Below are 57,671 nucleotides of genomic sequence, written 5' to 3' on the forward strand. Positions count from 1 at the left end.
TTAAAAGGAAGTTTCGTAAAAAAAAACACCCAGTAGTACATTTATGGGTGTAAAACTGGGTGTAAGTATTGCTGAGCCCTTATGTAGCAAGGGATGTTGCAGAGAGGAAGGGATTCGAACCCTCGATACATTGCTGTATACGCACTTTCCAGGCGCGCGCCTTCGACCGCTCGGCCACCTCTCTAAAAATCTGACGCGAATATAGTAAATTATTTCTCTATTTCACCACAAAAAGGTCGCTCAAATTCACTTTTGAAGTTATTAGTCGTGTTTTGCGCTAATAGAAACATCATTTTTGTAATAGCTGCTTCTATGGTAATGTCTTTACCTGAGATTACACCTATATTCTTTAGTTGTGTACTTGTAGCATATTTACCCATATCAACTGATCCGCTCAAGCATTGGGTCACATTTACCACTTGAATACCCTTTTTGATTGCCTTATCTATGCTATTTATAAACCAAGGTTCACTAGGGGCATTTCCAGCTCCATAAGTTTGCATAACTACTCCTTTGAGGTTAGGAATATTAAAAATAGCCTCTAAAACGGGTTGCTGTATTCCTGGGAATATGTGTAATATAGCTACATCGCATGACATTTGGGTATGTACTTGTAAATTGGAATCTGGCTGCTTATAAATAAGTAGATCCTGATTAATTTTTAAGTGTACTCCGGATTCTGCTAAATGTGGAATATTTGGGGAAGTAAAGGCATTAAAAAACTCTGAACTGACTTTCGATGTCCTATTTCCTCTATAAAGCTTATATTCAAAATACAAACAAACCTCTTGAATTAAAGGTTGGTCTGTATTTTGTTTTTGTAAAGCAGCAACTTGAATTGCGGTGATTAAATTTTCTTTTGCGTCTGTTCTTAAATCGCCAATTGGCAACTGTGAACCAGTTAAAATAACTGGTTTATCTAAGTTTTCTAACATGAAACTTAGGGCAGAAGCAGTATAAGACATGGTATCAGAACCATGTAAAATAACAAAACCATCAAATAAATGGTAATTATCTTTGATAACCATAGCCATTTTACTCCACATACTTGGATGCATATCTGAGGAGTCAATAGGTACTTCAAAAGAATAAGTCTTAATGGAGCATTCTAAAAGATGTAATTCAGGAATGCGCTCTAAGAGTTGATCAAAATTAAAAGCCTTTAAGGCTCCTGTTTTGAAATCCTTTATCATACCGATAGTTCCACCAGTATAGATTAGTAAAATAGCAGGTTTTTTATTCATTCTCTAGTAGTTTTAATTTATTTACCACTGGATTTGCATACATAGCTAGGAAGTTATCCACTACTGCTTTGTTGTCTTTATCTACTCTAAGCTCCAATCTTCTTTCAAAGAGTTGTTTTTCTTTTTGAGTGTATTTATCGGCAAATTCATTGGTTTTATGCAATAAATCGTAAGCAATATAATTAGTAGGCCAAAGTTTATAGTTAGAGATAATTTTCTCATCTAAAATATTAGCAACACTTTGTATTTGTTTATTAACCTTATCGCTTTCTTGTTTGATTTGATCTAATTCCATATCTAGAGGTTCTCCTACATGAATATGGATACCTTTTTTCTGACCAATAATACCGCTATAAAGATTAACGAAATCTTCGTTTTTATCCTTCTTATAAGTCTCTTCATTAGCTGCAGCTATAAGTTGAGGTATTTTTAAAGCATCGGTAGGATCATACTCATAGGAAATACTAACAGGAACTATTTTTACCTTTTTGAAGTAATCCATAAGGTTGTCCATGTCATTTGCCATTCCTAGCATTTTTAGAACTCCTTGGTGTGTTTGGTCATTTCCATCCTTAGCACGCCCTTCTCTTTGTGCAATCCAAACAGATCTTTTTTGTTCAAATAAAAGGTGATTGATATACTCACTCATTAACTTTGAACTTTGTAGAAGTTCTCTTGGAGGTAGTCCTCGTTTAACTAGGAAGTTACGGTTTACTTTTGCAATTGCTAATAGAAAAGATTTTTGGACTAGGTTATCCCCAATAGCTGAGGCAGTCATTATCATTCCATGCTCCTTTAGAGCAACGTTTAGCAAAGAAGTATCCATTAGGATATCTCGGTGATTAGATATATAGAAATAGGGAGTGTCTTTATCTAGTTTATCAAAGCCCGAAGTGGATAAACCATTGGAGCTTTTCTCTAAAATTCGACAAATAGAGTGATAAGCAAAATCGTCTTGAAATTGCTGTATGGACTTTATTTCTTTTAAGTCATTCATCCATTGTGCTTCCGTTTTATTCGGAAATGTAAAGTGCATTAAAGCTTTGATCATCGGGTGTTTTGAAATCTGTGAAAGAACTTCATTTACTTCGTGATCGTGGTAATGGCGTATTGAATCAAACTTAGACATTATTATGCTTTATTATTGTAAAGAATTGTTGTAATACTATTTTATATTCCAAACACAGCTTGTGAATTAGCTGTTGTTTGTTTGGCTATCTCATGTAGAGGTAATTGGTAAATATCTGATAATTTTTCGGCAATATTTACTATATAAGCACTTTCATTTCTTTTACCTCTAAAAGGAGATGGTGCAAGATACGGAGAATCGGTTTCTAATACGATTTCCTGTAAGGGTATTTTATGTAAAAATTGGTCAATTTTACCGTTTTTAAAAGTAACTACTCCTCCAATTCCAAGTTTTAGATTATAGGAGATGGCTTTTTGAGCTTGTTCGTAGGTTCCTGTAAAACAGTGAAATATTCCTCTTAGTTCTGGGGACTTTTCTAGTTCCAAAACTTCAAATACTTCGTCAAATGCATCCCTACAATGTATATTTATAGGAAGGTTGTATTTTTTGGCAATTTGAATCTGTTTCTGGAAAGCCTCTTTTTGAATAGATAAAGTAGTTTTATCCCAATATAAATCAATGCCAATTTCTCCAATGGCATAAAACGAACGCTTTTCCAATTCTTTTTCAACGAATTCTAACTCTTGTAAATAAGTTTCTTCTTTTACATCTGTTGGATGTAATCCAATCATTAAAAAGATGTTATTTGGAAATTGATTTTCAAGTTCATACATCTGTGGAGCATAACTAGAGTCAATTGCAGGTATAAAAAAACGCGAAACTCCATTTTGAATTGCACGATTTATTGTTTCTTTGCGGTCGTCCTTAAATGCATCTGAATACAGATGTGTATGGGTATCAGTAAAAATCATTGGTTGGAGTGTTTTTATTTGCTACTTTGGCTACAAAAGTACCCTATATATTGAATTAAACTAAACTAAAATGAAGGAAAAGTTGCAAGATTTACTAAAGGCAGAAGGATATAAAAAAATTAACTTCAAAATTTCAAAAACCCAACACTTATTTATCAAAGCAAAGATTAATGGGATAATAGGTGACTTTATTTTAGATAGTGGTGCTTCTAATAGTTGTATAGACTTTAATTACACCGAAAAGTTTTGTGTAACTGCTTCGGATTCGCCTACTCTTGCTTCAGGGGCAGGTGCAAATGATATGTTTACACAAGCTACTTTTAATAATCAAATTCAAATAGGAAGATGGAAATTAAAAGACTTTCATTTTATTTTGATGGATTTAAGCCATGTCAATGTGGCCTTGACTCAATTTGAAACCAAGAATGTACATGGAATAATCGGGGGTGATATTTTAATAAACGCAAAGGCTATTATTGATTATAATAACCTTTGTGTATATATGAAGTAACTATTTGTTTTTTTGTTCGAAATATTCTTTAGCTACTAGCTCTAGTTCATCGTACCAATCTTCTCCGTACTTACGGATTAATGGTGCTTTTAAGAATTTATATACTGGAACTTGTAATTCTTGACCTAAAGTACATGCGTCAGAACAAATATCCCATTTATCATAATTGATAGCCGAGAAAGAAGTAAATTCTTTTATTCTGATAGGGTATAGGTGACATGAAATTGGTTTTTTCCAATCAATTAAACCTTCATTATAAGCTTTTTCAATACCACATAATGCCATTTCATTTTCATAAATAACATAGGCACATTCTCCACCGTGTATTAATGGAGTTTCAAACTCACCATCTTCCCCAATAATGGATGTTCCTTGGGTTTCTATGGCTTGTTGACCTTCAGGACGTAAAAATGGTTTTACCTTATCATAGACTTGGTTCATGATTTCTACCTCTTGCGGCTCAACCGGTGCACCTGCATCTCCATCTATACAGCATTGTCCTTTACAGGCTGATAAGTTGCACACAAATTCTCTTTCTAGAACTTCTGCAGAAACGATTGTTTTTCCGATTTGAAACATAATACGATTGATTAAAAAATGTTTGCAAAAATACGAATCTTTTGGCATATAAATAGTTTTCAAAATAAATCTTAACGTATTTTATAATTTTAGAATGTATATAAACAATGATTTGAGTGGTTTTATGTGGAATGTTATCCTACTTAAAATTGTAGGTTAGTTTTGAGAAATGTGGGAAGAATGTTTTAAATTTTTACATGAAATAAGTAAAGGTGATTTAAATAGGTTATTTTTAGTACTTTATTTAGATTATTATTCTTTATAATATTTGTATTACTTTTGCCGATTAATTTTTTCAATTTAAAGCGTTTTTTATGCAATTTAATTTAAAAGACACTATAACTATAACAATGATTTTGTTTGCAGTTATTGATATTTTAGGAGTAATTCCTATTGTCGTAGACTTAAGAAAAAGAGTAGGAGAGATAGAGTCTAAAAAAGCTACTTTGGTCTCCGCAGCTATTATGATTTCTTTCCTATTTATCGGAGAGCAATTATTACATTTAATAGGGATTGATGTACATTCCTTCGCCGTAGCTGGTGCATTAGTGTTATTCTTTTTGGCCTTAGAGATGATTTTAGGTATTCGTATTTATAAAGACGATACCCCTGGGACGGCTTCTATTATTCCTTTAGCCTTTCCTTTGATCGCTGGTACAGGTGTACTTACTACAATTCTTTCTCTAAGAGCTGAGTATGAAACTGTTAATATTATGGCTGCCATTGTTGTTAATTTAATCTTAGTATATATCGTCCTTCGTTCTTCGTCTAAAATTGAAGCTATTCTAGGTACTGGTGGTCTAGGGGTAATTAGAAAGGTTTTCGGAATTGTATTACTAGCAATTGCTGTTAAATTATTTATGAGTAATGTTAAAGGGTTCTTTGACTAGATAATATTTTTGTATTTTCGAACAATAATATTCAAAAATTAATCATAGAAATGAAGATATTTTCGTACATAGCAGGTATTGTTATTTTAGCTTTAATTGTTTTTAATGTAACAATGTTAGATTTTAATAACTTATTTCAAGGAGATAGTTTAGTTGCTTTAATCGGAATTGTAGCCCTATTATGTGGGATTTGTATTCTTTTGATTTTTAAAACAGCTAAGCTAATCGATAGTAAAGTAAAGTAATATTTCAAATGGAAATATTTGATGTATTAATTTTTGGAGGAGGTGCCTCCGGGGTTTCTTGTGCCCAAGTTTTAGCTAGTTCTGGACACAAAGCATACGCAAGTGAAAAGAAGATAGGTATTATCATGCACCAGAAAGCTTCTATGTTACAAGAGGCTATTTTTTATAACGCATATGGCGTAACTCAAGGTACCTTAGGTAGTGCTCTATTAGAGCAAAGCATTAGAGATCTAGAATATTACCCTAATGTTGTACAAATTCCAAATGAGAAAGTATTGAAGGTAGAAAAGTTAGAAAACTACTGGTTTGTATCTACTAACGTCAATACCTATAAAAGTAAAATCATAGTAGTTGCGGTTAATTCTAGTGGAAGTTTTAAAATTGAAGGTTTGATGCAGTATGTTCAGCCGCATAAGAAATCTCTTCCAAGTAAGAATAGAGTACAGCTACAAAATATCGACCATAAAATAGATCATGATCTTTATGTTTGTGGAACTCTAGCTGGACATGCTAGCCAGTTAAGTATTGCAGCGGGAAGTGGTGCTATGGTAGCTACAGATATTTTAACTTTGTGGAACGATGGTATTCCAAGCCATAGTCACGATAGTATCAGAAAATAAGACAATTAAATATTGTTATATTATGTTAATTTATCCATATATTTGCATTTGTTAGTAAGTGTATAATTTAATTAGCTGTTTTTATGATAAAGCAATACTTAGATACCATTAAAGAGCATTATATTGATTTTGATGGTCGTGCTAGTAGAAGAAACTACTGGACTTTTGTTTTGATCTCGTTCTTAATCAGTATTCCATTAGGGATCATTGATTATTTTATTGGATTTCAATTATTTGGAGGTTTATTCTCTTTAGCTCTATTCCTACCTTCTTTAGGATATGTGGTAAGAAGATTACATGATACAAATAAGAGCCCTTGGTGGTTATTACTTTGTCTTACAGGAATTGGAAGTATAGTTGTTTTTGTCTTTTTACTTTTAAAATCAGATGAGTATGCTAACCAATATGGTGAGCCAGATCGTAAAGTAGATATTAAAATCTAAAGTACAGATATATAAAAAAAGGTTGAATCCATCGGATTCAACCTTTTTTTATGGGTAAACTAATTGTACATTATCAATCCATAATCGGCTATCTGTATTTCCAATATACGCACCTCCATTGCTAGAGGAAAACTGTAGGATTAAGTGAGTTACTGACTCTTGCTTATCTGCCCACTCTATTTCTTGAATAGGGACCATCTGCCCTTTGCTATTTTTTGTATAATAAGGCTCTTGCTTATCTCTTAGGGCCATATAATCTTTGTAATGATTTTGATTGGTAATATCTCCATAATGCAGAGTAAGCTGATGGGCATTTTGCCAATTTTCTTGTGTCTTATCAAATCTCTCCCAACCCGTTGCTACTCGTTTAGCATAAACGTTTCCTTGCTCATCTTCCCATCTATGTTGTAGTAAAATATGAACTTCGGCCATATCGTTGTCTTTGGTTAAAGAACCGTTTCCCATTCCATTGACTTTTCTCGATGGTCCGCCTGTTATTACTTTATAGTCATACTGTAATGCAATGGGCTTTTTGTTAAACTCTATTCCAGTAATTAGCTTACTTTGTGGGTTTTTAGTATCGGTAATAGGTTCATTCATTTGTCCTAGAAATAATGTGCCACTAGCTAAAACATTAATATTGATAATACCCAATACTTTGACTCTTTCGATTTTAGTTTCCAATCTAGCTGCCATAGAATTATTTCTTTGCTCTGGAAAGACAGTAACACTAGCTTTGGTAATTCCACTTACAACAGCCAAAACAGAAGAGGTAGCCCAAGGGGAGGTAGTATCTACATATGGGGTATTGTCCTTTAAAGTATCTTGTATGTCTGTTAAAGAATAAATATACTGGGTTTTACCTCCAATAATAAAGGATTCTTTTACTTCTCTGACCATCCATTTGTTCATATCTCCATAAGCAATAGGCTCTGTATGTTGAGCACAAAGCCCTATGGAATATAGTAAGGTAAAAACCAATAAAAATCTAAAGTGTAGGTGTACTTTCATAGCTTATTAATTCTTTATATTGTTTTTGTTGAACATCAATAAATCTTCTTGTTTTAGATTTAGTTGCTGATATAATATTGCCTTGTCATGATCATTTAAATAAACCCTTGGTTTTATTTGAAAGGTAGAATCACTCAGTGCCAAATCGCGTTGTAAATAAGGGGTGGTGATATTTGCTAAATCAACTATGGTGTGAAAGACAGCATTACTGGAAATTGGTGTGCTTTGATTGTTTAATAGCTGATCTACTTTCTGTGGGTTTTCTAGTTTATAATTTTGAGAATACCACACTAGCATAGGTACTCTTAGTTGATAATAGGTAGGGGTGGGAGAAGAGTGTAAAAACCTATTTCTTTGATCGTCAAATAAATCTTCTCCATGATCAGAAATATACATAATTGTGCTTATGTAGGGGTATAAATCAAGGGTCTGTATAGTCTGATAAATAAAGTTATCTGTATTTAAGATCGTATTGTCATAAGCATTTACAAGGGTTTCTTTATGGCCTACATCTACTTTTGTTACATGGTCTGGTTGAAAAACAGAGAACTCTTCCTTATATCTTTGGCTATAATTAAAATGGGAACCATAGGTATGTAAAACAATAAATAAATCTTCTGTTGTGGTATCTATGTATTGCTTTAATAGTGGTAATAAATCCTGATCCCATGCATTTTGGGTTATTCTTGTGGTTGGATCCGTTTGTCTTATGGTATAAAAGAGATCTGCTTGTTTTGTAAAGTATTCAATGAAGGAATTATTTTCTGCTTGATTTGACAAACAGATTGTTTTAAAGCCACTTTGTTTAAAAGCTTCAAATATTCCTTTTCGTGTATATATCTGATCATAATCTTGCGCCCCAACATCGGAGAGTAATATAGAAACACTTTTATGGGTAGCATTACTTTGGGTTAACACATCTTGGAAGACTATAAGGTTGTCTTGCTGACTTAAAAGTGGATTAGTATCTCTGTGATAATTGTATAAAGACCAATTATCGGCCCTGCTAGTTTCGCCAATAATTAAAACATATACTTGCCTTTTATCTTGGGGTACTGTTTTGGCTTTAAAGTCAAAATCTTGTGAGCTTACAGGATAGTTTTTTATTCTAATTGATTTGTTTATAGCGAAATTTAAATTATAAAGAGCATTATATGGATAGACATTATCTTTAAATGAAAAAGAATTAGTCGGAGAATAATTCGAGAAAAACGAAGCTATTATACTATTTATTAATAGTATAATACCTAATTTGAATAGTCTTTTTACTGTAGAGTTTTTAATTGTTTTCTTTGCCCTTATTTGTTTATAAGCTAGAATTAATGCTGGTATATATAAAACACATACTAGTGCAATAGAAGGTATCAAGCTTCCGAGTAGTTCCTGAATTTCCGAAGAATTTGTAGTGGCTACATTTAAAAACATATCTGAGGCTATTACCTCTTGACCAAATATATAGAATAAAACAATTTGAAAAGAATGTAAGAAAATAAGTGGGAATAATACCAGAGTAGTTATTCCAGGATTTTTGAAAATACAATAGATTAAACAAAGTAAGGACAGGGGGAATAAGACAATTGTAATCTTTCCAGGAAAATTTAAAGGTTCACTGAATAAAAAATATAAGCTAGGTACCATATTAAGGATAATATAGTATAACAAGGAAAAATCAGTAGATGGTAATTTCTGCAACAATGTACTTCGTTCTTTTGACATTATTATTTTCTAAAAAGATTCATTTATATTAAAGTAAAATCCGTTGTGGCCTTTAGTAAGACCATAATCCAAACGAATATTAATTCTATTTTTAAACTCCCAACGGTAACCAATACCATAATTGGGTAGAGTTTGATCCCAACGGAAACTATTTGTTTTGTTGAAGACATTTCCTGCTCCTGCCCAAAGCACTACTCCATGGCGGTTAAAGATATTTTGACGTAGTTCAACTTGTGCATTTAATTGCTTTTTATCGCGATACTGCCCTAAATAATAGCCTCTCATCTGTCTTGCACCTCCTACCTTAGAAAGCATACTCCAAGGAACTTGACCATTATTAAAGATAGCATTAAAATCAAAGGCAATAATTGTTTTTGGTCTTATTTGTTTATAAAAACGAGAAGTAAATTCTAATTTAGAGAAATTGGAAGTACTACCTAACACCTTGGTGTAGAAAACTTGACTTAAATTTAAGTATACTCCTTTGTAAGGGTTAGGAATAAAATCCCTAGAATCATAGGATAATAAATACCCAACACCAATTGCAGTATTATTTAGAATTTTTCCTTGTACAAAGGAAGGGTCTTCAAATCTTTTTGAGTTATAATTATGGGCAGAAAAATTGATTCCAACATAAGTATTATCCATTATTTTTCTCAAAAGATCTGCATCTAAATCGAATTGGTATTCATCGTATTTGGTGAAATTTCCTTGCTGACCTTGCTTATACCCGATACCGTAATATTGTGTAGGCATATAGGAATATTTCATGTCATAGTAAACACGATATTTATCTTGTGGAAAAAACGAGGTGTTTTCTATTCCTACAGAATGAAAACCATTTGTTGTGATACTTGCATATATAGAAACTCCAGAGCGAGGTAAATCAAAATCTGTCTTATCTAATCGGTACTGACCTGAGGCCATGATTCCAATGCCTAATTTAGTGTCGGGAGAATAGCTCGGTCCACCTATAAAAGATAAATCAAATTTATTGACAGATTTATCTTTTTGAGCTTCTTCGAAGTAGGTAACTAAGCGCTTAAAAAAGTTGGGGTCTTTAGGTAAACTATCTTGGGTTTGTGCAATTGTACTTATGGGTATGAAAAGTATACAAACCAATACATATAGATATATTTTTTGCATAAAACGTTCTGGCTAAAAATTATTTGTAAAATTACAAAAGCTAGCCTAGAAGGATTATTTTTATATCATAAAAATAGCTTAATGATAAGGTAATTAACTGTAATTTACAGTATGTTGTGATAAATTCACAATGTATTTAGTTTTTATTTTGATTTAATTAATACTTGTTTATTAAGCATTATTTACTATAATTAATTGGGCTAAGGTAATTAAGATAGATAAACAGAAAGCCAGTGAAATCATACAATAAGTAAATATAGATATTGGTCGATTATGAAATCGCATTGCCTTTACAAATAAAATACAGGGAATTATTAGCGCTAGGATTACTCCGGCTATTGCTGCATAACCTAATGCCACAATAAATCCAGTAGGATAAAATAAAGCAAAAGCTAGAGGGGGTAAGAAGGTAATTATACCCGAAGCACCAGCTAATGTTTGTTTGGTAAAACGCTTTGCCAATACATCTTTATAGTAATCAAATAAGCCAATACTTACTCCTAAGAAGGAAGTTCCTAATGCTGCAGCTGCAAAGAAGCTGAACAAAGTCTCAATCCAAGGAGAATTAGACATTTCTCTTATACTCATTATAAGAGATTCTAAACCTAGATTCTGAGTGACAATTTGCATAAAGCTGCTTTGATCTAAACTTCCAAGTACTACTACTTGCCAGATTAAGTAGATTATAAGAGGAAGGGCGCTACCTAAAATAAAGGCTTTCTTCAATAATCCCTTTTTACCATCTAAGTATTGTACAATACTTGGAATACTTCCATGAAAACCAAAAGAAGTGAATATGGCTGGTAATGCTGTAATTACAGCTCCTTGTGACAAAGGCATGGATAACAAATAATTTCCTTTAATCAGAGGAATCATCAAAAATACTAAGGCTGCAAGGAAGATAATTTTTAAACCAAATAGTCCTCTAGTTATAAAGTCAACACTCTTTGTTCCAATAACAACTATGGTGCTAAATAATAGGGAAAATAATACAATAGCTAACCTACTATCAAAATCTGTTTGGAATAATAAATCGATATTAGTTTTGAAAATTGCTCCTCCACCTGTCATATAGGCTGCTGTGAGCCCGTATATTAAGAACATTAAACTAAGACCAGCTACCCTATTGGTAAGAAAGCCAGCATATTTTCGTGTTAATGTATCGAAACCGTCTCCTGGAGAATTAAAATCATAAATGTCTACCATTAATAAAGAAGTATAGCACATTGTGAACCATATTATAAATAATAGAATACAAGTTCCAATAAAGCCTACACCAGCTGATGTAATTGGCATAGCTAACATTCCAGCTCCAATACTAGAACCGGCGATGATTAAAATACTCCCAATTAGTTTACTATTCATGAATTTTAATTTAATAATGACAAAGGTAACAAAGTGAATTAACAATAGAGATGCTAGTGTTGTAATTTTACTTGTAGTTAACACAGAAGTAGGAAATCTTCTATATCTTTGCCCTATGCTTAAAACGAAGTACATATCGCGAATCCTACTTGCTTTTGCATGTATGTTTATCTTTGTTTTTCAAGGAATGCACACTATTGAACATACTTTATCTATAAAAGAGTACCAATCTACACACGGTACTCATGAGCATTTTACACAATCTCGTAATAATAGTTCTGAATTTCAATGGCAAGAAGACCACGGTTATTTAGATCATTGTTTTGTGTGTGATAATATGCTGAGTCCATTAATTCTAAGTAGTACTTTAGAGTTAGAACAGCTGCAAGTAGATTATATTCTTAAAAAGCAACAGTTAGATTGTGAGCGATTTGTCAAGCTTTCACATATCTATTTTAGTTTACGAGCCCCTCCAGTTTTAGGTTAAAAAATGGTGTTGTCTCTTAAGATTTTTGTCTTAGGAGTATTTTTTAATCTATTTTATTTTTAACATGAGAGTTACATTATTAGTAAGCTCTCTGGTATTTTCTATAAATGTTTTTGCACAAGACTTTTCTTTAAAAGGTACTGTTAAGGACACTTATGGACATGTTTTACCAGGGGCTAAAGTTAGCTTTGGGACTAATTCTACCTGGGCTAATGAAAAGGGGGAATACAACTTTTTATTTCAAGAAGAAGCACAAGATTCTTTAAAGGTTGAGCTTATAGGTTTTAGTTCTGTAAGTGACTTTGTAAAGGTGGATAAACCAATTTACAAGCAAATTGTATTAGACTTGGAGCAATATTTTTTAGAGGATATTGTTATTTCTGCAGCCTATGAAAATCCACATTTGGGCAATATTCAAGATTTTAGAGTAAACAAACTACAGAAAAATTATCAAGGATCACTCGCTAAGTCTTTGGATAATATTGCGGGAATGAATTCCATGGATATAGGCGCCGGGGCTTCAAAACCTACCATAAGAGGTTTAGGCTTTAATCGATTGGTAGTAGCCCAAAATGGGAGTAAACAAGAAGGTCAACAATGGGGAGCAGATCACGGATTGGAGATCGATATGTTTGCAAACGAAAAAATAAGCATTATAAAGGGGGTGGGTACTATACTTTATGGAAGTGATGCCATTAGTGGGGTAGTACAAGTCGATAATGAACAGATTCCCGAACAAGACTCCTTTAGTGGAAACTTTCACGTATTAACACAAAGTGTCAATGATTCTTATGGAGGAGTATTGCAACTTAAAGGTAGGGGTGAAAAAACTTTTTTTAAATTTAATGTGAGTGCTTTTGACTACGCGGATTATAAGGTACCAACTAACCAGATCCTTTATTTGGATACCAAGATACCCCTTAAGAATAACAGAGTTGTTAATTCAGCAGGACGTAGTTTAGCATTATCAGGACAAATTGGTTATGTGGAAAAGAAGTGGGAAAATATCTTAACAGTGAGTAACTTTTATGAGAAAAGTGGTTTTTTTCCTGGTTCACATGCTATGGATGAAATGGATTTAGATAAGTCTGGAAAAGGATCACGATATATTGCCATGCCTAATCAAAGTGTTAATCACTTCAAAGTAGTTAACAATTGGCGTTATTTTTTATCGGATAATACTACTCTGAAAGTAATGGGATCTTTCCAAAATAATTTACGACAAGAAAAGAATGAGTTTCATAGTCATAGTGGGGGACAACTAGATCCAAAATCAGATCCAAATTTAGAAGTAGAATTTAATTTAAGCACAATAGAAACCTCTATTGTAGTAGAGAATATCTCTGCTGAAAATCACCAAGTAAAGTTAGGAGCTTCTTATTTATATCAAGACAATACAATTGGTGGATATGGTTTCCTTTTACCTAAATACAGAAAAGATAATATCGGACTATTTGCTACTTATTCTTATCATTTAAATCCAAAAGTTACCCTTGAGGGAGGAGTTCGTTTTGATATTGCATCTATAGATACGGATTCATTTTTTGATCAAAGTCTGTATGATTATTTATTGCAACAAGGCTATAATGAGCAAACCGCCCTACAATATGGCCAGCGTTCCCAGGACTTTAGTAAGACCTATAGTAGCTTCAATGCAATGTTAGGTCTAAATTATAAGTGGACACAAAGTACTGCATTAGCAATGACTCTAGGAAGTACCTTTAGATTCCCAACGCCAATGGAGTTAAGTTCCAATGGGGTACATCATGGTGCTTATCGCTTTGAAAAAGGGAGTTTAGACCTTGATCCTGAAAGAGGATTCGTAGTAGATATGAATGTTAAAGTAGAAAGGCAAAAGTTTGCAATTGGCTTTAGTCCGTTTTTGTATTATTTTACTAACTATATTTATCTAAGACCTAGTGGGGAGTTTTCAGTGGTTCCTGATAGTGGTCAGATCTATCAATACTCTCAGACTAAAGCGATCTTGAGTGGCTTTGAATTAGAGTTAGAAGTCAATTTGTTCAAAAATATCCGCCTTACAAATATTCTTGAATATAATTATACCCAACAAATAACTAAAGATAAAAAGACAAACTATCCCTTAGCATTTTCAATTCCTCTAAATAACTTCACTCAAGTTGAATATAGTTTAAAGGATCTACATAGTTTTAAAAATAATAGCTGGTTTTTTAATGCCAAGTGGTTTGCGCGACAAAATAGGATCGCACAAGCAGAGCTTCCTACTCCTAGTACATTAAGTTTAACTACAGGAGTTAATAGTAAGATTACACTTGGTGAATTAGATTTAAATACTAGTGTTTCAATAAGTAATTTATTGAATCGTAAAAATCTTAGTCATACTAGCTTTTATAGAACTCTAGATATACCACAACCAGGTAGATCTATCCAAGTTAATGTAAGTATTCCTTTTTAAAATAAAATTAATGAGAACTATTATAAATATTTTTCTAGGTATGAGTTGGATTTTACTTACTTGTACCTCTTGTCTGAATGCATCTGATGATGTGGATACTCAGGCTCCATTTATACAAATCATTACCCCTGTTGCGGATTCAGAATGGACTGAAGGTCAAAACCTTTATATTAAAATGATTTTACGAGACAACCAAGCTTTAGGAAGCTATAATGTTGATATTGTCCCTGCTCACCATGACCATGACCATGACCATGACCATGACCATGACCATGACCATGACCATGACCATGACCATGACCACGACCACGACCACGACCACGACCACGACCACGACCACGAGGAGGGAGAAGGACATGAAGAAATTGAGTTTTTTTACAATAGGACTTTTAAAGAAGTATATGGTTTTAAAGAATTTGAAGTGGAGAATAATCAGATACTTATTCCGGAAAATTCTGAACCTGGGAATTATAAGCTTGTAGTAAAAGTTTTAGATTTAATGGGTAATCAAAGTGTAGCATCTACCAATTTTGAAATTGTTAAAAAAATAAAACAGCAATAATTGATTTTTGTTATAAATAAGTAAATTTTAGTACTTTACTTTAGTTTTATTAAAGAGTATAGTTATGATTCATTATATATTTAATTATATTTGTTTTTCAAACTATTAATTACCCTAAAGAAAATGAAAAAATCATTAATGACACTTTTGGTAGCTGCTGTTGTAATGTCTTGTAACGATAAGAAACACGATGCAGAACATAGCCAAATTACTTATCCTGAAACTAAAAAGGGAGAAGTGGTTGATAACTATTTTGGAAAGGATATTAAAGATCCTTACCGTTGGTTAGAGGATGACCGTTCTTCTGATACTGAAGCATGGGTTAAAGCTGAAAACAAGTTAACTTTCGATTATCTATCTAAGATCCCTTTCCGTGACGATTTAAAGCAACAAATGGAAAAAGCTTGGAATTACGAGAAAATTGGAGCACCATTCCAAGAAGGGGCTTATACATATTTTTTCAAAAATGATGGATTACAAAATCAATCTATTTTATATAGAAAAGATAAAGATGGTAACCAAGAGGTTTTTCTAGATCCAAATAACTTCTCTAAAGATGGTACTACATCATTAGGAGGTCTTGACTTTTCTGAAGATGGTAGTAAGTTAGCTTATGCTATTTCAGAAGGAGGAAGTGACTGGAGAAAAGTTATCGTAATTGATACAAATACAAAAGAGCGCATTGGAGATACTTTAGTGGATGTGAAGTTTAGTGGAGTGTCTTGGCTTAGAAATGATGGGTTCTATTATTCTAGTTATGATAAACCAGAAGGAAGTGAATTATCTGCAAAAACAGATCAACATAAATTATATTACCATAAACTTGATACCAAGCAAAGTCAAGATGAATTAATCTTTGGTAACGATAAGAAGAGACGTTATGTAGGTGGAAGTGTAACAGGAGATAACCAATTCTTAGTTATTACTGCTGCAAATTCAACTTATGGAAATGAGCTTTATATTAAAGATTTACGTATAGCTAACAGTCCTATCGTTACTTTAGTAGATAACTTTGATAGCCAAAATGGGGTATTAGATAGCCGTGACGGTAAGTTATTTATTGTAACAGACTTTAACGCTCCTAATTCTAAAGTTGTGACTGTTGAAGCTTCTGCTCCACAACAATCTAACTGGAAAGACTTAATTAAAGAAACAGAAAATGTATTAAAAGCATCTAAAGGTGCAGGTTATATTTTTGCTTCTTATTTACAAGATGCAGTTACAGCTGTTAAACAATATGACTATCATGGTCAATTAGTAAGAGATATTGAGCTACCTGGATTAGGAACAGCTAGTGGTTTCGGTGGTAAAAAAGATCAAGAAACTCTTTACTATTCTTTTACAAATTACATTACTCCTGGAACAATTTACGCATACAATGCTAAAAATGGAGATTCTAGTGTGTATGATCAACCAAAAGTAAACTTCGATCCTTCTTTATATGAATCAAAACAAGTATTCTATACTTCTAAAGATGGAACTAAGGTACCAATGATTATTACTTATAAGAAAGGAATAGAATTAAACGGTAAGAACCCAACTATGCTTTATGCTTATGGAGGATTCAATATTAGCTTAACTCCTTCTTTTAACATTGCAAATGCAATTTGGTTAGAAAATGGTGGAGTTTATGCTGTTCCAAACCTTAGAGGTGGAGGAGAGTATGGAAAGAAATGGCACGTTGCAGGTACACAGTTACAAAAACAAAATGTTTTTGATGACTTTATTGCTGCAGGAGAGTACCTAATTGCTCAAAATTATACTTCTTCTGATTTCTTAGCTATTAAAGGTGGTTCTAATGGAGGATTATTAGTAGGTGCTACTATGACTCAAAGACCAGACTTAATGAAAGTTGCTTTACCAGCAGTTGGAGTTTTAGATATGTTACGTTACCACACTTTTACAGCAGGAGCTGGTTGGGCATATGACTATGGTACTTCAGAAGACAGTAAAGAAATGTTTGAATATTTATTAGGATATTCACCATTACATAATGTAAAATCAGTTGATTACCCAGCGACTATGGTTACTACAGGTGATCATGATGATAGAGTTGTTCCAGCTCATAGCTTCAAGTTCGCTGCAGCTCTTCAAGAGCATAATACTGGCAAAAACCCAGTGTTAATCCGTATCGAAACAAATGCAGGGCATGGTGCAGGTAAATCAGTTAAACAAACAATCCAAGAGAATGTAGATTTACAAGCTTTTACATTATATAATATGGGAGTTACTTCTTTAAAGAAATAAACCAAATTATCTTAAAATAGAAAAGGATGCAATTTTGCATCCTTTTTTATTTTAATACTATTGGTAGGAATAATCTTTAACTCCGGCATTAACTTCAAAATTTAAAAAGTTCTGCTCTGGTGGAATTGGACAAGAGTACTTTGGATTATATACGCAATAGGGATTATATGCTTTATTAAAGTTCAAGATGATACTATTTTCTTGAGGTATAGTTAAGTTCAAATATCTACCACCACCATAAGAAGTAACTCCTGAGGTTAAATCAGTAAATGGCAAGAATAAATAATCTGCATATTGCTGGTCTTGGATTAGAGCCAAGTCTTGAAATACATCCAATACGTAGCTTTTCCCTTGATATTGAAAAGTTATTTCTCCATATTTTCTATAAAATGGTCTTCTATTTGTAGTAGTTAACATCTCAAAGGGCTTTTCCTCTGGGGTCGCTTTTATCTGACCTTCTATAATAAAATCTTTATCTATAGGGAAAAAATCTAAAGACTTAAAATTTTTTAAAGCATCTTTTGGTAAAGGTGAGGTCTTTGCATTGGAGAACTCCTGATTTAATTCTTTTTGAAATTCTAAAGTTTCATCCTCTTGGGTTTTGTTTGTTTCACATGCCCAAGTAATTAGAACCAAACCAGCAAGCATAAGTATTTTTCTCATAGGGACTTGTTTTTTGACAATTCGAAAAATTGAAAGTGTAAAAAAAGGTTTGCCTAAACAGACAAACCTAATATAATGTTGATTAAGCTATATGAGCTCTAAGCATCCAAGCTTGTTTCTCATGTGATTCTAGAAGTGCTGTTAAAAAGTCAGCTGTCCCAATATCATTTACATCATTAATAGTCTCAATGTTATCACGTAAGAAATTAATAATCGTTTCGTGATCAGTTAAAAGTTCTTTAATCCAAAAGCTTGATTTATTATCACTTGTATTTGTAACTTCTTTTAATTGAGTTAACTCAATGTATTGTTTTAAAGAAGATGGAGCGTAGAATCCAAGTTGACGGATACGTTCAGCAATCGCATCTACATTTTCTTCAATTTGAGTATATTGTTCTTCAAAGAAGACATGCATTGCGTGAAAATCTATACCTTCTACATTATAATGCGCTGATCTAGTTTTTGTAAATAATACAAATTCATCTGCAACTAATTTAGATAAAGTTTCTACTGTAGCTTTACGTATGTCTTGGGATAATCCGATATTTAATTTCATAATATGTTTTTTTTTTTATTAATGTAAAAGTAGTTATCCTTTAGAAAGGAAAGTAGTTTTTATTATTGATATATTTTATATTGTAATTTAAAAAAATAATGGAAAAATCTACTTTTGAAGTAGATTTTTAATCTATATTAAATTACGAAAATTTAAATAAACAAAGAACTTATATACTCTTTATTTTAAAGTAAAAAAGGGAGCCATAAGACTCCCTTTTTATTATTTGTTTAAGTCTTGAACAGCGTTTTTCAATCCTTTTTTAGCGTCTTCTTTAGCATCGTTTAAGTTATCAGCTGTTTCACTAGCTTTATCTTTTAAGTTATCAGCTGTTTCATTAGCTTTATCTTTTAATGCTTTAGCAGCTTCTTCCGCTTGGTGTTTAGCTTCTTCCGCTTTATCCTTAGCTACTTCTTTAATGTCTTCAGCAACTTTGCTAGCTTGCTCTTTTACTTTTTGACTTTGTTCGTCCCAAACTTTTTGAGCTTTATCTAAAGCTTCTTGTGCCGTTTTCTGTGCAGCCTCATTTCCTGATTTAACTGCTTCTTGTAACGCTTTTTTAGCTTCTTCTAATTTTACACCAGCTTCAGCTTGAGCTGTTTTGTCTTCACTTAATTGAACTTCATCTTTTTGCTCTACTTTTTCTTCTTTTGCAACTGAATCTTTACAAGCAACTGTAAAAACTAATAATCCACAAACAGCAAGAGATAATACTAACTTTTTCATAACGATTTTATTTATTGATTTTCAATCAAATTTATGAAAAATAAATGATTTTAAGAGGTGTTTTGTTGAAAAAATGCGTTCAAAAGGATAATTAGCTATATATATACGAGTGAAATCTAAATTTTATACAAAAAAAAAGGACTTTATTTAAAGTCCTTTTTAGATTATATAAGAATTTTCTTATTGTGGGTTTGTAGTCCATAAAGAAGCAGTTTTCAACATTGCTCTTCTTGGAAGTTTTAATGTAGCAACTACTACCTCAGCAAAGTCTTCTGGTTGAAGAATATGCTCTGGGTTACCATCTGTTAAGCCTAATTCAATAGACATATCAGAAGCAATTGTACTTGGTGTTAGAGTACAAACTCTAATATTGTTTTTTCTAACTTCTTTCATTAAAGATTCTGACATACCGATAACTGCGAATTTAGAAGCTGAATAAGCTGAAGTAGTCGCATTACCGTTTAATCCTGCCGTTGATGCAACATTAAATATGTCTCCTTGATTTTTTTCAATTAAATGAGGTAATACTTCTTTAGTAACATTATATACTCCCATTACATTAGTTAAAAGGATATCTTCCCACTGATCTGCTGGCATATCCGTAAATGAACCAAAAGCAGCTATTCCCGCATTATTAACAAGAATATCAATACCTCCTAATTGTTCTATAAGAAGAGAAATGTTTTGTTTAACAGCTTGTTGATCTTTTACATCAAAACTTGCACAAAAAGCTTTTACACCAAAAGACTCTAATTCTTTTACAGTGTTTTCAAGGGTTTGAATATTTCTTCCAGTTATAGCTACATTTATTCCTTGTTGAGCAAAAGCTAAAGCCATTGCCTTTCCTAAACCTCTACCGCCACCTGTAATAATAGCGTTTTGTCCTTTTAAATTTGTCATAACTTTTATTTTCTTATTTTAAGATAATACAAAAATACGTCTTTTTTATATGGAGGTATAGTAAACAGATGTTAATTTATTTGTTTTTCAATGCTATCCCAAAGTGCAATTCTCTTGTCTAGAGCATTTTGAGATGCTGCTATAACTTGTTCCCATTTTTTAGGATCGTCTGCGCAAAGCTCACTTACCATTTGTAATGCCATTGGACCATGTTCATCTGCATCTAATTCTATATGTCGTTCAAAATAATAGATCAGTTCTCTTAAATCAGCATTTGGAAAATTAATCTGTAATTCTTTTAAGATACTTGTAAACATACCTGGAATTAAATCTTCTCTACCAAAGGTAAATGCAGCCGCGATCTCATGTGCTTCTCCTTTTTCTATAGTAGTGAAGGTAAAGTTTAGAAAATCCTTTACCGCTAAGGGTAAATCACTATTATCTATAGCTACCTTTAAATTAGTTCCTGTGTTTAAGTCACCTAATAAGTTATCAATTTTTATTGTGTCTGCCTTTAAAGCTTTCATTGCTTTTGTATACATTTCAAAATGGCTTAGCCTACTTCCATCAAAGCCAATATCCGATTCTTCTGCTAGAACGATTTCGTTAATTAGATATCTTGTTTGCGGAAATTTACTTGCTTGCCAAGGGATAGAAACACAGGTAAGCTTAATTTGTAATGCTTTAAGTAAAGACATAAAATCCCAAACAGCAAATACGTGGTTTTCCATAAAGACTTGTAGATCTTTTGGGGTTTTTATTTTACTGTATAGGGGATGGTTTAATAAGATTTCTCTTTGCTTTTCAATAGCGGTGTTTACTTGTTCTATATACATAAAATTTATTTGAAGGCACTGTGACCTGTTATGTCTAATCCTGTTATGAGTAAATGTATGTCATGGGTTCCTTCATAGGTAATCACAGATTCAAGATTCATCATGTGTCGCATAATTGGATAATGTCCGCTAATTCCCATTGCACCTAGTATTTGCCTTGCTTCTCTAGCTATATTTAATGCCATTTCTACATTATTACGTTTAGCCATGGATATTTGTGCAGAGGTAGCTCTGTTTTCATTTCTAAGAACACCTAATCTCCAAGTTAGCAATTGCGCCTTGGTTATTTCAGTTATCATTAAAGCCAATTTTCTTTGTTGTAGCTGTGTAGCGGCGATAGGTTTATCAAACTGGATTCTCTCTTTGGCATATCTTAATGCAGTGTCATAACAATCCATAGCTGCACCAATAGCTCCCCAAGCGATACCATATCTAGCAGAGTCCAAGCATTGTAAAGGAGCACCTAATCCACTTTTACCTACTAATAAGTTTTCTTTTGGAACCTTCACATTATCAAAGATCAATTCCCCTGTACAGGAAGCACGTAAGGACCATTTATCTGTAGTTTCAGGGGTAGATACACCAGGTAAATTTGTCTCTACAATTAGCCCATGTATTCTACCTTTTTCATTTTTAGCCCATACAATAGCAATATCTGCAATGGGAGCATTGGAAATCCACATTTTACTTCCATTTAGTAAATAGTGATCTTCTTTCTCGGTGAAGTTAGTTAACATAGAAGAAGGGTCAGAGCCATGGTTGGGTTCGGTAAGTCCGAAACAACCTATCCACTGGCCAGTAGCTAATTTAGGTAAGTACTTTTGCTTTTGTTCCTTGGTACCAAATTCATTGATTGGGTTCATCACTAAAGAAGTTTGAACAGAACAAGTAGAACGAATACCAGAGTCTCCACGTTCAATTTCTTGCATGATTAAGCCATAGGATATATGATCTAGACCATGACCTCCATATTCAACAGGTAAATAGGAGCCAAAAGCTCCAATTTCTGCTAGTCCTGGAATTAAAGCTGTGGGGAAAATAGCCTCTTGGGCATACTTATCAATTATTGGAGACAGTTGTTGTTTTACCCATGTTCGAACTGTATCTCGGATGAGTTTATGCTCTTGCGTTAATAAATCATCTAAATGATAATAATCTGGACTTTGAAATAAATCATTACTCATAATATTAAAGTAATTTATAGGTTGTTGGTACAACAAAAATACTTAATATTTTACTCCCAACAAATAGATAGGCTAGCTTCAAATCAAGTATAAAGCAAAACGCTTGACTTAATATAAAATAAGTCAAGCGTAATGGAAAATAATTTATTATACGGCACCTTTTATAATTCGAGAAATATTCTCAGAACGTCCCATAGAGTAGTAGTGAACGATAGGAATACCAGCTTTAATTAGCTCTTTACTTTGTTCAATACACCACTGTATACCGATTTCTTTCACTTGGGCATTGTCCTTAGCTTGGAGAACTTCAGCTACAAGGTCATCTGGTAAATCTACCTTAAAACGCTGAGGTAATAGGTTAAGTTGAGATTTTGTAGCCAAGGGTTTTAGTCCTGGTAAGATTGGTACGGTTATACCTATTGATCTACACTTTTCTACAAATTCGAAGAATTTACTATTGTCAAAAAACATTTGTGTAATAATATACTCTGCCCCATTGTCAATCTTTTGTTTTAGATATTTTAAATCTGTATCAAAATTGGGTGCTTCCATATGCTTTTCAGGATAGCCAGCTACACCTATACAGAAGTTAGTTTTACTTGTATTTTCTAATTCTGCATCTAAATAAATACCATTGTTCAGATTTTCAATTTGTAAAACCAGATCTGAAGCATATTGATTTCCATCTGGCTCTGCTTTAAAATAAGTTTGGTTTTTAACCGCATCACCACGTAAAGCCACTACATTATCAATTCCAAGAAAGTCTAAATCAATTAAGAAATTTTCTGTTTCTTCTTTTGTAAATCCTCCACAAAGGATATGAGGAATAGCATCTACTTTGAACTTACTTTGAATAGCTGAGCATATACCAACTGTACCAGGTCGTTTTCTAACAATTCTTTTTTCCCATAAACCATTAGATGCTTCTTTGTATTCATACTCTTCTCTATGGTAAGTAACATCTATAAATGGAGGCTCAAATTCCATTAATGGGGTGATAGTATCAAAAATGCTTTGAATGTTTTGACCTTTTAAAGGAGGTAATATTTCGAAGGAAAACTGTGTTTTACCTTTTGCTTTTTCTATATGTTCTGTAACTTTCATTGTCTTAATTTGTTGGTTGCTTAATGTTTGTTTGGGCTAGGTTTGGTGATAGCCATCTTGTTGCTTCTTCGATAGAGATATTACGTCTTAAGGCATAATCTTCTAATTGATCTTGATCAATTTTACCTAAACCAAAGTAGCGGCTTTTTTCATTGGCGAAATAATATCCTGATACAGCAGCTGTAGGGAACATTGCATAACTCTCCGTTAGTTTTAGGCCAATTCTTTCTTCTACCTCTAATACATCCCAAATCGTTCCTTTTTCTAAGTGATCTGGACAAGCCGGATACCCAGGGGCAGGTCTAATTCCTGTATATTGTTCTTTAATTAATTCTTCATTGCTTAATTGCTCTTGGTTATCATAACCCCATAATTGCGTTCTTACTTGCCAGTGTAAATATTCTGCGAAAGCCTCAGCAAGTCTATCGGCTAATGCTTTAACCATTATGGCATTATAATCATCTAGATCTTGTTCGAATATTTTTGCTTTTTCTTCTACTCCAAATCCAGTTGTGACTGCAAATAAGCCTATATAATCTTGAATATTTGTTTCTTTCGGAGCTATAAAGTCTGCTAGTGCAATATTTGGTGCTTTTACGTTTTTCAAAGATTGTTGGCGTAGGGTTAATAATGTATCTAATTCCTTTCCTTGCTCGTCATAAAGCTGAATATCGTCGTCATTTACTTGATTTGCTGGAAAGATTCCTACCACTCCTCTTGCTTCAAACCATTTTTCCTGGATTATTTTATCTAACATCAATAGAGCTTCGTCATATACTTGTGTAGCAGTTGCACCAACTACTGGGTCTGTCAATATTTGTGGGAACTTTCCGAATAATTGCCATGATCTAAAAAATGGAGACCAGTCTATATAAGGTAATAGTTCATACAATTCACAGCTAATAGTCTTAGTACCTATGAAATTTGGTTTTGCAATAGGAGTGTTTTCCCAATCGATCTTAAACTTATTGGCTCTTGCTTGCTCTAAAGTTATATATGTTTTTTCTCTTGCACGACCTAAGTAATCACTTCTTAATTGGTCATATTCTTGTTTTAATTCTTGTTTATATTCTTGATTAATTTCTTTTTGTAATAGTTTATTTGCAATTGTAACCGATCTTGAGGCATCATGAACATGGACAACAGTGTTATTATATTCAGGGGCAATTTTAACTGCCGTATGTACTCTAGAGGTAGTTGCTCCACCAATCATTACAGGAATTTCGCAATCTATTTTTTGTAGCTCTTTCGCTAAATGAACCATTTCATCAAGAGAAGGAGTAATTAATCCACTTAAACCAATGATGTCCACTTTTTCTTTTAAAGCCGTTTCAATAATCTTCTCAGGAGAAACCATTACTCCAAGATCAATTATTTCATAATTATTACAAGCTAAAACTACAGCTACAATGTTTTTTCCTATATCATGTACATCTCCTCTAACAGTTGCCATTAAAATTTTACCAGCATTTTGGGAGCCTACGATTTGATTCAGTCTTTTACTCTCTTCAATAAATGGAAGTAAGTACGCAACAGCTTTTTTCATCACCCTTGCAGACTTAACAACTTGTGGAAGGAACATTTTACCTGAGCCAAATAGGTCACCAACTACATTCATTCCATTCATTAAGTAACCTTCGATTACTTCAATTGGTTGGCTAACACTTAAACGTGCTTGTTCCACATCTTCATAGATATACGCATCAACTCCTTTTACTAAAGCATGAGTAAGTCTTTCTTGTATATCCCCATTTCTCCATTGCTGTGTTTTTTCTTGGGTTTCTTTTGTTTGACCAACATTTTTTATACTTTCTGCATAGTCTAATAATCTTTCTGTTGCGTCTTCTCTTCTATTTAATAATACATCTTCTACAAACTCTAGTAATTCTGGATCTACTTGATCGTATACTTCAAGTAATTCCGGATTTACAATTCCCATATTCATTCCATGATTTATGGCATGATATAAGAAAGCTGCATGCATCGCCTCTCTAACAGTATTATTACCTCTAAAAGAGAAAGAAACATTACTAACCCCTCCACTTACATTTGCATAAGGTAAGTTCTCTCTAATCCACTTGGTAGCTAAAAAGAAATCAAGGGCATTATTGTTATGCTCTTCCATTCCTGTGGCTACTGGGAAAATATTAGGGTCGAATATAATATCTTGTGGTGCAAAGCCTACCTTGTTAACTAATATATTATAGGATCTTTCACAAATCTCTATTCTTCTAGCTAAGGAGTCAGCTTGGCCTTTTTCATCAAAAGCCATCACAACTGTTGCTGCACCATAACGTTTGATTAATTTTGCATGTTCGATAAAAAGCTCTTCTCCTTCTTTTAAGCTAATGGAGTTAACTACTCCTTTACCTTGAATTACACGCAGACCTGCTTCAATAATTTCCCATTTCGAGCTATCAATCATTATTGGTACTCTACAAATATCTGGTTCAGAAGCGATTAGATTCAAGAATTTTACCATGCATTCTACTCCATCTAATAAGCCTTCATCCATGTTAATATCGATGATTTGTGCTCCATTTTGTACTTGATCTAAAGCTACTGCTAAAGCCTCATCAAACTTTTCTTCTTTGATTAAGCGTAGGAATTTTCTAGAACCTGTAACGTTTGTACGCTCTCCAATATTTACAAAGTTGGTTAACTTACTTACATAAAGAGGCTCTAAACCTGATAAAGCTAATACTGGAGATGGCTGTGCTTTTGGAAACTCTTCTCTTGCTTTAGCATGCTGGGCAACACCTTGACTTAATAATTTAATATGTTCGGGTGTGGTACCACAACATCCACCAATAATTTGAACTAGATTTTGCTTTAAAAAACTATCGATTAACTCTTTCATTTCTGTTGGACTCTGGTCATATTCTCCAAATGCGTTTGGTAATCCAGCATTAGGATGGGCAGAGATACTAACATTGGTGTATTTAGACAATTGCTGAACGTAAGGCTCCAATTGTTCAGCACCTAATGCACAGTTAAATCCAATACTCAGTAAAGGAATATGGGAAATAGAAATAAGGAAAGCCTCTACTGTTTGTCCCGACAAAGTTCTTCCTGAAGCATCTGTAATAGTTCCAGAGATCATAATTGGAATTTCAATTTGTCTTTCCTCTTGAATTTGATCTAAGGCAAACAAAGCTGCTTTTGCATTTAAAGTATCGAAGATAGTTTCCACTAATAAGATATCACATCCACCATCGAGTAAAGCTTCTGCTTGTTGCTTATATGCTGTTCTTAGCGCTTCAAATGTGATTGCTCTATATCCAGGGTTATTTACATCAGGAGATAAACTAGCGGTCTTATTTGTTGGTCCAATAGCACCAGCAACAAAACGTGGTTTATCTGGTGTAGTTTGTTGGATTTCATCTGCAACTTGTCTAGCAAGAATAGCGGATTGGTAATTTAGCTCATATACGTAATCTTCTAAGTGATAGTCAGCCATTGCAATGGTGGTACTACAGAAAGTATTTGTACAAATAATATCGGCTCCAGCTAATAGGTATTCTCTATGAACGTTTTGAACAGCCTTAGGTTGAGTCAAGGACAGTAAATCATTATTCCCTTTTAAAGAATGGGCGAAATCAGCAAAACGCTCTCCTCTAAAATCTTCTTCTGAAAATTTATAAGCTTGTAACATTGTTCCCATTGCTCCATCTAATACAAGGGTTCTTTGTTCTAATAGGCTTCTAATATCAGTTTTGTTTTTTAATGTTGACATGGCTTGATTTTGGTTAAGTTGTTAAATGTTCTTTTTTTAATAGTACTTTTTAGCTAGCATCTAATGCTTGTTGTAGGTCGTTGATAATATCTTGAGCGTTTTCCAATCCAACAGATAGTCGAATTAAATTATCTGTTATTCCTGCAGCTAATCTATCCTCTGGAGATACTTTAGCATGTGTTGTGGATGCTGGATGAGTTACAATTGTTCTACTATCTCCAAGGTTAGCAGATCTACTGCATATTTGTAAAGCATCTAAAAAAGCTCTACCTCCTTGTAAACCTCCTTTTATTCCAATGGCTACAATATTTCCTCCTTGTTTCATTTGCTTCTTTGCAATTTCATACTGAGGATGGCTCGGTAGGAAAGGGTATTTAATAAATTCTATTTTTGGATGATTTTCCAAAAACTCTGCTATTTGCAGGGCATTTTGGCAATGTCTATCTACTCTAACTGCTAAAGTTTCTAAGCTTTTTGAAAGTACCCAAGCGTTAAAAGGGGATAGGGCAGTTCCTATAGTACGAGCGAAAAGATAAATTTTATGTATTAAGTCTTTATCTCCAACAACTACTCCTCCACAAACTCTTCCTTGTCCATCGATTAACTTTGTAGTAGAGTGAATAACTATATTAGCTCCGAAGTTTATTGGATTTTGCAGGTATGGTGTTGCAAAAGTGTTATCTACTATAAAAAGTAAATTATGCTCTTTTGCTATTTTTCCTAATACTTCTAAATCTAAGATATCAACCCCTGGATTAGTAGGACTCTCTGCATACAATATCTTTGTATTTGGGGTGATCAAACTTTTTATTTTATCCGTTGAATGGATATCAAAGTAAGAAGTTTCTACTCCCCATTGAGGGAATGTGTTATTAAATAAAGATAGGGTTGAACCAAATATATTTGAACAAGAAACAATGTGATCACCTGGAGATAGTAAAGGAAATAAACTGCAGTATACTCCAGCCATTCCAGTGGCAAAAGCAAATCCCGCTTCGGCTTTTTCCATTTGAACTATTTTATCTACCAGTTCACTTTGATTAGGATTTGTATATCTTGAATAAGAATATTTTTGAACTTCTTCAGCAAACACTGCTCTCATATCTTCTGCCGTGTCAAAGACAAAGCTAGAGGTTAAGTATAAAGGAACAGAATGTTCATTGTTTTGTGTTCTAGGAGTTTGTGTTCTTATCGCATTTGTTTCAAATCCTAGTTCTTGTTTATTTAATTCTTGGGCCATAATATAGTTTTTTGGTGGTATTTTTATTTATCTGCTAATCGTAATATATCTCCAAATACTCCTCTTGCAGTTACAGAAGCACCTGCTCCAGCGCCTTGGATAATGATTGGATTTTCTCCATAACTTTGAGTGTATATCTCAAAAATACTATCCGATCCCTTTAATTGTCCTAAGGCTGAATTAGTAGGAACTTCTATTAATTTTGTTTCTAAGATTCCTTTGTCTGTTTGTAAGTCTCCTGATAACTCTCCTACATAACGCAAGACTGTATCTGGATTTAAATTAGCTTTAATCTTATCGAAGTAAGGATCTAATTTCTCTAAGTTTTCTAAAAATTGTTTTGTATCAATATTTTGAAATTCTTCAGGGATGAGGTTTTGAATATTTATTTCTTCAAATTCATTTTGTAAGTCCAATTCTCTTGCTAAGATTAAAAGCTTTCTTCCAACGTCATTTCCACATAGATCTTCTCTTGGGTCTGGCTCAGTAAATCCTTTGTCAATTGCTTGTTTTAGGATTTGGCTAAAGGGCTGATCCGATACAGAGAAGTTATTGAAGATATAACTCAAACTTCCAGAAAATACCCCTTTAATTTTTGTAATATTTTCTCCAGAAAGGTGAAGTAACTTAATAGTATCTATCAAAGGTAATCCCGCACCTACATTAGTTTCGTAGAGATATTCTTTATGGTTGTTTTTTAGGGTTTGTCTTAATTCTTTATAGAAATCATAGCTAATTGTATTACCTATTTTATTAGAAGAAATAAGGTCAAATCCATTATTTACAAGTGGAATGTAATTTTCAATAAAGGAAGAACTTGCTGTGTTATCAATTGCTATTAGATTTTCTAAGTGATTTTGCTTGGCAAATTCGATAACATCTTCAATGGAATATTTTATACTTTTTTGTTGTATTTCCTGTTTCCAAGTTGAGGTAATACCTTGGTCATTTAATACAATCTTTTTAGAATTTCCGATGGCAAAAATGTTTAATTCAATATTTTTCTTTTCTGCAATAGACGCTTTGGAATGTAGAATTTGATCAATTAATGTTCCTCCAACTAGTCCATGCCCGAAGATGGCAATATTTATTTTTTTTGCGATACCGAAGATCTGACCATGAATAACATTTAATGCTTTTTTAGCATCTTGTTGGTTCACTACTAAAGAAACATTTTTACCAGTTACTGTGTTATTAAATAAGATAGGTACGATTTTGTTTTTTACTAGTGCTGCATATGGCTTATCAAAAGTGCTTAAGTCTTGTCCTACGATGGAAATAATTGCAATGTCTTTTCTTACCTTGATACTATTTACATCATTGTTATATAAATCATTTGCAAATTCATCTCTTAATGCCTGTAATGCTTTATCGGCATCTTTGGTGGGAACTGTAAATCCTAAACCTCTCTCTGAAGAACCTTGGGATATAACTCCTATACTTATATTTTGGTTTGCTAATGCTGTAAATACTCTTGCATCAATTCCAACGATTCCTAATAATCCTCTGCCCTCAAATTGGATTAATGAACTATCGGATTGTAAGGAAAGAGATTTTATGCCTTTTAGACTTGGTTTAGCAGAAATCAATGTTCCTTTATTTTGTGGATTCAACGTATTTAGAATTCTCAAAGGAATATTGTTTTCTAAAAGTGGTAAAATAGTTTTAGCATGTAAAATAGAGGCTCCAAAATTTGCTAACTCATTTGCTTCATCAAAATGTAATTCTTCAATTTTTTGTGCATTCTTAACCCAGTCAGGGTTGGCTGTATATATTCCATCTACATGCGTATAATTCTGTAATTCTTTTGCTTGTAAAAAATTAGCTAATAATGAAGCCGAATAATTACTTCCATTTCTACCTAGAGTAACTGTTTCTCCTTTAGTATTTGCAGCAATAAATCCTGTAACTACTGCAATGGTATCTTTTTCAAGACTGTTAAATAGTTGTAGTGTTTTTTGTTTTGAAATCTCTTGGTTTGCTTGTGCACTTCCAAAAGTATTATCTGTGATAAAAAACTCTCTACTATCTAATGAAAGAGCATTAAGTCCTTTTTCTACTAATTTTGCTGTTAGTATTTTACTGGAGATTAATTCTCCTTGTGCTAAAACTTGATCTTTTATTTTTGCGCTATAATCCTCGATTAAGGAAACACCTTCAAAAAGCTTCTCTAAGGTTTGTACTTCTTTAGTGATATTTACTCCTTGGTGGTAAGGTCTATTTTTATAATCTTCAAAAGATATAGTATAGTCCCCTTGGTTTTTAGCTAATTCTAAAATACTTTCTAAAGTGTCTGTAGTGTCTCCTATTGCAGATACTACAATTGCAATTTTATCTTCTTTAGCTTGCTGTTCAATAATGTTGATTACTTTGTCGAAACCTTGTCCGTATGCTAGTGATTTTCCTCCAAATTTTAAAACTTTCATGGTGCTGATTTATTTGAAAATGTTAATTAATAGGTTATTTAGTTGTTCGTATTCAATCAAAAATGCATCATGTCCATGAATAGATTGAATTTGTGAAAAATGATAGTTTCCTTTTTTATTAGTTAATTCTTGGTGAGCTTTTTGTTGCTCTTCATAGGTGAACATATAATCAGAGTCTACTGCAATACTGTGAATGCTAGTGGTTGAGTTGATTATAATATCCTGTATTTTTTGTTGGCTTAAGCTTTCTCCTATAGTTTTTAATAGATGGTTCATTAACTTATAGGAGGAAAGTTGATATCTTTTGGTTAAACTTTGGCCATGGAAATTTAACCAACTTTCTACTTTATAACTTTGCTGATCTTCCAAGTATTCCTTCTTAAACTTCTGCTCAAAGGATGCTGGGGTACGGTAAAGTAACATAGCATGCATTCTTGCATCGTGTATAGGGTTGTTGGAATTATTCAAGATGCTATCTTGTACTAAAGTATTGGCAATTAGCCAATCGGAAGATTTATAAGAAGTAGCAATTGGAATTAGATTCTTAATCCGTTTTGGATGTTGGAAAAACATTTCCCATCCTATACTTCCTCCTAAACTACCCCCTATAATTGCGAAGAGTTCTTTGATATCTAATTGCTCTAAGGCTTTCCAGAAATATTGAGCAATTCTTTTGGTTGTTAATTCTTTATAATTTGTAAAAACAATATTCTCTTGGGTATTATATCCATTTCCTGGTACATCAAAAGCAATAACAGTAAAACGGTTCAGATCTATTGTAGCATCATAGTCTACTAAAGTTTTCCACCATCCTTGTTCTCCACTAACTTGGCTATTACCTGTAAGAGCGTGATTTACTAAAACAATTGGAGCACTATGTAAGGGTTGGCCAAATAATTGATAGCTTAAGGTTAAACAATGGTTTGAACTTGGATCTTGGTAAGTATCTTGTATTGTGATTTGATGTAAATTTTTCATGGGGATATTATAGTTTTTCAAAGGCTTGCTGCAAATCTTTTATAAGGTCTTCTGGTTCTTCAAGACCTATGGATAGGCGAATTAAGCTAGGGGTTATTCCTGATTTTAGTTTAGCTGCTTTGGCAACGGTTTTATGAGACATTTGATCGGGTAAACATGACATACTTTTTATTCCTCCTAAACTCTCTGCTAAATGAAATAGCTTTAAAGATTTTACAAATTTTAGAGCTTCTTCACTTGTGTCTTGGTGTAAATCAAAACTAACTACTGCTCCAAAGTATTTTTGTTGTTTACTTGCAATACTATGGCTAGGACTATCAGGTAAACCAGGGTAATAGATATTTTTAATTTTAGGGTTGTTTTGTAAAAATTCTGCGATTATTTGTGCGTTTTGACAATGTACTTTGTAGCGAAAATTTAATGTTTCAATTCCTCTTATGGTTAGAAAACTATCCGTTGGTCCTAGGATTGCTCCACTTGCATTTTGATGGAACTTTATGATTTCACCTAGTGTTTTTGTTTTTGTAACCACTAGTCCAGCTATTACATCACAGTGTCCTGCAATATATTTAGAGGCACTATGTACTACAATATCTGCACCCAAGTCTAGAGGTTTTTGACTCACAGGAGTAGCAAAGGTATTGTCCACACATAATAGTATATTTTTATGTTTTGCAATTTTTGCTATGCTTTGGATATCTGTTACTTTTAAAGTAGGGTTGCTTGGAGTTTCTAACCAAATTAATTTAGTTTTATCTGTGATTGCTCGCTTTACCTGGTCAATATCCGTAGTGTCTACATAAGTTACATCAACACCAAATTTTTTATATACCTGTTCGAATAATCTATAAGCACCTCCGTAAATATCTTCAACAGCAACAATATGGTCATTTGCCGAGAGTGTTTTTAAAACTGTATCTATTGCAGCTACCCCACTAGATAAAGCAAAACCTTGTTGTCCATTCTCTAAGGAAGCAATTAAGTTTTCTAAGACCTCTCTTGTTGGATTGTTACTTCTGGAATAATCAAAACCTTTGTTTACTCCAGGAGCTTGTTGTTCAAAAGATGAGGTTTGATAGATAGGAACTGCTAATGCTCCTGTTAAAGGGTCTATTGGAATGTTTTGAAGTATTTGTGTTTGTGTACTCATAGCTAGGTGTTTTTGTAATTATTTTTATAGTTGGCTGAAAACGTTTTGTAAGTCTTTTTTTAGATCTTCTATCTCTTCTATTCCAACTGATAAGCGTATTAAATCTGGTGTAACTCCAGTGGATTGTTGTTCTTTCTCTGTTAATTGTTGGTGGGTAGTGGAAGCTGGGTGAATAATTAGTGATTTTGTATCCCCTATATTAGCTACTAAAGAAAAAATCTCTGTTTGATTGGCTACTTTCTTGGCTGCTTCATATCCTTTATGTAAACCGAAAGTAACTACACCACTTTGTCCCTTTGGTAAATATTCTTGTGCTAAGTCGTAATATTTACTTGATTTTAATCCTGGATAATTTACCCATGCAACTTGAGGTTGCTCCTCTAACCACTGTGCTAATTCTAAAGCGTTTTGGCTATGTTTGGTTATTCTAATTGGTAGGGTTTCTAATCCTTGTAGAATTTGGAAGGCATTAAAAGGGCTTAATGCTGCGCCTAAATCTCTAAGACCTTCTATTCTTATTTTTGCAATAAATGCTGCGTTTTTTAAAACATCATGATAGATAAGTCCGTGATATCCTGGGGAAGGCGTTGTAAACTCAGGGAATTTTCCGCTGCTCCAATCAAATGTTCCTGCATCTATAATCGCTCCTCCTAATGATGTCCCATTACCACAGATATATTTAGTTAAAGAGTGAATGACAATATTTGCTCCGTAGTCAATCGGCTTTAGTAGATAAGGAGAGGCAACTGTATTGTCTACTATTAATGGGATTTTAAATTCTTTAGCAATTTTTGCTATTTTTTGAATGTCTAGTACGTCTAGCTTTGGATTTCCTAAGCTTTCTATAAAGATTGCTTTTGTGTTTTCTTGGATGTTTTTTCTAAAGTTTTCGGTATCTGTTGGATCTACAAAAGTGGTATTAATTCCGAACCTTGGTAAAGTAATATTTAGAAGGTTATAAGTTCCTCCATATAAGCTAGATGAGGAAAGTAAATGATCTCCAGTTTTTAGCAAAGTTAAAAGGGTAGTAGAGATAGCAGATGCTCCACAAGAGGTAACTACTGCTCCGATTCCATTTTCTAATGCAGCTAATCTTTTTTCTAAAATATCATTAGTTGGATTATTTAATCGGGTATATATATAAGCTGGAATAGTTAAGTTGAAAGCTCCAGCAGCGTGATCCGAATCCTCAAAAACGTATGAAGAAGTTTGGTAGATAGGAACAGCTCTTGTTGCTGCTGTGTTTGCTGGGTTATGTCCTGCGTGTAATGCTTGTGTTGAAAAATTTGGTGTACTCATGATTTGGTTGATTTAAAATATTAAAAAATGGCAAAAAAAAAGGTTCTTTCGAAATTGCCGAAAGAACCTTGAGGGATATATCTTATTATACTAACTCGTTTACTTATGGCAATAGGGGGGTGGGAACATCATCATGTCCATCATCATCATCATTGCCATCATATTTGTGTTAGTAAAAAGTTTCATGTTATTTATGTATATAAGTTTATTTAAAAAAGGTAAAAAAAAAAAGCCCCTGCGTTTGCAGAGGCTTTCGTTATAATATGTGTGCTATTAAGATTATACATACAACGACCTCTGCGCAGAATTGCGCATCATCATCATTGCCATCATATTTGTTAATCTTAGTGTCATCTTTATCTTTTTTATTTCTCCTAATTGGATATGGCAAATATGAGAAATTATTTTCATTTAAAACAAACTTTTTATGAAAAAATTAATAATTTAAATAAAAATCTTTTGTAATTGCCTTGTATTCAGGGGTGTAGTTGTGTCTTTCTATTTCTAGAATTAACTCATCTAAAGGGATTTGTTCTATTCTTTTACGAGAAAACGCTAGAAGACTTCTCTTAATAGGAGCATCTTTATGGCCTTTTACTCGAGTTACTTGGAAAGGGTAGATGTCAAACTCTGCTGCGAGGCGGATTATTACATCTTCTTCTTTGTAAGGTATAATTATACTAAATACTCCTGTAGGAGACAAAAAATACTCTACTGCTTCAATTAATAAGTCGAAAGGTAGAGAACTTTGGAATCTAGCCTTGTCCCTTGTCTTGTCATTAGTTAGATAATCTTCGCTATAAAATGGGGGATTTGAAATAATTAGATCATATTCCATATCCATTTCATGAGCAAAGGCTTCTAAATCGGCGTGATAGCAAAATAGACGATCTCCCCATGGGCTATCTTCAAAATTTTCAACAGCTTGTTCATGAGCTAATTCATCGATTTCAACTGCGTCGATTTGCTCTGCATCACTACGTTGTGCCATCATTAAAGAAAGCAGTCCAGTTCCTGCACCAATATCTAATATAGTCTGAGGGTTGTTCACAAGTGGTGTCCAAGCACCAAGAAGGACACCATCGGTACCTACTTTCATGGCGCATTTGTCTTGCTTAACACGGAATTGTTTGAACTCAAACATAAATATTATAATAGATTTAGTTATCTAAATAGATATCTAATAACCCATCTGGGGTTTTAAGATATAATTTTTTGTTTTCTCTATCTATCTTTTCGATAAATGGATCAATCATAGGAACTAATATTTCTGTACCATCTTTATCAATAACAAATAAGACTTGGCTTGAACTATCATTAATATGGTCAAGTAGACCAATATATCCATGATTAACATCTTCTACTTCAAATCCAATAATTTCATGGTAGTAGAATTTGTTACCTTCTAATTTAGGTAACATACTTAAAGGTAGGTATAATTCAGTACCTATTATACTTTCGGCTTGTTCTTCGGAAGTAAAATCCTCAAATTTAATTCTTAGGAAATCATTTTTATGCAAAAAAGCGCTTTCTATAAAAAAAGGAACCAGTTGTCCGTCTAAATCAACGAGAACTGATTCCAAATTTTGATATAACTCAGGTTCGTCAGTGTCCAAATAGGCCAATACCTCCCCTTTAAAGCTGAATTTTTTTGCGATTTTGCCTAAATAGAAACAATCTTTTTTAGTCATATCGCTAGAAAATTATGCTTGAGTTTCTTCATTAGCTTCTTCAGCAGCAGGAGCTTCAACAGCAGCTTTTGCCTCAGCAATAGCAGCAGCACGTTTCTCGCTTACAACTTTCTCAGCAGCTAATCTTTTAGCTTTTTCAGCAGCTTTAGAAGAAGATAAACCTTCTTTTGCAGCGTTTACTTTGTTAGCTTTTTCTTCTAACCATGCAGTGAACTTAGCGTCAGCTTGGTCTTGTGTAAGAGCTCCTTTGTTAACTCCACCTTGTAAGTGGTGTTTTAATAAAGCTCCTTGGTTAGAAAGAACTGTTTTAGCAGTATCTGTTGGTTGAGCACCATTGAATAACCATTTAACAGCTGAATCAACATCTAATTCAATTGTTGCAGGGTTAGTGTTAGGATTGTAAGTTCCGATTTTTTCTAAGAATTTACCATCTCTTTTAGCTCTTGCATCAGCAGCTACTACCCAGTAAAAAGGTTTTCCTTTTTTACCGTGTCTTTGTAATCTAATTTTTACAGACATAATATTTATTTATTTAGAGGTACCCGACCTCTGGTTAAAAATTTGACGCAAAGTTAAAGGTTTTTTTCTTTAGAAAGTTTAAAAACAAGAAAATTATTTTTCTTTTAAGTCTTTGTTTAACAATTAAATAGAGCTTAAATTCTTGTGCTTATCCACTAGAGATGGATATATGCGGTTGTTTTTGTAGTAATGTAGGAGGAGAATTGGTTTTTTTAATTCGTTAAAATTATATTAACTTAATTTTTTTTACATCGTTTAAATACTATAATTTTGTTTTTGGTGTTATATATATTATAATCGGTAAGTATGAAGAAGATTTTAGGTTTATTGGCAATTGGTTTTATGATATTCTCTTGTGCTAATGAAGTGGAAACTAGTGATCCTGGTTTACAAGCTTTAACCAATAATGAAGAGTATCAAGGCGCTTTCAAGTATGAAAATTGGCGTCCAGATTTTATCTATGCTACATTAGCTAATGAAAAAATTCTCCAATTAAGAGGGGAGACTGATACTACTAGATTTACAATGAGGGTTCCTTATTTTGTAGATCAACAGGAAGATAATGTTATAATATTGGGACCTGTAGTAAGTGAAAAGGTAAACGAATCTGGACTTATTGATAGTAAAGATTTAAAGCCAAGTAATGATGATGCAGCTTACGGTATTTATACTCTAAGAGATAAGTTTGATAGAAGTGTTATTGGGCGTTATACTACTGATTCTTCTGATGGAACCAATAATTATGGAAGAGTAATTATTTATAGCGCTGCTAAACAAACACCTGGGACAATCAGTGGAGAGTTTCATGTGAATTTAGATTTAGATCCAACAAGCCTTGGTCCAAATGCTACAGAGAAACAAAAAGAGCGTTTTCAAAAGTTAGCTAAGAAGAAAGAATTTACTAAAGGATACTTCTTTAAAGTGCCTTTGGTTGCAGCAGAGTAGTTGATTTGACTAAAATGAAATAGATTAGTTATTTTTAGTTATTAAATAAGTATTTTTTTAAAAAGGTAGGATACAATTTACTAAGAGGTAGATTGTATCCTGCCTTTTTTACTTTAAAGGCTAGTTATTACAGCTTAATAGCGGATGTTTATTCCTATTAAATTTTTTAAAATATCGGGTGTTTAGTTTATTTTAAGCAAACCTTGGTTTTTTATACAGTGTCTTTTTTATACCTTTGTGTTAACTTATTTAAGGCCGTTTTGGTCATAATTTTCTTATAATCAGGTATGTATTTAATTTTTGATACGGAAACCACTGGGCTTCCAAAAAGTTGGTCTGCTCCAATTACAGATACAGATAATTGGCCTCGTTGTGTACAAATTGCTTGGCAATTGCATGACGAAATGGGGAATCTAGTAGAACATCAGGATTACCTTATCAAGCCAGAAGGTTATGATATACCTTATGATGCTGAGAGAATTCATGGGATCTCTACTGATTTAGCCCTAGAGCAAGGTGTAGAGCTAAAACAAGTTTTAGACAAGTTTAATATTGCTCTATCAAAGGCTAAGTTTATTGTAGGGCAAAATTTAGGTTTTGATGTCAATATTATGGGCTGTGAATTTCATCGTTTACAGACTCCAAGCAATATGGCAAATATGCCAGTTTTAGATACTTGTACTGAAACTACTGCAGAATTACTTAAACTTCCTGGTGGAAGGGGAGGTAGGTTTAAGTTACCTACTCTAACGGAACTTCACCAGTACTTATTTGGAGTTGCATTTGGGGAGGCTCACAATGCAACTGCTGACGTTGAGGCTACCACAAGATGTTTTTTAGAACTATTAAGAAAAGGAGTATTTACTGCCGAGCAACTGCAAAGCGATACTTCTTATATTAAGGAATTTGCTCGTGTTAACCCTCAGCCTTTTACTCCAATTGGTTTAAAGCATATTAACTTAAAGAAGGCTTCTTTAGAAATTGCTAAGAAATTAGCTAAAAAGCAAGGCAACGTTCAAGTTGAAATAAGCCAAGAGGATAAAGAACGTTTTGAAAAGGCACGATTCGCACATTTACATACACATACGCAATTCTCTATTTTACAAAGTACCATTGCCATAGGTAAATTAGTCAATAAAACAGCTGAATTAAATCTATCTGCGGTAGCTATGACCGATCATGGTAATATGATGGGGTCTTTCCTATTTGTAAAAGCAGTGAGTGATTATAATAAATCTCTCTCAGGTACAAATGCTGCTCGTTTAGAAGAAGGACTTGATCCTATTGAGCCATTGACTCCTATTGTGGGATGTGAATTTTTTGTATGTGAGGATCATTTAGATAAGAAAAAGAAAGATAATGGTTACCAAGTTGTTCTACTAGCTAAAAATAAAAATGGCTATCATAATTTAGCCAAAATGGCATCTATAGCCTATACAGAAGGATTTTATTACGTTCCAAGAATTGATAAAAAAATTATCTCTGAGTATAAGCAAGATGTTATGGTGCTTAGTGGAAACTTATATGGAGAGATACCAGGTAAAATACTAAATATTGGGGAGCGCCAAGCTGAAGAGGCTCTACTATGGTGGAAAGAGGAATTTGGTGATGATTTTTATATGGAGATTATGCGACATAATCAAGAAGATGAAAATCGCGTAAATCAGATTCTAGTACCTATGGCTAGAAGAAATAATGTAAAGCTTATTGCTACCAATAATGCTTATTATTTAGATAAAAAGGACGCAAATGCCCATGATATTCTATTATGTGTTAAAGATGGGGAAAAGCAATCTACCCCTATAGGACATGGTAGAGGATATAGATATGGACTTCCAAATCAAGAATATTATTACAAAGGGGAACAAGAGATGAAAGAACTCTTTGAGGATTTACCCGATGCTATTTATAATATTCAGGAAATTGTAGATAAGGTTGAACCCTTTGTTTTACATAGAGATGTTCTTCTTCCTAAATTTGATATTCCAGAAGAGTTTCAAGATCCCAATGACCTTTTAGGTGATGGGACTGGAAAAAATGGTGAGAACAATTATTTAAGACACCTTACTTACGTAGGTGCTGAAAGACGATATACTGAGGTAACAGAGGAGATTAAAGAACGACTAGATTTTGAGCTAGAGACAATTGAAAGAACCGGATATCCAGGTTATTTCTTAATTGTACAAGACTTTATTGCAGCTGCTCGTGAAATGGGAGTTTCTGTTGGACCAGGACGTGGTTCTGCTGCAGGGTCAGCTGTAGCATACTGTTTAGGTATTACTAACTTAGATCCTATTGCCTACGATTTGCTTTTTGAGCGTTTCTTAAATCCTGATCGTGTATCCATGCCCGATATTGATATTGACTTTGATGACGAGGGAAGAAGTAAGGTAATGGATTATGTAATTAATAAATATGGTTCTAGCCAAGTAGCTCAGATTATTACTTATGGTAAGATGGCCACCAAGAGTGCTATTAGGGATACAGCAAGGGTACTAGATTTACCTCTTTTTGAAGCAGACCGCATTGCTAAATTAATTCCTGCTATGATGCCTTCGAAGTGGAATTTACAGCGTTTTCTAAGTGAAGATGAATCAGCTATTAAGGCAGTGCTACGCCAAGAAGATTTTGATAAGATAAAGGAATTAATCCAGCTAGCGAACGATAATTCTTTAGCTAGTGAAACCATTCAACAAGCAAAGATATTAGAGGGATCTATGCGTAATACTGGTATTCATGCCTGTGGAGTAATTATTACACCGGATGATATTACTAAGTTCGTACCTGTTACCCTAGCAAAGGATTCTGATTTATATGTAACTCAATTTGATAACTCTGTTGCAGAGAGTGCAGGGTTATTAAAGATGGACTTCTTAGGGCTTAAAACCCTTACTCTTATTAAAGACACTATTAAGTTAGTGAAGTATCGTACAGGTATTGAAATTGATCCAGATCAAATACCAATTGATGATAAAAAGACCTATGAGTTATTCCAAAGAGGAGAGACTATTGGAGTATTCCAATATGAATCTCCAGGGATGCAAAAACATATGCGTGATTTAAAACCAACGGTGTTTGGGGATTTAATTGCGATGAATGCTTTATATCGACCTGGGCCAATTGAGTATATTCCCTCATTTATTAATCGTAAAAATGGTAATGAGCCTATTGTTTATGATTTAGATGCCTGTGAGGAATATTTACAAGAGACCTATGGTATTACAGTCTATCAAGAGCAGGTGATGTTACTTTCTCAAAAATTGGCAGACTTTACAAAAGGTGAGGCCGATGTTTTGCGTAAAGCCATGGGTAAAAAGCAAAAAGATGTCTTGGATAAAATGAAGCCAAGGTTCTTAGCTCAGGCTTCTAGTAAAGGCCATGATACGGTTGTTTTAGAGAAAATATGGAAGGACTGGGAAGCTTTTGCATCTTATGCCTTTAATAAATCTCACTCTACTTGTTATGCATGGATTGCTTATCAGACTGCTTATCTAAAAGCACATTATCCTGCAGAATATATGGCTGCCGTATTATCTAATAATATGAATGATATTAAACAAGTAACCTTTTTCATGGAAGAATGTAAAAGAATGGGGTTACATGTTTTGGGACCAGATGTGAATGAATCCTTCTATAAGTTTACTGTAAATGAGGATTATGCTATTCGATTTGGTATGGGAGCCATCAAAGGTGTAGGTCAAGGTGCAGTACATACTATTGTAGAGAATAGAAAAGATGGTAATTATAAATCTATTTTTGATCTAGCTAAGCGTATTGACTTACGTGCGGCAAATAAAAAAGCATTTGAGAATCTTGCTTTAGCTGGAGGATTTGATTGTTTTGAAGATAGCCATAGAGCACAATACTTTTATTGTGAAGTGCCAGATGGTCCTGCTTTTTTTGAAAAAGCAATTCGTTTTGGGGCAAAGAGTCAAGAGAATGAGAACTCTTCTCAATTTAGTTTGTTTGGAAATACAGAGGAAGTTGCCATACCAGAACCTGTTCTTCCAATGTGTGATGAATGGTCAACAATGGAAAAACTAGCCAAAGAAAAAGAGGTAGTAGGTATTTATATTTCAGGACATCCTTTAGATGACTTCAAGTTTGAGATGAAGTATTTTTGTAATGTCTCTGTAGAACAAATGGCCAATTTGGTGCCTTTAACAGGTAGAGCAGTCACTTTTGCAGGAATGATTAGTGATGTACAGTTTAGAACATCTGCAAAAGGAAAAGATTGGGCTATGTTTACCATTGAGGGGTATGATGAAGGTTTTGAGTTTAGAATGTTTAATGAGGAGTTTTTAAAATTCAGGCATTTCTTACTTCAAAATACTTTTGTTCATATTAAGGTGATGGTAAAAGAAGGATGGATCAAAAAGGAAACTGGTGAGAGAAGTGAACCAAGATTACAGTTCTTAGAAATGCGTTTATTACATGAGGTTATTCCTAATTTTTCTAAAAACCTCCAAATTAAGATGAATGTTAAGGAAATCGATCCGGATATAATCTCTGAACTTAAGCAAGTTTTAGACAAGCATCAAGGGGATAAAACTGTAGGCTTTGAAATTGTTGAAATTGAAAAAGTGATGGTTCCTGTAGAGAATAGTATACCATTTAATGCTTTGGACCAAGAAGAAGAGCAAGAGGAAGCTTCTTTGGAAGATATGGAAGTGAACTTTAGTCCAATGGTGAAAGAGGAGCTTAAAGTAATAAATAGGATAGAACTATCCAGTCGAAATGCAAGAGTGAATATTACTTCAGAATTACTTGAAGAATTAGAGTCTTTACAAGTGAATTTTGGAGTGAATTAATTTTATACAACCTATTATAGATAAAATTAAATTAAAGTAAACAAGAAAGTTTAAATTATTTATTAGATTTGTCTATATAACTAAAAATATATTAAAGATGGCATTAGAAATAACAGATGCTACTTTTGAGGAAGTAGTATTAAAATCAGAGAAGCCAGTAGTGGTGGACTTCTGGGCAGTATGGTGTGGACCTTGTAAAATGCTAGGACCAGTTATCGAAGAATTGAGCGTAGAATACCAAGATAAAGCAATTGTAGGAAAAGTTGACGTTGACGCTAACCAAGAATTTGCAGCTAAATTTGGAATTCGTAATATCCCTACAGTTTTAATTTTCCAGAATGGAGAAGTAGTAGGTCGTCAAGTAGGAGTTGCTCCAAAGCAAACTTATGCTGATGCAATCGATGCTTTATTATAGTAAATAAGGACACTTTTTGTAGTCTTTGCTAAAAAAGCATTAAAAAACTTAGAAGAGTTAGCTCTTGATATAGAAAAAAATCTCCGTTTTGCGGAGATTTTTTTGTTTGTTATTCTTTCTAAAGACTGATTCTTGTTCACTTGGTAAAAAAAAGTTTATTTTTTTTCACTCTCTATATTGTTGAGTTTCAATACGGTTTAAAAAAAAGTAAAAAAACTTTAAAATTTTTTCACTCTAGGATTTGCAAGTGATGAAAATGGTTGTATATTTGCACCGCATTACAGCAATAACGACGAAGGTTTGGTAGTTCAGTTGGTTAGAATACATGCCTGTCACGCATGGGGTCGCGGGTTCGAGTCCCGTCCAGACCGCACAAGAGAGATAGGCATCTCTATAGTAATGTAGAGATGCTTGTTAATCTAAATTTTTGAGAAAGCATTAATGAAAATTAAAGTTTGAATTCTTAAAAAAAGGTTTATCTTTGTCAAGAGTAATGATTTTTGGTTAATACTGGTTTGGTAGTTCAGTTGGTTAGAATACATGCCTGTCACGCATGGGGTCGCGGGTTCGAGTCCCGTCCAGACCGCCAGTAAAAAGGAAGCCTCTCACAAGTTGAGAGGCTTTTTTTGCCCTGTAATTTCCACGTGAAATACAGTGAAGATATTTAAAAGTAGTTGTGTTGTTAAGTGCCTAAAAGCACTATGGTTTAGTAGTTAGACCAATGAAAAGCTTTCCTAGTGCGGGAGAGCTTTTTTAAAGCACAAAATTTGGTTTGGTAGTTCAGTTGGTTAGAATACATGCCTGTCACGCATGGGGTCGCGGGTTCGAGTCCCGTCCAGACCGCCAAAGAAGAATACTTCCTTTTAAGGGAGTTGTTTTTCGACCTTATTCAATAGAATAGGTATACAATTTAGTTGTGTTGTTAAAGTGCTTAAAAGCACTTGGTTTAGTAGTTAAACCAATGAAAAGCTTTCCTAGTGCAGGAGGGCTTTTATTTATCTGGTTTGGTAGTTCAGTTGGTTAGAATACATGCCTGTCACGCATGGGGTCGCGGGTTCGAGTCCCGTCCAGACCGCCAGAGGAAATAATATTTCCAATTTAAAATAGAAAGCTATTTTAAAATAAAAACTAGTTGTGTTGTTAAAGTGCCTAAAAGCACTATGGTTTAGTAGTTAGACCAATGAAAAGCTTTCCTAGTGCGGGAGAGCTTTTACTTATCTGGTTTGGTAGTTCAGTTGGTTAGAATACATGCCTGTCACGCATGGGGTCGCGGGTTCGAGTCCCGTCCAGACCGCCAGGAAACACAAGATCTTTAAAGACCTTACAATTTTGTAAGGTCTTTTTTGTTTTATATAACTTGAGATAAGTCGTAAATAACGAAAACTCTAAAGTTAGATGTGGTTTTTATAGGTCTATATTGGGTAAAATTGAAAATTATTATACCTTTAACAGCATCTATGTTTACTACTATAGAGAGGTAGTTCCCTACTAGTTTAAACAATTTTAAAGGATCTAAAATCGAAAAGCTTACAATGAGAAAATCTTTAGTATTTATATTAGTTACGTTTATAAGTGGTGTTTTAAGCGTAGGGTGTTCAAGTGAAACGCCTACTGCAGTAGATCGTCCAGATGTTGAAATTCTAAAATATGACGTAATCAGTAGAGATTCCGCCTATGTGCAGTATACTGTCAAGGCTTTAGAACTTATTTCTCATGGGATTAAATATTCTACAGAGAGTAATCTTATAGACCAAGGGGAGTTAGTTACTTCTAAGGATGGTAAAGTAACACTAGATAATTTAATGTACAATACTACCTATTATGTTCAGGCATTTGGGACTAATGTATTAGGTACATCTAAAAGTGATGTGATCAGCTTTCAAACTGATGGACCAAAAGAATATATGGATTTCGATAATTTGGCTGAATTAAAGAAATACATGAGTAAATATACTAATGCTGAACCAGAGGTATCCTACCTAACTATAGGAGGAGACTTACTTTTAGAGGATTATATGTTCTTAGGTGAATTAGGTGATGAGTCAGGAAGATTTCCTTCTTTAAAAGGACTAGTATTAACCCAGGTAGACTCTATTATTAGTGATGCATTTAATTCTGATTTAAATAAAGCGGCTACTTGGCTAGAAAGTATTTCTGCTCCGAATGCGGTTTCTATTGGAGATCAAGCTTTTTTAAACTGTTCGTTGTTAAGTGATATATATTTTCCAAGTGTTACTTTAATAAAGACCCAAGGCTTGTATAATATAGGTACTACGGACTTTACTAAAGAGCAGTTACCTTCTGTTGTTGAATGGGAAGATAATGTGGTAGATGCCACCAAAGTAAATAGTATTGTTTTACCTTCTTTAAAAGAAGTAGCAAATAATTTACGAAACACACCAAAGATCCGTTATGTGGAAATAGGTTTAGAGGAAATACCTTCTAAAATGATGGTTTTTAGTGAAGGTATTACCGAATTTGGAGAACGCTCTTTTTTAAATGCTACCTCTATTGGTGATTTAGCTTTTGCCTTTTGTTCCAATCTAAAACGCGCTACCTTCCCAAAGGTAAATACTATAGGATCTGTGGCTTTTAGTTTCTCTAATCAACTTATTCAATTGCGCTTCGATTCAGATATTGAACAGGTTGCACCCGATGCCTTTGATGAATTTAATACCCAAGAGTGTATTTTATTATTAACGGAGAATACTGCTGCCCAAGCTCAAGGTCAAGTTTGGCAAGGAAAGACTTGGAAGGCAATTATTACCTTATAGCTTTACCCCCTTGTTTTAAATCGTATTTAAAGAATAAAGTGTTTTCTAAAGGAGTTAGATAATAAGGTTTAGTTGGCTTGAAACCTAGGCTTAAATAGAGTTGTACTGCGGCATCTAAGGTGTCTAAAGTATCTAAATACATATGGTCATAGCCTTTATTTTTAGCAAATTCTATTAACTCTAAGCATAAGAGCTTGCCTATTTTATACCCTCTATAATTGGGTTTTACAAATAACCTTTTCATTTCACAATCGTTTTGATTTAAAGGTCTTAATGCTATACATCCTACAGGCACATCCTGTAAAAAAGCAATGTATAATGCGCCATTTGGATTTTGGTATTCTCCAGGTAGATTATCGAATTCTTGGCTGTAATTTTGAAAGTCTAAGTCTATTTGTAAACTGTTAGTATATTGGGTAAATAGTTCCTTTATTTGCTGTAAGTGCCCATAAGCGGGTAATATGCGTATTGCTGACATAATTTTTAATTTAAGATATAAAAAAAATCAATCTATACATATAGATTGATTTTTTTATTTTAAAGACAGTAGTTGAATTTTTTTATTGTGTTACCTCTAGATCTTTCAGGGTGAAATAAGCAGGTGTATTCATACCAAATTGGCCTGTATCTGAACTTTGTAAGTAGAAAACTAAATAAGAAGCATTTTGTAATTCTCTTAAATCTACTTTTTCCCATTCTTGAACAAAAGTTGAATTATTGTCTAGGAAGTTAGCAAGGTAAAATTCCACTGGGTTTTCATTAATCACCTTTTTATCATGGTCTAAACCGTGAATCATTAATTTGAAGTAATCTCCTTTTTCAAATTTCTTAGCAAATTGGTCTCCTTCTTTCATTGTGAAATAAGCATAAGGAGAGTTGGTTACCCATACACTTTGAGGTGTAGTAATAACATCTTGACTATTTTTTAATTCTATATAAGAATAGATCTGATCTAAATCAATTTGTGTTCCTTTGGTAATACCATCAGGGTATGCTTGAGAGTTTGCTACTAAGAATCTATCCTCAGTAGATCCCATAGTACCATACATTTTCTGCTCATGAAAACTTCCAATGTGGTTTGCCTTATCCTTACTATTAGAGATAGTGAAACCTCTCCAGAATGTTCCCCATTCTGAAGCAGTCACATAATGACTCATTTCAAAAATAGAAGTAGAGAAGAAAACCTTCTCATCCGGGTTTTCAGTTGGTTCTAAAGTGTTTTCCCAAATAAAACCTCCTTCTACTTCTTTATCTAATAAGAAAGACTCTAAAGAAAGGTTGTAGGTTTGCTTGTCATCTGTAATAGTATTGTCGTCCTTAGAACAACTAGTAAAAGTAAAGCTGGTTAATAATAAAGCTAAAAAAGCTAAAAAAGAAGTGTTTCTAATTTTCATATTTTATAGTTGAAATGTTTATTTGTTCTAAATGTAAGTCTACTGCTCCAGTAATTTCTGTTGAGGATTCTCCAAGAATACCTACTTGTTGATTTACTCCACTATATACACGTATAAAATCAATTGCTTTTAAGTGTACTTTATTACCATCTTTGTCAACAGCCCATGAAATGTCAATGGCAGATTTATCATGTGTATTTGGGTAATTATCTGCATATCCATAATCGTACATAGTATAACTCCAAGAGTTTTGAGTTTTATTGGCATTATCTGGAAGTAAGGTTCCTTCAAAAGTAATACTGCTGTGTTCTATCCATAAGGGATAATAACTCTGTTGATGGGAAGCATTTTTAGGTTTATAACCCTGATTTCCTTGGTTATCTGACCATTTTACATACTCTAAAACTTGACCTTTTGCAGCATCTAAGTCCGCTGTTGGTTTGTAATAGGTAATTTGATAGTTTTTAATAGTTTTAGCATTGTGGTACTCACTACCTGCAATCTCATACCACTCCTCTGGGTCTGGTTTACCATTTTTGTTTTTATCCTGTGCCACTAAAATAATTCCTGGTTCAGAGGCTCCTGTAGTTAGGATTTGGTTTTCTTGGGCAATAAAAGCATTACCTAAAACTCTAAAATCTGCTTGTCCTGGGACATTGACAATACTGTGGTCAAAACCAAACTCTATAAATCCACCAAATCCACCTAAGGATACTAAATCTGCTTTAGGTTTGCTTAATAGCTCTTGGGCTTTGTGTATCATCTCTACTTTAGTATCGCCTTGTGTATAGGCTGGGTATTTATTGACAAATTGTCCATAAGCTGGTTGAAAGTCAAAAACTCTGGTAATATGAGAAGCAAATCTTTTTTTCTCTTGTATTACCTCTACTTCAAATTCTTGCTCTACTTCTTGTTGGGAGTCACTCACGGTAACTCTTATAGTGTAAGTACCTAGTTCTAGAGAGATAAATTCTAAAAAAGGATCGTCTCCAAGAAAGATTTCCTTGTCAAGAGAGTTATATTTTGTTTGTGTCCAAACTACAGTAGGATTGGAAAATCTATCTAATTTTGGGTATACACCTAGCCATGTACTTCTATCTACTTTATAAGACTCTGCAAGTTGTAATGGACCAGTAACTATAGTTTCATCCTCATCAGCAATTAATTGATCATCATTACTACAAGACCAAATTCCCAATGAAAATACTGTAATCAGTAAAATTAAATGTGTTTTAAATTTCATCATTATTTAATATGTAAATCGATTGCTCCTGCAACCTCCGTTGATATTTCTCCTAACCATCCTGCTTCTTGGTTTATTCCTGTGTATACTCGGATGAAGTCTATACCTCTTAAGTTGGCAGGTTTTCCTTCTTTATCCACTGCCCAGTCAATATCAATATGACTTCTTTGATCAGTATTTGGTGCGTTATCTGCATAGCCATATTCATAGGAGATTTGTTCCCAAAATTCAGTCTCAGTTCCTACGCTTTTAGCATTGTCTGCTAAACGGGTTCCTGTGAATGTAATAGATTGTTGATCTACCCAAAGTGGATAGTAGCTTTGTGTGTGAAAAGAGTTTTTAGGTTTAAATCCTTGATTCCCTTGGTTATCTTCCCATTTAATGTACTCTTGGATATTTCCTGTAGCTTGGTCTAATTCTTTGGAAGGTTTATGGATGGTTATTTCATAATTGTGAATAGTGGAGCTTTTATTATACTGACTACCTGCTATTTCATACCATTCATCTGGGTCAGGTACTCCATTGCCATTTTTGTCCACTCCTACTAGGATGATCCCTGGTTCTGCACTTCCTACATATTCTCCTTGAGGATTCTTACCTGTAATAAAAGCATTACCTAAAATTTGGAAGTCTCTTTCGCCTGCAACATTTTCAATTGTATGATCAAACCCAAACTCTACGTATCCACCAAATCCTCCTAAAGAAATCATAGAACCATTTTCCTTAGCAATAGCCATTTCTACTTTCTTAATCATGGTTTGTTTGGTATCACCTGGCTCATATTTAGGCATCTCATTTACAAACTGTCCATAAGAGGGCATAAAGTCAAATACTTTAGTAATATGCCTTTTTAATTTTGTATTGTCTTGACTAACCTCTAAAGTTAGTTCTTGGGACACAATGTGGTTTTGGAATTTTACTATCCCTTCTATTTTATAAACAACAGGGGTGAAGCTAACAATATTAACTTCTTTAGTAGTAGCTATAATAGAATCCTTTACTATATCATCCTTCTCTACAACTTTCCATTGGTAAGTATATTCTTTATAATCTTGGATCTCTGCAGATAAGACAATACTTTTATTAGTTGTAGTCTTGTAATTGTTATCTAATCTAAAAGGATTATTTGTATTTTGTAGTTGTTCGAAATACTCGGCTGCACTTAAGTCAGGCGTCGAATTATCACTAGAGCAACTAGCTATAGCTAATGCCAAAAAGGACATTATAAAAGTGGAATAATTTTTTTTCATTTTTGTAGGTTATAGTGTTTTTATAAATGCAATATGTGCTGGAATATTACCCGCGGTTGTTCTCCATTGTAAAAATCCTTGAGGGGAATAACAATAGATATATCCCGTACCAACGTAATCTTGGGCATCTGTGATAAAGATTTCTTTAGTCTCTGGATTTACTGCGATTCCATAGGGAATAAGTATATTTTTCTGTGTTCCATCCTTAATAATTTGACTAGTAAGAAGTTCTTTGGTATTGGTATCTAAAATACCATAAGAAGGGGTTTGATTACCTGTAGCATACCTAAAAGGCGTAGATAAAAAGTATAATTTATTATCCAGGTAGGTCATATTGGTAACGGGGATATTTAAAGTTTGTTTCAGTATATCCTTTGTCGAATCTATGACATATAAATTGGGCTCGGTTCCATAGTAATCTCCCCTAGAGCTCACATAAATATCTTTATTATCATCTATTTGCATGCGATGTAAGTTTGGAGCTACTTCTATTTTCTTTATCTCTTTAAAAGAGGTAAGATCAATCACTGAGATGGTTGTATCATAATTAGGCACCCTATATCCTCCGGAATTAGCCACGTATAATTTATTATTTGTGATAACCATTTCTTCGGGTTGGTACCCCACAGTTACTCTTCTAGTAATAGATAAACTAATGGTATCTATTTCTGCTACAAAGCCAAGTTCTGCATTAGGATTAATTTCTACTTTACCAGCATAAGAGCTCACATAAACCTTTCCATTGTGGTAATTTAAATAACGACAGTTAGGTACGTGAATTTGAGCAATATGCTTACCGGTAGGTACGTCAAATACCTCTATGAAGTTAGATACATTTATGGTAGCATAAGCCTTGCTTCCGTAAATTTTAATATCATTTCCTACATCGCCTAGTTCTTTTGTTATTTCTGGATTCTTTTCAGAGAAGATATCTCTTATATAACTCCCAGATAGATAATCAAACTGATCAATCGAGGCTCTATTCATTCCCATATTACCTTCATTTAGAAGATAAAATCCACTAAATTGTGTAGTGTTTTGAGGAGGAGCAACTGCAGAATCATCCGAAAGGAAAATCATTTGCTCTTCTCTACACGAGATTACACAGGTTAGTAAAACTATAAAAAGGATTGTTTTTAAATGTCTCATAGGTTAAAGTTTACTGCTAAACGAAAGTTTCTACCTGGCATTGGAAAGTTAGTGACCACCTCGTAATATTGATTGGCTATGTTATTTGCCATAAGGGTAACTCTAAAGTTGTACTCTTTGTAGGTAAAGGATTTTTGTAAAGACATATCATGGGTATACCATGGCTGTACTTCATTTCGTTTAATATTGTTTTTATTGGCATTGTAGCGCTTTCCTACATAAATAAAGCTATAATTTAATAGGTATTCTTTATAAGATAAGCTAAGAACTGCTGAACCTGAGTTCCAAGGAGCATAAGGAATTTGATCTCCATAGTAGGAAGCCTTTCCTCCTGGAGTTAAGCTCTTGTCTTTAGCAATGGTATAAGCGTAGGTTAGATGTACATTTAGGTTTAGCTCTTTAGTTAGGGCAAGATCTGCTTGAACGAAAGATTCTAGACCATAAGACTCCACTTTACCTAAATTAGTCATCATCCATCTCATCATACTAGAAGTTGGAGTAGCAATGATTTTATCTGTTATATCCGCATAATATCCTTGTAAAGAAAAATGTATGTTTTTAAAAATAGGAGAATTAAAATCCTGGCTATAGGTTGCTCCTAGATTGATTTGTCTAGATAATTCCGGTTTTAAACTAGCTGTTCCGATTTGGGTGTAGTATAAATCATTAAAGGTGGGAAGACGATAGATATATTTATAAAATAAATGTATGTCTAAGGCTTTATGTTCAAAAGGTTTATAGTTTAAAAACAAAGAAGGTGCCCACATATTTCTATCTGGGGCTCTGTAATTATGCCTTACTTTTTCATGGGTGAAAGTCCCTAGTACATTAGCCTGGGCTTTTACTTTTCCTAAATCTAAAGAAGTAGCAACAGAGCTTAAAAAAGTAAAGCGCTCTGGGTAAGTGAATAATGTACCTTGGCCTTTTCTAGTAGCATTTAATTTATCATATTGAAAGTCTGTTGACACTGCAACTTCCCAAATCGGGGTTATTTTAAAAAGATGTGCCCCAGATACATAATAGTTTTGCTGATAAAAGGTATTGTCAAACTGCGGATTATAGGTCACTTCATCTCCTTCAAAGTCTACCGTTTTTCTTGATAGGTAATTAGTGAAATCATAGGCATATTTGGCTTTTAGTTTAAAGGAATAAAAATCACTAATAAACCTTGTCCAGTGTCCTTGAACCATTATGTTCTTATCTTTTTGGTTCTCGTTTATATTCTCGGTAGCTATAGTGTGGTCACTTTTTTTAATGATAGCTCCAGGTAGTCCTCTACTAGATTGGTAATAATATAAATTCGCGCTCCATTGATTATTTTGATCCTTCCCAAACCAATTGTTTTCAATTCTATAAGCACTAATAGCGCTATTTAACCTAGTTCCTGTAGTATCATAGGCTACGCTACCATCAATATTTAGTCTTTTTTGTCTGAATTTGTATCTTCCATTGGAATGAATGTATTCTGTAGATATGCTTGTGGAAACCTTATCACTCACTTTGTAATCCACCACCAAGGAAGGATTGTTAAGTTGAATTGTCCCGGTTTTATAGCCCGCGTTTATATTTATTTTTTTATTTTGTTTAAAAGTAGGCTTTTTGGATTCTATATATACCACAGAGGCAGAGGCAAATTCTCTTGCAGATTGAAAAATAGCACTTCTTTGACCATTGTATAATTGTATTTTCTCTACATTTTCCAAGGAGAACTTACCAAGGTCTACAATGCCATTTTGTGCATTTTCAATAGCTGCACCATTATAGAAAACACCTACATGATGAGTTCCCATATTTCGCACGTCTATGGTCTTAAGGCCTCCCATTCCCCCATAATCCTTAATAGTGGCTCCTGAGAAATAACGCAGAGCATCTGCTACATTAAGTGTGTTTAGTTTTTGTAAGTTTTCTCCTGTTAAAGTTTGTACTGGAATAATTTCTTTGAAAGGGTCTTTAGAAATTACAATCTCTTTTAAAGTTGTAATAGAATCTAAGGAGTTTTGCCCATGGAATTTGTTACTTAGAAATAGTAAACAAAGGGTAAGTATTAAGGTTAAATAATTGTATTTCATTGTGCGTTTTTTGGCTGTACCTATTTTGGAATACTACGCAACAATTTAACCTAATTACAATAAGGCCAAGTAGCGTTTTGTTTTATACCCGAAAACATGGAACGATTTTATTGGCCGGTATTCTGACTTGCTTCTCAAAAGAACATCCTTCCCATTTAACACAGTGGATAATCAAGGTTCTTTTAATTATGAAGCTTACAGCAGCGGGTCTGTCTAGGATTTTCACCTAATTCCCGTTTAATTACAAATTGTAAACCATTTTAATATTGGCAAATATATGTGCAAAAATTTTGATAAAAAAATATATTATATCGATTGTCTGTTGAAATATTAAGAACGTTAGTTTTATTATGCTATAAATTTCGAATAATATAAAAGAAAGGACTTTGCTTATCTTTACTTTTACAGGCTTGTGGGTTTAAATTCTCACTCCAACTTGGATATAAACGAACACCCATTTTGCCTTTAGAAGTAGGATGGGATATTATTTGTAAAGTAGCTAGGTCTTGTTTTGTGAAGATAAACACGCCTTTGTTATGATCTTCTTCCACATAGATTACCATATGAGTAAAATCATCCTCTATAGAGAAAGGAGTGTTTTGGTTCGAAGGGTCTTTCTTCCATATAGCAACAAAAGCTCCTGTTTTTTTCGGTGTTATTTTAGCTGTACGATAGATTATTCTATGATTATTAATTTCTAGTTCACAGCTATCATACTCATTTTTATAGGGGCTATCTATTCGGTTTTCGATTAGACACTCACTAGGAATATTTAAAACGGATTTAAAGGTATTAATAGCATAATTTATCATAGGGTTTTGTGTTAATTTTCAAAAAGGAGTTGTTACTTTGTGCGATAGTCCAAAATATATCAATATGTTTAAGAATCCTAGAGTTTCTTTATTAATTGGAATACTTTGTATTTCGATTTTTCCTGTTTTAATAAAGTTAAACCTAACTCCAAGTCTGATTAGCGCGTTTTATCGCATGTTTATTGCTGCTATTGTAATTTTACCTTTCGCCATAATAACTAAGCGTTTAGAATTATATGACTTTAAGACAATGGCCCTTATTGCTTTGGGGGGAGTTTTCTTTGGTTCGGATATAGCCGTTTGGAATTATGCTATAGTAGGTTCAACTGCTACTCAAGCCACTTTACTTACCAATTTAGCCCCTGTATGGGTTGGGGTTGGGAGTTACTTTTTTATGAGTAATAAACCCTCTGCCAACTTTTGGATTGGAACTGTATTTGCTTTAGTTGGTATGGTTGTTTTAGTGGGTGTAGATGTGTTTATTGATCTTTCATTCAACCTGCCTTTTTTAATGGGAATACTCTCTGGTATTCTATACGCTTGTTATATTTTAGTTAGTAAACTGGTTTTAGATAAAGTAGATGTTATCCCATTTATGAGTTATAGCTTAACCTTTTCTTCCATTTTCTTGGCCTTAATTAATCTTTTTATGGGGTCTGAGTTTACTGGTTTTTCCTCTATGGGTTGGTTGACTTTAATTATTCAAGGACTTGTTTGTCAATTATTAGCTTGGTTTTGTATTAGCTACGCCACTAAAAGCATGAGAGCAACTAGGGTATCCCTTAGTCTTTTAAGTCAAGTACTTTTCTCAGGATTATTGGCTTGGTTTTTTATAGACGAGACCATTACCTACAATATGTTAATTGGAGGAGTGATTTTACTTTTTGGTATTGCTATTACTTTTTATAACAAACCACTAATTGGCAAAAAATCTTAAAACCAAATCCCGCTGTTTTTAATAATTACATAAATACCAATTCCCAAAAAGAAAAGAGAAGTAACAATCTTTATAAAAGTAGAGGCGAGAAAGCCTAAAAAGGATCCAATAGCCGCTTTAAAGGCTCGATCAACTTTAGTTGGCTCATAGATTATTTCCCCTATAAAGGCCCCTATAAAAGGTCCTAGTATAAAACCTATTGGAGGGATAAATAATCCTACCACAAGGCCTATATTAGTACCCCAAACACCATATTTACTACCTCCAAATCTTTTAGTGCCCTGGGCGGGAATGACATAATCTAAGACAGTTATAGCAATGGTAATTATTAAGGTAATCCATAGGATTGTTGGATTCATTTGTATATCTTTCACTAAATAAAGACTCAAAAAGCCTAGCCAGCTAATTGGCAACCCTGGTAAAGCAGGAAGTATACTTCCCACAATGCCAAATATTAACAGCACAATGCTTAGTAGTAATAGAAAGTATTCCATTGTTTTTTTTTGTATTTTTGATGATTAAATATAAGATATTAAACCTTATTAATGTACATGAATAAGTTAATAGTGTTAGTCTTTTTATCCTTTTTTATAATTGGCTGTGACTTTAATGTCTCCCAGGAAATAGAAAGGGATAAACTTTTGCACAGTGAATTGACAAAAGTAGATTGGAATAAGGTAGATACTTATCCCAGTACTCCAAGTTGTGATACTATTTCGGATGTCGACAGAAAAAAAGAATGCTTTTATGCTTTTATGACTGCCGAGTTGCAAAGTAGATTAAGTCAAGATACCCTAAAGGGAAGCTTTCAAGCTTTAGATACTTTGCATGTTTTAGTTAAAATCAGTTGGGATAATAATGTCTCTTTCCAATTATTACCTCTAGTGGATAGTTTAAAAATGCAAAATGTTGCATTAGATAGTCTGGTTAAAATAAAAACCAGAGATTTCCCTTTGGTTTATCCTGCAACTAAACAAGGAATAACGGTTAACAGTGAATTTATATTGCCTATTGTTTTGGTTAAGCAATAGAACTAGGTTTTGTTTTAACTTTAAAAGACAGGACAAAAAAGCTACCAATACTTATAGGTAAGACGATATTCAAGATCCATATTAAAGTTGCTACTAATGCTACAATCCACTGGTTTACTCCCAGAGTTGTGAAGATGAACATGGCTATACTTCCTTTTACTGCAAATTCTAAAAACTGGAAGTTAGGCAAGGAGGAAGCTAACAGATAAATGGCTGCTACAGCACAGAATAATTCTATATATGGAAGCTCTACTCCTAATATATAATACAATAAGATATATTGATGAGTAAAGGATAAATAGCGCAATAAAGCTAAAAACATATTTTTTCTATGTGCTTTTTTAGGTATTTTTTGCAGGCTACTTATAAGGGTTTGTATAGAATACCCCTTAATAGTAAAATGTCTAATACTGAAGATTAGCAGTAGTAATACCAGTATAATACCATATAGAGTATAAAGGTAAGAGTTAGGAATTATAGGATGTATATTATTTAATATAGTCAAACCAAATAGACCAAATACAATAGCGTAAATTACCTGTATACCATTACAAACCATATTTAAGAAGATAACTCTAGAGGTATCTTTTTTATCAAAATAAAGAGCCTTTCCCGCATATTCTCCAATTCCATTGGGTGTGAATATTCCCAGAGTAAGTGCACTTAAAACTTGGCGAGTTGCCATGCCAAGGCTTACTGGTCGAATCAAAGAGGACAAGTTCTGCCATTTTAGAATTTCTACAAAACGGTTGGAGAAAGTCAATAGAGCTACACCTATAAGTGGGATAGTATTTTTCTTTTGCTCTAATACTTCTAATAGAATAGCTAGATCTAGAGTTTTGTCATTAGACAATTGGTTATAGATATAGTAAATAGCGGCTAGGACCACTAATATTTTGATTAGAAGTACTAAGAATTGCTTAGTTTTGTCAGATAGTATTTTCATCCTTGCAAAGAAAGAGAATATTTTTATGCTTATCGTTAAATTGAACAAAAAAATAATAATTTGGCCCACGAGAGAATCATTTTAGGAATCGATCCAGGAACCACTATAATGGGTTTTGGTATAATAAAAGTTGTGAACAAAAAAATGGAATTTGTTCAATTAAATGAACTTCAATTGCAAAAAGTAACGGATCCTTTTACTAAGCTAAAAAAGATTTTTGAACGTACTATTGAGCTAATTGATACCCATCATCCCGATGAAATCGCCATTGAAGAGCCTTTCTTTGGGGTGAATGTTCAATCTATGTTAAAGCTAGGAAGAGCTCAGGGAGTGGCAATTGCTGCTGGGCTCTCTAGAAGTATTCCTATTACAACTTACGAGCCAAAGAAAATAAAAATGGCTGTTACAGGTAATGGTAACGCTAGTAAAGAGCAAGTGGCAAAAATGCTGCAACAGCTTCTTCATTTAAAAGAATTACCAAAGAATTTAGATAGTACCGATGGGCTTGCGGCTGCGGTTTGTCATTTTTTCAATTCTAATAGAGTAGTTGGAAAGACAAGCTACTCTGGTTGGGATGCTTTTGTTAAACAAAATCAAGATAGAATTAAAAAATAATGGCTGGAATTTATATACATATACCATTTTGTAAGCAGGCATGTCATTATTGTGATTTCCATTTTTCAACCTCTTTGAAGAATAACCAAGGTATGCTCGATGCTATTGCTAAGGAAATGCAAATAAGGGCAAGTAGTTTACAAGGTAAAATCATTGATACCATCTATTTTGGAGGTGGTACTCCAAGTATTTTAGAGGTCGAGCAAATAAATACGTTAATTGATAAGGTACATGCTTTATTTGAAGTAAATCCTAATGCGGAGATCACTCTAGAGGCAAATCCAGATGATTTAGATTTAGCTACAATTATAAAGTTAGCCGATTCAAAAGTAAACCGATTGAGTATAGGGGTGCAGAGTTTCGATCAAAAGGATTTAGAAATGATGAATAGAGCCCATAATCAAGGACAAGCAATCGAATCTTTAGAGAATGCTAGTAAATATTTTGATAATATTTCAGTAGATTTAATTTATGGTATTCCTGGGCTTAGTAATGATAGATGGCGTGAGAATATTCAAAGAGTTGTGGATTTAGGGATTAAGCATATTTCGTGCTATGCCTTAACTGTGGAGCCTAGAACTGCTCTGAATAAATTAATTCAAAAGGGAGTAATTCCAATGCCTGAAGAGGATCAAGCTCATGAACACTTTGTGATCTTAATGGATACACTAAAAAAAATGGGTTACCAACACTATGAACTCTCTAATTTTAGTATGCCAGGATATCATTCTAAAAATAATACTGCCTATTGGTTAGGAAAAGTTTATTTGGGATTAGGACCTTCTGCACATAGCTTTGATGGAGAATCAAGGAGTTGGAATATCGCCAACA

50 protein-coding genes, 6 tRNA genes and 1 riboswitch (1 of these 57 cut by a window edge) are annotated in these 57,671 nt (G+C 33.5%); of the genes, 22 read left to right on the top strand and 34 right to left on the bottom strand.

The window, feature by feature from the left end:
• Window positions 1-99: 99 nt before the first annotated feature.
• From ACYSNM_RS00555 to ACYSNM_RS00570, 4 genes are all read right to left on the bottom strand, one after another.
• Window positions 100-184, bottom strand: a tRNA-Ser gene (locus ACYSNM_RS00555).
• Window positions 185-209: 25 nt separating this feature from the next.
• The gene (locus ACYSNM_RS00560) at window positions 210-1,244 is read right to left on the bottom strand and encodes an asparaginase (protein WP_461755180.1); all 1,035 of its coding nucleotides are present in this window, start codon (window positions 1,242-1,244) and stop codon (window positions 210-212) included.
• Window positions 1,237-2,373, bottom strand: a complete 1,137-nt coding sequence (locus ACYSNM_RS00565) for a 1-acyl-sn-glycerol-3-phosphate acyltransferase (RefSeq protein WP_461755181.1) — start codon at window positions 2,371-2,373, stop codon at window positions 1,237-1,239. Before ACYSNM_RS00565 ends, ACYSNM_RS00560 begins: the two co-directional genes overlap by 8 nt.
• A 41-nt stretch (window positions 2,374-2,414) precedes the next feature.
• Window positions 2,415-3,185, bottom strand: a complete 771-nt coding sequence (locus tag ACYSNM_RS00570) for a TatD family hydrolase (RefSeq protein WP_461755182.1) — start codon at window positions 3,183-3,185, stop codon at window positions 2,415-2,417.
• A 70-nt stretch (window positions 3,186-3,255) separates the two neighbouring features.
• Here ACYSNM_RS00570 and ACYSNM_RS00575 point away from each other — a divergent pair, with 70 nt between their 5' ends.
• On the top strand, window positions 3,256-3,696 hold the full coding sequence (locus ACYSNM_RS00575) for a retropepsin-like aspartic protease (protein WP_461755183.1): 441 nt from the start codon (window positions 3,256-3,258) through the stop codon (window positions 3,694-3,696).
• On the opposite strand, the gene ACYSNM_RS00580 is transcribed toward ACYSNM_RS00575, so the two are convergent.
• Window positions 3,697-4,275, bottom strand: a complete 579-nt coding sequence (locus ACYSNM_RS00580) for a DUF3109 family protein (protein ID WP_461755184.1) — start codon at window positions 4,273-4,275, stop codon at window positions 3,697-3,699.
• A 314-nt stretch (window positions 4,276-4,589) separates the two neighbouring features.
• Between ACYSNM_RS00580 and ACYSNM_RS00585 the strand changes: the two genes are divergently transcribed.
• The 4 genes from ACYSNM_RS00585 to ACYSNM_RS00600 all read left to right on the top strand — a co-directional run bounded on the left by ACYSNM_RS00585 (window position 4,590) and on the right by ACYSNM_RS00600 (window position 6,473).
• Window positions 4,590-5,165: a MarC family protein gene (locus ACYSNM_RS00585; RefSeq protein WP_461755185.1), complete on the top strand. Its 576-nt coding sequence runs from the start codon at window positions 4,590-4,592 to the stop codon at window positions 5,163-5,165.
• A 50-nt stretch (window positions 5,166-5,215) separates the two neighbouring features.
• Window positions 5,216-5,410, top strand: a complete 195-nt coding sequence (locus tag ACYSNM_RS00590; protein ID WP_461755186.1) for a hypothetical protein — start codon at window positions 5,216-5,218, stop codon at window positions 5,408-5,410.
• A gap of 8 nt (window positions 5,411-5,418) precedes the next feature.
• On the top strand, window positions 5,419-6,030 hold the full coding sequence (locus ACYSNM_RS00595; protein WP_461755187.1) for an FAD-dependent oxidoreductase: 612 nt from the start codon (window positions 5,419-5,421) through the stop codon (window positions 6,028-6,030).
• An 83-nt stretch (window positions 6,031-6,113) separates the two neighbouring features.
• Window positions 6,114-6,473 (top strand): DUF805 domain-containing protein, encoded by a 360-nt coding sequence (locus ACYSNM_RS00600; protein WP_461755188.1) that lies wholly within the window; start codon window positions 6,114-6,116, stop codon window positions 6,471-6,473.
• 48 nt (window positions 6,474-6,521) lie between these two features.
• On the opposite strand, the gene ACYSNM_RS00605 is transcribed toward ACYSNM_RS00600, so the two are convergent.
• The 4 genes from ACYSNM_RS00605 to ACYSNM_RS00620 all read right to left on the bottom strand — a co-directional run bounded on the left by ACYSNM_RS00605 (window position 6,522) and on the right by ACYSNM_RS00620 (window position 11,711).
• Window positions 6,522-7,484, bottom strand: coding sequence for a PCMD domain-containing protein (locus ACYSNM_RS00605; protein ID WP_461755189.1), 963 nt, complete (start codon window positions 7,482-7,484; stop codon window positions 6,522-6,524).
• 6 nt (window positions 7,485-7,490) lie between these two features.
• Window positions 7,491-9,200: a lipid A phosphoethanolamine transferase gene (locus ACYSNM_RS00610; protein WP_461755190.1), complete on the bottom strand. Its 1,710-nt coding sequence runs from the start codon at window positions 9,198-9,200 to the stop codon at window positions 7,491-7,493.
• Between the two features lie 9 nt (window positions 9,201-9,209).
• The gene (locus ACYSNM_RS00615; protein ID WP_461755191.1) at window positions 9,210-10,346 is read right to left on the bottom strand and encodes a BamA/TamA family outer membrane protein; all 1,137 of its coding nucleotides are present in this window, start codon (window positions 10,344-10,346) and stop codon (window positions 9,210-9,212) included.
• Window positions 10,347-10,517: 171 nt separating this feature from the next.
• Window positions 10,518-11,711: an aromatic amino acid transport family protein gene (locus ACYSNM_RS00620; RefSeq protein ID WP_461755192.1), complete on the bottom strand. Its 1,194-nt coding sequence runs from the start codon at window positions 11,709-11,711 to the stop codon at window positions 10,518-10,520.
• A 115-nt stretch (window positions 11,712-11,826) separates the two neighbouring features.
• Between ACYSNM_RS00620 and ACYSNM_RS00625 the strand changes: the two genes are divergently transcribed.
• From ACYSNM_RS00625 to ACYSNM_RS00640, 4 genes are all read left to right on the top strand, one after another.
• Window positions 11,827-12,198 carry a hypothetical protein gene (locus tag ACYSNM_RS00625; protein WP_461755193.1) on the top strand — a complete coding sequence of 124 codons (372 nt, stop codon included), beginning with the start codon at window positions 11,827-11,829 and terminating at the stop codon, window positions 12,196-12,198.
• 64 nt (window positions 12,199-12,262) lie between these two features.
• Window positions 12,263-14,632, top strand: a complete 2,370-nt coding sequence (locus tag ACYSNM_RS00630; RefSeq protein ID WP_461755194.1) for a TonB-dependent receptor — start codon at window positions 12,263-12,265, stop codon at window positions 14,630-14,632.
• 10 nt (window positions 14,633-14,642) lie between these two features.
• Complete coding sequence (locus tag ACYSNM_RS00635; protein ID WP_461755195.1) at window positions 14,643-15,194, top strand: DUF4625 domain-containing protein; 552 nt, start codon at window positions 14,643-14,645, stop codon at window positions 15,192-15,194.
• Window positions 15,195-15,317: 123 nt separating this feature from the next.
• Complete coding sequence (locus ACYSNM_RS00640; RefSeq protein WP_461755196.1) at window positions 15,318-17,441, top strand: prolyl oligopeptidase family serine peptidase; 2,124 nt, start codon at window positions 15,318-15,320, stop codon at window positions 17,439-17,441.
• Between the two features lie 57 nt (window positions 17,442-17,498).
• Here ACYSNM_RS00640 and ACYSNM_RS00645 read toward each other — a convergent pair whose 3' ends face one another.
• From ACYSNM_RS00645 to ACYSNM_RS00720, 16 genes are all read right to left on the bottom strand, one after another.
• Window positions 17,499-18,104, bottom strand: a complete 606-nt coding sequence (locus tag ACYSNM_RS00645; RefSeq protein WP_461755197.1) for a DUF1684 domain-containing protein — start codon at window positions 18,102-18,104, stop codon at window positions 17,499-17,501.
• A gap of 82 nt (window positions 18,105-18,186) precedes the next feature.
• A complete protein-coding gene (locus tag ACYSNM_RS00650; RefSeq protein ID WP_461755198.1) occupies window positions 18,187-18,660 on the bottom strand; it encodes a Dps family protein in 474 nt (157 codons plus the stop codon).
• Between the two features lie 222 nt (window positions 18,661-18,882).
• Window positions 18,883-19,386: a hypothetical protein gene (locus ACYSNM_RS00655; RefSeq protein ID WP_461755199.1), complete on the bottom strand. Its 504-nt coding sequence runs from the start codon at window positions 19,384-19,386 to the stop codon at window positions 18,883-18,885.
• Between the two features lie 180 nt (window positions 19,387-19,566).
• Window positions 19,567-20,286 carry a 3-ketoacyl-ACP reductase gene (locus tag ACYSNM_RS00660; RefSeq protein WP_461755200.1) on the bottom strand — a complete coding sequence of 240 codons (720 nt, stop codon included), beginning with the start codon at window positions 20,284-20,286 and terminating at the stop codon, window positions 19,567-19,569.
• Between the two features lie 71 nt (window positions 20,287-20,357).
• Window positions 20,358-21,122, bottom strand: coding sequence for a DUF3050 domain-containing protein (locus tag ACYSNM_RS00665; protein ID WP_461755201.1), 765 nt, complete (start codon window positions 21,120-21,122; stop codon window positions 20,358-20,360).
• A gap of 5 nt (window positions 21,123-21,127) precedes the next feature.
• Complete coding sequence (locus ACYSNM_RS00670) at window positions 21,128-22,306, bottom strand: acyl-CoA dehydrogenase family protein (RefSeq protein ID WP_461755202.1); 1,179 nt, start codon at window positions 22,304-22,306, stop codon at window positions 21,128-21,130.
• A 147-nt stretch (window positions 22,307-22,453) separates the two neighbouring features.
• Entirely contained in the window at window positions 22,454-23,410 is a 957-nt protein-coding gene (gene metF / locus ACYSNM_RS00675; protein ID WP_461755203.1) for a methylenetetrahydrofolate reductase [NAD(P)H], read from the bottom strand.
• Between the two features lie 4 nt (window positions 23,411-23,414).
• Window positions 23,415-27,146, bottom strand: a complete 3,732-nt coding sequence (metH, locus tag ACYSNM_RS00680) for a methionine synthase (RefSeq protein WP_461755204.1) — start codon at window positions 27,144-27,146, stop codon at window positions 23,415-23,417.
• A 49-nt stretch (window positions 27,147-27,195) separates the two neighbouring features.
• A complete protein-coding gene (locus tag ACYSNM_RS00685; protein WP_461755205.1) occupies window positions 27,196-28,386 on the bottom strand; it encodes a trans-sulfuration enzyme family protein in 1,191 nt (396 codons plus the stop codon).
• Between the two features lie 23 nt (window positions 28,387-28,409).
• Window positions 28,410-30,812, bottom strand: coding sequence for a bifunctional aspartate kinase/homoserine dehydrogenase I (gene thrA, locus ACYSNM_RS00690; protein WP_461755206.1), 2,403 nt, complete (start codon window positions 30,810-30,812; stop codon window positions 28,410-28,412).
• Between the two features lie 9 nt (window positions 30,813-30,821).
• Complete coding sequence (locus tag ACYSNM_RS00695) at window positions 30,822-31,790, bottom strand: alpha/beta fold hydrolase (protein WP_461755207.1); 969 nt, start codon at window positions 31,788-31,790, stop codon at window positions 30,822-30,824.
• Window positions 31,791-31,797: 7 nt separating this feature from the next.
• Window positions 31,798-32,940 (bottom strand): trans-sulfuration enzyme family protein, encoded by a 1,143-nt coding sequence (locus tag ACYSNM_RS00700; RefSeq protein ID WP_461755208.1) that lies wholly within the window; start codon window positions 32,938-32,940, stop codon window positions 31,798-31,800.
• A gap of 24 nt (window positions 32,941-32,964) precedes the next feature.
• Complete coding sequence (locus ACYSNM_RS00705; protein WP_461755209.1) at window positions 32,965-34,239, bottom strand: O-acetylhomoserine aminocarboxypropyltransferase/cysteine synthase family protein; 1,275 nt, start codon at window positions 34,237-34,239, stop codon at window positions 32,965-32,967.
• A gap of 436 nt (window positions 34,240-34,675) precedes the next feature.
• Entirely contained in the window at window positions 34,676-35,383 is a 708-nt protein-coding gene (locus tag ACYSNM_RS00710) for a tRNA1(Val) (adenine(37)-N6)-methyltransferase (protein WP_461755210.1), read from the bottom strand.
• Between the two features lie 16 nt (window positions 35,384-35,399).
• Window positions 35,400-35,930, bottom strand: coding sequence for a ribosome maturation factor RimM (gene rimM / locus ACYSNM_RS00715; protein WP_461755211.1), 531 nt, complete (start codon window positions 35,928-35,930; stop codon window positions 35,400-35,402).
• A gap of 12 nt (window positions 35,931-35,942) precedes the next feature.
• Window positions 35,943-36,449 carry a 30S ribosomal protein S16 gene (locus ACYSNM_RS00720; RefSeq protein WP_461752685.1) on the bottom strand — a complete coding sequence of 169 codons (507 nt, stop codon included), beginning with the start codon at window positions 36,447-36,449 and terminating at the stop codon, window positions 35,943-35,945.
• A gap of 306 nt (window positions 36,450-36,755) precedes the next feature.
• Here ACYSNM_RS00720 and ACYSNM_RS00725 point away from each other — a divergent pair, with 306 nt between their 5' ends.
• The 9 genes from ACYSNM_RS00725 (at window position 36,756) to ACYSNM_RS00765 (ending at window position 45,394) form a co-directional block, all read left to right on the top strand.
• A complete protein-coding gene (locus tag ACYSNM_RS00725; protein WP_461752684.1) occupies window positions 36,756-37,394 on the top strand; it encodes a hypothetical protein in 639 nt (212 codons plus the stop codon).
• 287 nt (window positions 37,395-37,681) lie between these two features.
• Window positions 37,682-42,205 carry a DNA polymerase III subunit alpha gene (dnaE, locus tag ACYSNM_RS00730; protein WP_461755212.1) on the top strand — a complete coding sequence of 1,508 codons (4,524 nt, stop codon included), beginning with the start codon at window positions 37,682-37,684 and terminating at the stop codon, window positions 42,203-42,205.
• Between the two features lie 97 nt (window positions 42,206-42,302).
• The gene (gene trxA / locus ACYSNM_RS00735; RefSeq protein ID WP_461752682.1) at window positions 42,303-42,620 is read left to right on the top strand and encodes a thioredoxin; all 318 of its coding nucleotides are present in this window, start codon (window positions 42,303-42,305) and stop codon (window positions 42,618-42,620) included.
• A gap of 297 nt (window positions 42,621-42,917) precedes the next feature.
• Window positions 42,918-42,991 (top strand) — tRNA-Asp (locus ACYSNM_RS00740).
• A gap of 141 nt (window positions 42,992-43,132) precedes the next feature.
• Window positions 43,133-43,209 (top strand) — tRNA-Asp (locus ACYSNM_RS00745).
• Between the two features lie 180 nt (window positions 43,210-43,389).
• Window positions 43,390-43,466, top strand: a tRNA-Asp gene (locus tag ACYSNM_RS00750).
• A 155-nt stretch (window positions 43,467-43,621) separates the two neighbouring features.
• Window positions 43,622-43,698: transfer RNA gene (locus ACYSNM_RS00755), tRNA-Asp, on the top strand.
• A gap of 142 nt (window positions 43,699-43,840) precedes the next feature.
• Window positions 43,841-43,917, top strand: a tRNA-Asp gene (locus tag ACYSNM_RS00760).
• Between the two features lie 235 nt (window positions 43,918-44,152).
• Entirely contained in the window at window positions 44,153-45,394 is a 1,242-nt protein-coding gene (locus ACYSNM_RS00765) for a leucine-rich repeat protein (protein WP_461755213.1), read from the top strand.
• On the opposite strand, the gene ACYSNM_RS00770 is transcribed toward ACYSNM_RS00765, so the two are convergent.
• The 7 genes from ACYSNM_RS00770 to ACYSNM_RS00800 form a co-directional block, all read right to left on the bottom strand.
• On the bottom strand, window positions 45,384-45,872 hold the full coding sequence (locus ACYSNM_RS00770; RefSeq protein WP_461755214.1) for a GNAT family N-acetyltransferase: 489 nt from the start codon (window positions 45,870-45,872) through the stop codon (window positions 45,384-45,386). The two genes, ACYSNM_RS00765 and ACYSNM_RS00770, sit on opposite strands and share 11 nt — an antisense overlap.
• Window positions 45,873-45,954: 82 nt before the next feature.
• A complete protein-coding gene (locus ACYSNM_RS00775; RefSeq protein ID WP_461755215.1) occupies window positions 45,955-46,788 on the bottom strand; it encodes a DUF4465 domain-containing protein in 834 nt (277 codons plus the stop codon).
• Window positions 46,778-48,034, bottom strand: a complete 1,257-nt coding sequence (locus ACYSNM_RS00780; protein WP_461755216.1) for a cell surface protein — start codon at window positions 48,032-48,034, stop codon at window positions 46,778-46,780. The genes ACYSNM_RS00775 and ACYSNM_RS00780 overlap by 11 nt, the downstream gene beginning before the upstream one ends.
• Window positions 48,034-49,281, bottom strand: a complete 1,248-nt coding sequence (locus tag ACYSNM_RS00785) for a cell surface protein (RefSeq protein ID WP_461755217.1) — start codon at window positions 49,279-49,281, stop codon at window positions 48,034-48,036. Before ACYSNM_RS00785 ends, ACYSNM_RS00780 begins: the two co-directional genes overlap by 1 nt.
• Window positions 49,282-49,290: 9 nt before the next feature.
• Entirely contained in the window at window positions 49,291-50,430 is a 1,140-nt protein-coding gene (locus tag ACYSNM_RS00790) for a YncE family protein (RefSeq protein WP_461755218.1), read from the bottom strand.
• Window positions 50,427-52,499, bottom strand: coding sequence for a TonB-dependent receptor (locus ACYSNM_RS00795; protein WP_461755219.1), 2,073 nt, complete (start codon window positions 52,497-52,499; stop codon window positions 50,427-50,429). The genes ACYSNM_RS00790 and ACYSNM_RS00795 overlap by 4 nt, the downstream gene beginning before the upstream one ends.
• A gap of 95 nt (window positions 52,500-52,594) precedes the next feature.
• Window positions 52,595-52,774, bottom strand: a riboswitch (cobalamin riboswitch).
• Window positions 52,775-52,852: 78 nt separating this feature from the next.
• Complete coding sequence (locus ACYSNM_RS00800) at window positions 52,853-53,311, bottom strand: MepB family protein (RefSeq protein ID WP_461755220.1); 459 nt, start codon at window positions 53,309-53,311, stop codon at window positions 52,853-52,855.
• 64 nt (window positions 53,312-53,375) lie between these two features.
• Between ACYSNM_RS00800 and ACYSNM_RS00805 the strand changes: the two genes are divergently transcribed.
• The gene (locus ACYSNM_RS00805; RefSeq protein ID WP_461755221.1) at window positions 53,376-54,248 is read left to right on the top strand and encodes a DMT family transporter; all 873 of its coding nucleotides are present in this window, start codon (window positions 53,376-53,378) and stop codon (window positions 54,246-54,248) included.
• On the opposite strand, the gene ACYSNM_RS00810 is transcribed toward ACYSNM_RS00805, so the two are convergent.
• Window positions 54,245-54,742, bottom strand: a complete 498-nt coding sequence (locus ACYSNM_RS00810) for a DUF456 domain-containing protein (RefSeq protein ID WP_461755222.1) — start codon at window positions 54,740-54,742, stop codon at window positions 54,245-54,247. The two genes, ACYSNM_RS00805 and ACYSNM_RS00810, sit on opposite strands and share 4 nt — an antisense overlap.
• A 57-nt stretch (window positions 54,743-54,799) precedes the next feature.
• On the opposite strand from ACYSNM_RS00810, the gene ACYSNM_RS00815 reads away from it, so the two are divergent.
• The gene (locus ACYSNM_RS00815; protein WP_461755223.1) at window positions 54,800-55,279 is read left to right on the top strand and encodes a hypothetical protein; all 480 of its coding nucleotides are present in this window, start codon (window positions 54,800-54,802) and stop codon (window positions 55,277-55,279) included.
• Here the strand turns inward: ACYSNM_RS00815 and ACYSNM_RS00820 are convergent.
• Window positions 55,269-56,225, bottom strand: coding sequence for a hypothetical protein (locus tag ACYSNM_RS00820; RefSeq protein WP_461755224.1), 957 nt, complete (start codon window positions 56,223-56,225; stop codon window positions 55,269-55,271). The two genes, ACYSNM_RS00815 and ACYSNM_RS00820, sit on opposite strands and share 11 nt — an antisense overlap.
• A gap of 60 nt (window positions 56,226-56,285) precedes the next feature.
• Between ACYSNM_RS00820 and ruvC the strand changes: the two genes are divergently transcribed.
• Window positions 56,286-56,840, top strand: a complete 555-nt coding sequence (gene ruvC, locus ACYSNM_RS00825) for a crossover junction endodeoxyribonuclease RuvC (RefSeq protein WP_461755225.1) — start codon at window positions 56,286-56,288, stop codon at window positions 56,838-56,840.
• Window positions 56,840-57,671: the 5' portion of a radical SAM family heme chaperone HemW gene (hemW, locus tag ACYSNM_RS00830; protein ID WP_461755226.1), read on the top strand. 296 nt of this gene lie beyond the right edge of the window; the window shows 832 of its 1,128 coding nt (coding positions 1-832); it begins with the start codon at window positions 56,840-56,842; its stop codon lies off the right edge, out of view. The genes ruvC and hemW overlap by 1 nt, the downstream gene beginning before the upstream one ends.

It is taken from the genome of Myroides sp. LJL116 (genome assembly GCF_054871685.1).

What these genes read in the sequence shown, in the direction of transcription:
- ACYSNM_RS00560 (WP_461755180.1), bottom strand. Translation starts at nt 1,244, where the DNA reads ATGAATAAAAAACCTGCTATTTTACTAATCTATACTGGTGGAACTATC.
- ACYSNM_RS00565 (WP_461755181.1), bottom strand. Translation starts at nt 2,373, where the DNA reads ATGTCTAAGTTTGATTCAATACGCCATTACCACGATCACGAAGTAAAT.
- ACYSNM_RS00570 (WP_461755182.1), bottom strand. Translation starts at nt 3,185, where the DNA reads ATGATTTTTACTGATACCCATACACATCTGTATTCAGATGCATTTAAG.
- ACYSNM_RS00575 (WP_461755183.1), top strand. Translation starts at nt 3,256, where the DNA reads ATGAAGGAAAAGTTGCAAGATTTACTAAAGGCAGAAGGATATAAAAAA.
- ACYSNM_RS00580 (WP_461755184.1), bottom strand. Translation starts at nt 4,275, where the DNA reads ATGTTTCAAATCGGAAAAACAATCGTTTCTGCAGAAGTTCTAGAAAGA.
- ACYSNM_RS00585 (WP_461755185.1), top strand. Translation starts at nt 4,590, where the DNA reads ATGCAATTTAATTTAAAAGACACTATAACTATAACAATGATTTTGTTT.
- ACYSNM_RS00590 (WP_461755186.1), top strand. Translation starts at nt 5,216, where the DNA reads ATGAAGATATTTTCGTACATAGCAGGTATTGTTATTTTAGCTTTAATT.
- ACYSNM_RS00595 (WP_461755187.1), top strand. Translation starts at nt 5,419, where the DNA reads ATGGAAATATTTGATGTATTAATTTTTGGAGGAGGTGCCTCCGGGGTT.
- ACYSNM_RS00600 (WP_461755188.1), top strand. Translation starts at nt 6,114, where the DNA reads ATGATAAAGCAATACTTAGATACCATTAAAGAGCATTATATTGATTTT.
- ACYSNM_RS00605 (WP_461755189.1), bottom strand. Translation starts at nt 7,484, where the DNA reads ATGAAAGTACACCTACACTTTAGATTTTTATTGGTTTTTACCTTACTA.
- ACYSNM_RS00610 (WP_461755190.1), bottom strand. Translation starts at nt 9,200, where the DNA reads ATGTCAAAAGAACGAAGTACATTGTTGCAGAAATTACCATCTACTGAT.
- ACYSNM_RS00615 (WP_461755191.1), bottom strand. Translation starts at nt 10,346, where the DNA reads ATGCAAAAAATATATCTATATGTATTGGTTTGTATACTTTTCATACCC.
- ACYSNM_RS00620 (WP_461755192.1), bottom strand. Translation starts at nt 11,711, where the DNA reads ATGAATAGTAAACTAATTGGGAGTATTTTAATCATCGCCGGTTCTAGT.
- ACYSNM_RS00625 (WP_461755193.1), top strand. Translation starts at nt 11,827, where the DNA reads ATGCTTAAAACGAAGTACATATCGCGAATCCTACTTGCTTTTGCATGT.
- ACYSNM_RS00630 (WP_461755194.1), top strand. Translation starts at nt 12,263, where the DNA reads ATGAGAGTTACATTATTAGTAAGCTCTCTGGTATTTTCTATAAATGTT.
- ACYSNM_RS00635 (WP_461755195.1), top strand. Translation starts at nt 14,643, where the DNA reads ATGAGAACTATTATAAATATTTTTCTAGGTATGAGTTGGATTTTACTT.
- ACYSNM_RS00640 (WP_461755196.1), top strand. Translation starts at nt 15,318, where the DNA reads ATGAAAAAATCATTAATGACACTTTTGGTAGCTGCTGTTGTAATGTCT.
- ACYSNM_RS00645 (WP_461755197.1), bottom strand. Translation starts at nt 18,104, where the DNA reads ATGAGAAAAATACTTATGCTTGCTGGTTTGGTTCTAATTACTTGGGCA.
- ACYSNM_RS00650 (WP_461755198.1), bottom strand. Translation starts at nt 18,660, where the DNA reads ATGAAATTAAATATCGGATTATCCCAAGACATACGTAAAGCTACAGTA.
- ACYSNM_RS00655 (WP_461755199.1), bottom strand. Translation starts at nt 19,386, where the DNA reads ATGAAAAAGTTAGTATTATCTCTTGCTGTTTGTGGATTATTAGTTTTT.
- ACYSNM_RS00660 (WP_461755200.1), bottom strand. Translation starts at nt 20,286, where the DNA reads ATGACAAATTTAAAAGGACAAAACGCTATTATTACAGGTGGCGGTAGA.
- ACYSNM_RS00665 (WP_461755201.1), bottom strand. Translation starts at nt 21,122, where the DNA reads ATGTATATAGAACAAGTAAACACCGCTATTGAAAAGCAAAGAGAAATC.
- ACYSNM_RS00670 (WP_461755202.1), bottom strand. Translation starts at nt 22,306, where the DNA reads ATGAGTAATGATTTATTTCAAAGTCCAGATTATTATCATTTAGATGAT.
- metF (WP_461755203.1), bottom strand. Translation starts at nt 23,410, where the DNA reads ATGAAAGTTACAGAACATATAGAAAAAGCAAAAGGTAAAACACAGTTT.
- metH (WP_461755204.1), bottom strand. Translation starts at nt 27,146, where the DNA reads ATGTCAACATTAAAAAACAAAACTGATATTAGAAGCCTATTAGAACAA.
- ACYSNM_RS00685 (WP_461755205.1), bottom strand. Translation starts at nt 28,386, where the DNA reads ATGGCCCAAGAATTAAATAAACAAGAACTAGGATTTGAAACAAATGCG.
- thrA (WP_461755206.1), bottom strand. Translation starts at nt 30,812, where the DNA reads ATGAAAGTTTTAAAATTTGGAGGAAAATCACTAGCATACGGACAAGGT.
- ACYSNM_RS00695 (WP_461755207.1), bottom strand. Translation starts at nt 31,790, where the DNA reads ATGAAAAATTTACATCAAATCACAATACAAGATACTTACCAAGATCCA.
- ACYSNM_RS00700 (WP_461755208.1), bottom strand. Translation starts at nt 32,940, where the DNA reads ATGAGTACACAAACACAAATACTTCAAAACATTCCAATAGACCCTTTA.
- ACYSNM_RS00705 (WP_461755209.1), bottom strand. Translation starts at nt 34,239, where the DNA reads ATGAGTACACCAAATTTTTCAACACAAGCATTACACGCAGGACATAAC.
- ACYSNM_RS00710 (WP_461755210.1), bottom strand. Translation starts at nt 35,383, where the DNA reads ATGTTTGAGTTCAAACAATTCCGTGTTAAGCAAGACAAATGCGCCATG.
- rimM (WP_461755211.1), bottom strand. Translation starts at nt 35,930, where the DNA reads ATGACTAAAAAAGATTGTTTCTATTTAGGCAAAATCGCAAAAAAATTC.
- ACYSNM_RS00720 (WP_461752685.1), bottom strand. Translation starts at nt 36,449, where the DNA reads ATGTCTGTAAAAATTAGATTACAAAGACACGGTAAAAAAGGAAAACCT.
- ACYSNM_RS00725 (WP_461752684.1), top strand. Translation starts at nt 36,756, where the DNA reads ATGAAGAAGATTTTAGGTTTATTGGCAATTGGTTTTATGATATTCTCT.
- dnaE (WP_461755212.1), top strand. Translation starts at nt 37,682, where the DNA reads ATGTATTTAATTTTTGATACGGAAACCACTGGGCTTCCAAAAAGTTGG.
- trxA (WP_461752682.1), top strand. Translation starts at nt 42,303, where the DNA reads ATGGCATTAGAAATAACAGATGCTACTTTTGAGGAAGTAGTATTAAAA.
- ACYSNM_RS00765 (WP_461755213.1), top strand. Translation starts at nt 44,153, where the DNA reads ATGAGAAAATCTTTAGTATTTATATTAGTTACGTTTATAAGTGGTGTT.
- ACYSNM_RS00770 (WP_461755214.1), bottom strand. Translation starts at nt 45,872, where the DNA reads ATGTCAGCAATACGCATATTACCCGCTTATGGGCACTTACAGCAAATA.
- ACYSNM_RS00775 (WP_461755215.1), bottom strand. Translation starts at nt 46,788, where the DNA reads ATGAAAATTAGAAACACTTCTTTTTTAGCTTTTTTAGCTTTATTATTA.
- ACYSNM_RS00780 (WP_461755216.1), bottom strand. Translation starts at nt 48,034, where the DNA reads ATGATGAAATTTAAAACACATTTAATTTTACTGATTACAGTATTTTCA.
- ACYSNM_RS00785 (WP_461755217.1), bottom strand. Translation starts at nt 49,281, where the DNA reads ATGAAAAAAAATTATTCCACTTTTATAATGTCCTTTTTGGCATTAGCT.
- ACYSNM_RS00790 (WP_461755218.1), bottom strand. Translation starts at nt 50,430, where the DNA reads ATGAGACATTTAAAAACAATCCTTTTTATAGTTTTACTAACCTGTGTA.
- ACYSNM_RS00795 (WP_461755219.1), bottom strand. Translation starts at nt 52,499, where the DNA reads ATGAAATACAATTATTTAACCTTAATACTTACCCTTTGTTTACTATTT.
- ACYSNM_RS00800 (WP_461755220.1), bottom strand. Translation starts at nt 53,311, where the DNA reads ATGATAAATTATGCTATTAATACCTTTAAATCCGTTTTAAATATTCCT.
- ACYSNM_RS00805 (WP_461755221.1), top strand. Translation starts at nt 53,376, where the DNA reads ATGTTTAAGAATCCTAGAGTTTCTTTATTAATTGGAATACTTTGTATT.
- ACYSNM_RS00810 (WP_461755222.1), bottom strand. Translation starts at nt 54,742, where the DNA reads ATGGAATACTTTCTATTACTACTAAGCATTGTGCTGTTAATATTTGGC.
- ACYSNM_RS00815 (WP_461755223.1), top strand. Translation starts at nt 54,800, where the DNA reads ATGAATAAGTTAATAGTGTTAGTCTTTTTATCCTTTTTTATAATTGGC.
- ACYSNM_RS00820 (WP_461755224.1), bottom strand. Translation starts at nt 56,225, where the DNA reads ATGAAAATACTATCTGACAAAACTAAGCAATTCTTAGTACTTCTAATC.